This is a genomic window from Fructilactobacillus ixorae (assembly GCF_024029915.1).
GTDB classification, from domain to species: Bacteria; Bacillota; Bacilli; order Lactobacillales; family Lactobacillaceae; genus Fructilactobacillus; species Fructilactobacillus ixorae.
In genome coordinates this window covers 1267413-1325083 of the sequence record NZ_CP097478.1, presented here as the reverse complement: position 1 = coordinate 1325083, position 57671 = coordinate 1267413, and the positions used below count along the sequence as shown (strand labels likewise).

Genomic DNA, 57671 nt, shown 5'->3' with positions numbered 1-57671 from the left:
CATTTTATCTAAAACACTATTCCAAACATCAGCAGATGAGGCCTTTTCCACCATCACAACTCCATCACGTTTAACAAAATTAACTTTATCCCCAGCATTTAATCCTAATTCTTTTCTCAAATCAGCAGGGATAACCACTTGTCCTTTTTTTGAAATGGTACTTGATTTAATTGTCATCACGAACTCCTTTTGTAGGTAAAACGTTTTACTTAAAACAGTATAACAAAAAAATAAAAACAATTGGTGCAATTAATCACGTTCAATGCCAGTTTTGATGTAGTGAAAGTTTTCGAGAGTAGATTTTCACCTGTTTTAAAGCAAAAGAAAAATTTAATGTAGTTCGTAGGTCGCTTAGCTCCAGTAATATCAAGTCAGATTGAAACTAAGGTTGCAATTACTTGGACGATTGGCCAACTGACGCTTTTTAGTATTTTCCTAATTTAAGGATCCTTTCTTACTGATGGTTGGTTTCAAGTTTAACAAGAAAGGAACTTTTAAGCTATTTTTGGTATGGAGAAATTATTTTATTTTTTTATCTAAATTATTCAGGCGTAGTTTCGTTCCAATGTTCTTAAGCCCACTGACGCGTAAATTATTTTTAATTCTAAGATTCAGTTTATCGATAATTTGCAACAATTGCTCTTGTTCAGAAGCACTTAAATCGTCGAGATAGGGGGGGATGTAAAATCGGCTTTTTTCCGCTTCCTTTCGGCCTTTGTCGGTTAATTTAACTAGCTGAATCCGGCCGTCTTGAGGAGCTTTTTTCTTGGTAATATAGCCCTTTTTCAGCAGTTTAGCCACAAATTCGGCAACTGATTGTACGCTAATTCCGAGGCGATCAGCCAGGTCTTTTTGGGAAATATTTTCTTCTTCACTTAGTGCCACTAAAATTTTATTTTGGCCCTTAAAAGCCGGCAAATGGCGTTCGGATTGTTCGTTATCTAAATCCTGGAGCACCGTAAATTCAAATAATTTGGCTGCTAGTTGTTGTTTTTTGATTAGTTTATCCAAGTTAATCTATCCTCCTAGTTGTGCTTTGTTAATTATAGCAGTGATGCTATTCCAATAAAATCATAAGGGGCCTAGATTAATTAGTTGACTTTTTAATCATGACCCCTTATTATTTTTATTTGTCAGGGCCCCAGACGAAAAAATATAAAGAAGGATTATCTAATGGAAAATGAAAATGCAGTAGCAGTTGAGAAACTAACCAAGTCCTTTAAAGGTCACAAGGTTGTAGATCAAATCTCTTTTAATATTCATCGGGGAGAAATCTTTGCCTTATTAGGTCCCAATGGCGCTGGGAAAACGACCATCATAAAAATGTTAACGACTCTTTTAAAGCCAACGAATGGTTCGATAAAAATATTTGGACATGATGTAGAGACTAATGCTATGGAAGTTAGATCGTTGTTTGGATTAACTATCCAATCAACGTCTTTAGACGAAGATCTTTCGGCTTATGAAAACTTAATGATTTTTAGCCGGTTAAATGGCCTTTCTCGGAGTGCCGCTAAGGTTAGAACGAATGAGCTACTTAAAGAATTTGACCTAGTTGATTCTGCGAAGAAAACATTGAACAATTTTTCTGGAGGAATGAGACGAAGATTAGATTTGGCAATCAGTTTAATTGACCGTCCGCAGTTAATTTTTTTAGATGAACCCACTACGGGACTAGATCCTCGTACTAGAGCACAAATGTGGGCAACAATTCGAAACTTAGTTGATGCCGGCTCGACCATTCTCTTAACCACTCAATACCTAGAGGAAGCAGACCAATTGGCTGATTGGGTGGCACTCATCGATCATGGTAAATTGGTGGCGTTAGGAACACCGGACAAGCTAAAAGAGCAAGTCGGGGGACTTAATTTGGTGTTAACGTTTAAAGAGCAGACGCAAGCAGTGGTGGCCAAACAATTGCTTGCGCCCGCGGTTAGTCTGGTTAAATCACCAGCCAAGCAAACCATTACGATTGCGTTAGAAAAAGTAGGTGACGTTGCTCAAATTTTAAATCAATTAGCAGAAAAGCAACTGGAAGTTACCAAAATTGACGTTCAATATCCGTCATTAGATGATGTCTTTTTTGCGTTGACAGTTGGGAAAAACTAGGAGGGACTCCGATGAATTTAATGCAAAAGCAACCAACTAAATTTGTTTCGAACGTTATTACGATGACTTACAGAAATCTATTGAAAACTTTTCACAATCCCGATTCTTTGTTAGATGTTGTTGTTCAACCAGTATTATTTATGGTGCTGTTTGGTTATTTATTTGGGGGAGCAATTGCAGGGAATGTTAACAACTACCTGCCAATTATTGTTCCAGGAATTTTAATGCAAGCGTTACTTTCCGCAGCATCAGGATCAGGGACTCAAATTAGTTATGACATGCATACAGGGATTTATACGCGTTTCAAGTCACTCCCAATTTCCCCACTAGCACCATTGGCAGGGCAATTATTAGCAGATATTTTCCGATTGGTATTAGCGGCAGTTGCGGCGATAGTAACGGGATATTTAATGGGGTGGAGATCTCAGTCTGGGTTTGGGTGGTTAATTGTAGTGATCATACTGGATGTTTTCCTTGGGTGGGCGCTTAGTTGGATTTTTGCACTATATGGCTTAATTGCTAAAAGTGCAACCATGGTTGAAAGTATCTCATTGATGACAATGTTGCTCTTGATTTTTCTTTCCAATGCCTTTGTTCCGGTTCAAACACTACCACGCTTCATGCGATTTTTAGTCAAAATTAATCCCGTTTCATATGTGATTAGCGCTTCCCGGACCATTCTTAATCACGGTTTTTGGCCTAGTGATGCGTGGATTGTTTTAGGAGCAGGAGTATTAACCGTATTGGTCTGTTCCCCACTGACAGTAATTGTTTATAATTACAAAAATAATAAATAATAAAAGCTTAACTCATTTAGAGCTAGGCTGTTGTTAATTTTAGGATTCAATTAATTTTTCACGACCACTTTCCCCATCATCTGGTGGCTCTCCACTAACTTAGTGGCCGCCCGCAAGTTTTCGGCATTGATAGGACTGAACGTTTTAGTCAACGTGGACTGTAACTGGCCTTGCTCTAAAAGTTCGCTAACTTGGTCGAGGATTTCGTGTTGGGTAATCAGGTTCTTAGTCTGATACCACGACTTGGCGTACATCCATTCCCAGCCAAAGCGGACCATCTTGCGTTTCAACGGTTGGAAGTTGAGATTCTTCCCGCTTCCTGTCGTTGAAACAATGGTGCCAAGCGGAGCGATTAACTGGCTAATGGTGTCCCAGTAGTAATCTAGATTTTGAAGCTCGAGGACGTAGTTAACCGTTTCAAAGCCCAACTGGTGAAGTTGTTCTACAAGGTCTTGATGATAGTCAACCGTATAATCGGCGCCGTGCTTCAGCGTCCAATCCTTGGTTTGCGTAGTTCCAGCGGTCGTAATGACCTGTAATCCGGCTAAATGAGCTAACTGGGTGGCCACGGACCCGACGCCCCCGGCTCCGTTGATGATTAAAATCGATTGTTTGTCATTGGCTTCGTGATTGTGTAGATCAATGTTCATTTGTTCAAATAATGATTCCCAGGCAGTGAGACTGGTGAGGGGCATAGCCGCAGCTTCTGCAGGAGTGAGCTGTTGGGGTGCATGACCGACGATTCGTTCGTCGACAGCCTGGTACTCGCTATTGCTGCCAGGCCGGTTGTAAGCTCCGGCGTAAAAGACGCGGTCACCGACATTGAATAATTCCACGTTGGTTCCTGTTTTAACCACCGTTCCGACCGCATCGTAGCCGATGATTTTGGGTTCAGCAAGAGCAGTGGTTTGACCGTTGCGGGTAAAGATGTCAACGGGATTGACCGAGACCGCCTCAACTTGGACCAGTAAATCATGGTCATTAAGCGTTGGCATGGCCGTTTTAAAGTCAACGAGGCTGTTTGGATCATCGATCGGCAGGGAGTGGGTGTAGCCGATGGCATTCATGAGTTCTGACATAATTAGTCTCCTTTGTTGGTTGATTTTACCCCTAGTATAAACTCAGCTTCCTTCAAAGTTCTGGAATTTAGTTTATTAGTTCTGAGCTTTGGGGCGCTCAAAATGGTAAACTAATTTCAATTTCAGTCGAAAACTAACAGAAAGGGATTGCCAATGTTTCAAGTTCAGCAGCTTCAGGAACTGGATTCAGTTACCGTATACCAAATTTTGCGGGCCCGGTCACAGGTCTTTGTGGAGGAACAAAAAATTGATTACTGTGATCCGGACGACCAAGATTTAACGGCTTGGCATCTGTTTGAAAAAGCGGATGACGGTGAGGTGATCGCCTATGCACGAGTATTTCGGGATGGAGACCACGTGACCTTTGGACGGGTACTTACAAGTGCGGCGGTGCGGGGCACCGGGAAAGGTCGTGAACTACTGACCGCCATTTTGGAATTCTGTCATGCTCGCTTTGCTGGCTTACCGATTACGATTAACGCCCAACTGCAAGCAGTTGGTTACTACGAAACCCAGGGATTTGTGGTTGATGGTACGCCGTTTTTGGAAGTTGAGGTTCCGCATGTGCGGATGAGGTATCGGGGAGAGCGTTAGTTCATTAGAAAAGGACGTAAATTAACTAGATTAATAGTTAGTTTGCGTCCTTTTAATTATTCATTCTTTTTCAACCACTGTAGCAATTCGCCACGTTTCAGTTTGCCGTTGGCAGTGTGCGGGAGATGATCAACCAGATGCAGTTCTTTGGGAAACTTGTATTTGGCGAGTTTCCCGGTCAGAAAATCCTGGACCGCAGTTAGCTGCCAATTCCGTGTAGTTACCAAAAAGGCCACCGGGATGGCGCCCCAGATAGGATTGGTTTTCCCGACCACCGCACTTGCCTGTACGCCAGGCAGCTGATTTAACACTTGTTCGACTTCGTGGGGATAAATGTTTTCACCCCCGGAGATGATCAGTTCCGCTAGCCGACTTTTGACGTACAAAAACCCTTCATCATCGATGTAACCAAGGTCCCCCGTGCGAAACCAACCAGATTCCGTTGTTTTCTCAGCCATTCGTTGCGGTTGATTCAAGTAACCGGGCGTCAGGTTATCGCCCTTGAGGAGGATTTCGCCAACTTGGTAGGGTTGTGCGTCGTTTGCAATCTTAAGACTGACTGGAAAGAGGGGTTTTCCCACCGAGCCAATTTTTCGCTGAGCATCGGCAGGGTTCAGGGCTACGACTTGGGAAGCGGTTTCCGTCATCCCGTAGGATTGAATCACCGGGATGTGTTTTTGCTCACATTGATCCAGCGTAGCCTGATCAATTGCGCCACCGCCTAACAGCATGTAACTAAAGGCGCTACTATATGATTCTTGCTTTTCGGCCAGCAACTTTTTCAGCATGTAGGGCACGACCGATATGATGGTTCCTCGGCCGTGCACCAAATCCTGCGTGATGGCCTGGGGATTAAAGTGTTCGTACAAGCGCACTGGCATTCCGTACAACAGGCTCCGCATTACAATCGAAAGGCCACTGATATGGTATAAAGGGACAGCACAAATCCATTGATCGGTCGGTGTAACCGAAAGATTTAACTCGGCCCCCATCGCACTCGTCCAGTGGTTACGATAGCTCTGACAGACCCCCTTCGGTTGGCCGGTCGTTCCTGACGTGTACATCACGCTGGCTAACGCATCAAGGTCGGTTGGTTGGGCCGGCCAATCAGCTTGCGGTGTCCACTTCAGCCGGTCGAGCGCAATCAAATGGAGCGATTTGGCAGTGGTAACCGCCTCTAATTGAGGTAAAAACTCCTGGGTGGTTAAGACGGTTTGCACCTGGGCATCGGTAATTTGATACTGCAGTTCAGGAGTCGTGAGGTGTTTGTTTAAACAGACGATGGGGAGCCCAAGTTGGTGGAGTGCCAGCATGCCAAAGTAGAGCTCCGGCGTGTTATCCCCAAGAATGGCAACTCGTCCCGCGGGAGGCAACTGGGGCCGTAGGATGGTACAGAGACCGTTAACCTGGCGTTGGAGTTCGAAAAAGGTCCAGCGCTGCTCGTGAAAAGAGAGCGCCAGGCGGTGGGGTGTGAGTTGCGTCCGTTTTTGGAGCCAATTATCCATGGTAAGCCTGATTTCTAGGGGAATTTAGGGAATTGGTCAAAGTTAGGTTTCCGCTTTTCTAAAAAGGCATCGCGCCCTTCTTTGGCTTCATCACTGGTGTAGTAGAGCAAAGTGGAGTCCCCGGCTAGTTGCTGAATCCCAGCGAGGCCGTCGGTGGCGGCGTTCATCGAGGCTTTGATCAAGCGAAGGGCCATCGGCGAGCGTTGCAGGAGCACGTCACACCAGTCGAGAGTTTCTGTTTCCACGTCGGCTAACGGCACAACCTTGTTAATCCAGCCCATTTGAAAGGCTTCATCAGCGGAATAGGTTTTACACGTGAACCAAACCTCTTTGGCCCGCTTGATGCCAATCGTGTCGGCGAGGAGACCGGAACCGTAGCCCCCGTCAAAACTACCGACCTTGGGACCAGATTGCGCAAACTTGGCGTTGTCAGCGGCAATCGTTAGATCACAGACCAGCTGGAGCACGTTCCCACCACCGACGGACCAGCCCCGAACCATGGCGATCACGGGTTTCGGAATCACCCGGATCAGATGTTGTAAGTCGAGGACGTTTAAGCGGGGGATGTGATCACTGCCAACGTAACCACCGTTCCCGCGGACACTCTGGTCCCCACCGGAACAAAAGGCCAGGTCGCCCTGGCCGGTAAGAATGATGACCCCGATGGTTTCATCGTCACGGCATTGCGCAAAGGCGTCAATCAGTTCGTTGACGGTTTGGGGCGTAAAGGCGTTTCGTTTTTCGGGCCGGTTAATCGTGATTTTAGCCACCTTGTCGCGTCGTTCAAACAAGATGTCTTGGTAGTGATTTGAAATTGTTTCCCAGGTAGTTGTCATACGAACCTCCAATGGTAATAATGGAATAAAACGGTAGTAAATTAACGAAAGTGGTGAAGCACGTGAATTTAATTGACTTATTGCACATTCAAACGGAGCAAGTGACTTCCGACCGGATCGTGTTAACGCTGGACGTAACCGAACAGGACCAGCAACCCCATGGTTTGATGCACGGTGGGATAAGCTGTGTGTTGGCAGAAACGGCGGCCAGCATGGGCGCCAGTCAACAGCTGGGACCAGCTGAAGTGGCTGTGGGCGTTAACATTGAAACGCATCATCTACATGCGGTGCGCACCGGTAAAATCACGGCCGTTGCAACGCCACTACAAGTGGGGCACCGGCTCCAGGTGTGGCAGGTGGTCGTTCAACATGATGACCAGTTGGTTAGTACGAGTACCGTCACGCTCACTAAGCAGTCGGTAGCAAGCGATTAGTTCTATTTTAGCAAATTCCCTGTGGAGTTCGGCCGCTGTAACGAAAATTTAATTCCCGGGTTATGAATCCGCTTGGGCTAGTTGAGCGGAAAGGGCCGCACTGAATGCCAGTGCCAATGGATCAGGATTGGGTAAGTAACGGGTGCACAGCGCACGCTGGTTGCACGTGATTTCAAAGTAGTTAGAAATCCCAATCGTCCCGTTCACACTGGCAATCTGGAGCAACTGTGGTTGCCACAGTTCTGCCGTAGGAACGTTAGCTAGGACCTTTGGAAAAGTGGGAGCAGCCTTGACCATTGCAATCACGACCAGTGCTGGTTGCCAGATGGTGGGCTTACGAAGCAGGTCCGTTAACCAGGTTGCGGTAGTTTCTTGGTCTGGGAGCCGACTGTATTGTCCCTGATAAGCGCGGGCTAAGTTGTTAATGGCCATGGTGGTGATGTGATGTTGCTGAAAATAAGTCTGAATTAGCTTAGTAGCCGTTTCATTATCACTCATCGTGCTGCTCCTTTTCTAGGCCGGCGCGAGAAAAAGCACCAGTTGGACGAGCACCAGCGCTCCGATAAAAGCAAGCCAATCGCGGTGTGTAATCCGGATCGGATTAAAAAAGGTTCGGGGTTGATCCTCTACAAAGCCCTGTGATTCCATGGCGCAGGCGAGGTGAGTGGACCAGCCAAGGGCGACCACTAGCGCCTTGAAGTAAAGCGTGGGTCCCCACGGATGTAACACTTGGCCACGCATGTTACCGCTCGCCCGGATCACCTTTAGTTCCTGTTGAAAGCGGGGCACGAGGTTGATGGCTGCGAGCACGCCATAAACAAACTTGGAGGGCACGTGGGCGTTTTGCTCTAGGGCTTGACCCAGGCGCAACATGGGGGTTGTTAGTGAAAAACTTAATCCGAGGTACACGTAGGCATACAGCCGGGTAAAAAGGACGCCTCCCATGTAGAGCCCGTTTTCACCATAATAAACTTGGGAAAAGAAGATTCCGAGAGCGGGTAACAGAGCAATTAAACTAAACGTCCCCACCGATTTGAGCTGGCTGGTTTGTTTCCAAATTAGGTAGCCGAGGCAAACGATGATTAATGTCAGATTGATGGTTAAGTTCGGGGTTAGTGAAATTTCAAAGGCAATTAGAATGATTAAGAATAATTTGATAGCGGGATTCATTAGTCGGCCTCCTGGTAGGTAAACGTGTGGTTGGCAAGGTGCAGGTGATAGTCATAAAAACCCGGGGTGGCAAAGCGCTGGTGGCTGATGACTAGCAACAAGTGATCCGGGCCTTGGTATTGTTGTTTTAGCAAGGTTTGCACGGTCGCAATGGAGTCTTGATCCAGACTAGCAAAGGGTTCGTCTAACAGGAGAATTTGCGGATGCCGAATCAGCATCACCAGAATTTGGAGTTTTTTTTGTTGTCCCCCGCTGAGGGTATACACGCTCTGTTGCTCGTGACCAGTTAGCTGTAACTTTGCTAAGGCCTGCTGGACGGTTTCTTTGTTCCACGTGGAACATTGACTGGTTGCCAGCGATAATTCTAATTCTTCGGCCACGGTGATCCGTAAAAATTGATCGGGGGCCGCTTGAAAGACCAGCCCTAACTGGTTGTAGTAGCGTTTGTTTTTGATTTTTTGAATGTTGCACTGGTTGAGAGTGATTTGACCGGTGTACTGCTGCAACTTACTGAGGCTGCGAAGCAGGGTGGACTTGCCACTTCCGCTTGGTCCCGTTAGCAACGTGCAGCCGGCCGGAATTTGGAGGTCTGCGACCGATAGCAGCGCGGGATTGCCATAACTAATTTGGTAGTCCTGGAGCCAGAAAAGTCCGGTTTCTGTGGCTGGCATTGTGAACCGTTGGATTGGCTGGTGACGCCGAGCAAACAATTCGGTTTGAGCAGTCGCTGACAGCAGTTCAAGTTCGTGGGTTTTTGGTGCTACGGTCACAACGTGGTCTACTAGGTCTTGGTACCCGTTTAAATCGTGATCAGAAATAATGATGGTTTTCCCACGTTCAGTTTGTAGCTGCCGGAGTTGCTGCAAGATGTCACGTTTGGATTGGGGATCGATGCTAGCAAAGGGCTCATCCAATAGGAAAATGGCTGAATCCAACGCGACCATCGTGGCCAGAATGGCCTTTTGCTTTTCGCCCCCCGAAAGGGAGAGGACCTGGCGGTCGGCGAGATGTTCAATCTGACAAAAAGCCAGGGCAGCATGAATTCGTTCCGGAATCTGGGCGGGCTCAGTTTGTTGATTTTCTAAAGCAAACTGGAGCTCACCTGCGACCGTCTGCATCACAAACTGTTGGTTGGGGTCCTGTAACATCAAGTTGACCAACTTAGAGCGCTCCGTGGCCGGTAATTGGGCGAGGGAGTGCCGGTTTAAGGCGATTTCTCCTTGATATTTCTGGTTGCTTAACCCAGCCACTAATTTTAACAGGGTTGATTTACCGCACCCAGACGGACCCCTTAGCAGCCAAAATTGACCGGTGGGGATTGTTAACTGGACGTCGTGAAACAAGGGTTCAGTTTGGTTTGGGTATTTAAAACTAAAATGTTGCAGTGTGACTGCTGCTTGCATAGCTTCCTCCAATAAAAAACCGTCCTCCAAGAATGGGGACGGTTGAATTTTTTTTGACAACTGTGTGTCAGGTTACCTCCGCTAGCATTACCTAGATCAGGTTCAACGGGTATGATCTCAGCCGTAAATTGGCACCCCAGCTATTCAATTAATTTTAGTATACCAGATTTATAAGGGTTTAACAGAACTGGAAAAGTGACATTTTAGCAGAATTGTTTGCTGCTAAGTGGTTAAATAACGGGCTTGGCGCGAATCAAGTAGGCAAGTTGGGGCACGTTTGGCACAATGAGATAAACGACATGTAAAGGATGGTAAGTGATGAAACTTAAAGAAATAACGTACTGTGGTTTGATGGTGGCAATTATTGCGAGTCTTGGCTGCGTGCCACTAATCAATCTCCCGTTTTTCCCCGTTCCCATCTCCTTTCAGAGTGCTGGGATTATGCTAGCTGGTTCGTTATTGGGTCGCAAGTTAGGATTTTGGAGTGTAGTGGTGTTCCTCCTGCTGGTCGCAATTGGGTTACCATTACTAGCGGGCTTTCGCGGTGGGATCGGCGTTTTCGCTGGACCAACGGCGGGCTATCTGTTGAGCTGGCCGGTGTGTGCCTATGTGATTGGCTTACTGGTGACCTGGTTCCGGCGGATTCCCAACTTCAGTCGTTTTTTGCTTGCCAATCTACTGGGAGGGATGGTGCTGATGAACTGCGTGGGCGCGAGCTACCTCGTGTGGCAAAGCGGATTGAGTTGGAACCAGGTGGCGATAAGTAGCCTGGCTTTTATCCCGGGCGACGGGTTAAAGGCCGTTTTAGTGGCGCTGATTGTAACTCAATTACAACGTCATCACCGGCTGCCACAGCTCCGCTAAACTAAAAGAGTCATCTCATTTGAGATGGCTCTTTTAGTTTGGCATGGTGGTTAAACGTCTAAATCTGTTTCAGTTGGGGTTGGTTCGGTTTCACTCGGAGTGGCCTCTGCATCAGTCCCTTGGTCTGATTCTTTTTCAATCCCATAGGCAACTCGGACTTTATGCGTTAATTCAGCCACAAGTTCTGGTTTTTCCTTGAGGTTGGCCACGGTTTTGTTCAATCCTTGACCGAGGCGTTCTTCTCCATAGGAATACCAGGAGCCGGATTTGTTAATGATATCCTTGTCCACGGCCAGGTTCACCATGTCGGCAACCGGTTCGATTCCGTGTCCGAAACTCATCAATGTATCAACGGTTTTGAATGGTGGCGCAACCTTGTTCTTAGCCACTTTAATCTTGGTTTCTTTTCCCACGACCTCTTGGCCTTCCTTGGATTGCTTGCTACCGCTGACCCGCAAGCGCACACTGGAGTAGAACTTCAGAGCTCGACCACCTGGCGTGGTTTCCGGATTTCCAAACATAACGCCGACTTTTTCCCGGAGTTGGTTGATGAAAATCACGACGGTCTTGGTCTTGTTGATGTTAGCGGTTAATTTCCGCAGGGCTTGTGACATTAAGCGGGCTTGGAGCCCCACGTGGGAATCACCAATGTCTCCTTCAATTTCGGATTTCGGGACTAACGCAGCCACGGAGTCCACCACCACGAGGTCAATGGCGCCCGAACCAATCAGGGCATCTGCAATTTGCAGTCCTTCTTCACCGGTTCCTGGTTGGGATAGTAATAAGTCATCGATGTCAACCCCGAGGGCCTTAGCGTACTCTGGATCCATCGCATTTTCGGCATCAATGTAGGCAGCAGTTCCACCGTTTTTTTGCAATTCGGCCACGGTCTGCAGGGCAATGGTGGTCTTTCCAGAAGATTCAGCTCCAAAAATTTCCACGACCCGGCCACGGGGGAACCCACCAATTCCTAGGGCAATATCCAGGGAGAGAATTCCTGTGGAAATGGCCTCCACGTTAGAATTAGGCGTTTCACCCATCCGCATGATGGCTCCGGTGCCGAATTCTTTTTTGATCTGTTTTAAAGCTTTGTCAAGTTCAGCTTGACGAGCATCTTGTGCGCTCTTTTTTGAATTTGCAGCCATTCAAATCACCCTTTCTGTTTGGTGTGAACGTATGTTTGGTTCTTCAATAATGATTATTCTACGCTAATAATTACGAAATTCCAACCAAAAATGGTCATATTTCGTTGCATTAGTTAGAAATTGTCCCGAATCATCCCGTTAATTATAACTTATTTCCCCAAATGTGTATCTTTGGAAAAAATTTACCATTATAATAACGAATAATCATGCCAATTATTAAAAGGAGGCTAATGGAATGAATAAGATTTGGGAACGACTGACGCGAAAAGCATCCGCCCAAGGATTGTTGGATCAGGATGCGCGTCTAGAACCCCATATGACGACGAAGGATTTATTGGGACTCGGACTCGGAATGGTGGTTGGGACGGCGATCTTTACCCTGCCGGGAATTGTCGCTGCCGGGCACGCTGGACCGGCCGTTGCGCTCTCCTTCTTAGTAGGTGCAATCGGGGCCGGCTTAGCGGCCTTGGCATACGCGGAAACTGCCGCTGCCTTACCGGTGGCTGGGTCGGCGTTTTCGTGGATTAGCGTTTTGTTTGGCGAAGGGTTCGGCTGGATCGCCGGTTGGTTAATGTTAGCCGAGTACTTTTTAGCGATTACCTTTGTGGCGTCCGGTTGGTCGGCCTACGTGCAGGGGTTCTTAGGTGAATTTGGCTTTCGCCTACCTTCGTACCTAGCGTCTGGGTATAACCCGAAAACGGGGGGCTTTTTTGACATCTTTGCCGCGCTTTCGATTATCCTCGTGAGTTTGCTGTTAAGTCGCAAAATCGCGGGAGTGAATAAATTAGAGAACGTGTTAGTAATTCTAAAGGTGGCCGTGGTGGTCATGTTTATCGTGGTCGGCTTGACCGCTATCCATCCGGCTAACTACCATCCATTTATTCCAGCACACCGGCCCGGCACTGCCTTTGGTGGGTTTACTGGGATTTTAGCGGGCGCCGCCCAGGTCTTTGTGGCGTATGGGGGCTTTGATGTGATTGCCTCTAATACAGCTGAAACAAAGGATCCTGGCAAAAACATGCCGCGGGGGATTATCGGGACGCTAATCATTGGGAGTTTACTCTTTGTGGGCGTCTCACTGGTGCTAGTGGGGATGTTTAAGTACAGTACCTACGCGGGCAATGCGGAACCGTCCGCCTGGGCACTTCGGCACACGGGACACCTCTTGACTGCCAACCTCCTCTCGGTGGTTGCCATCGTGGGAATCTTTGCCTCCCTAATTGGAACGCAACTAGCTAGTTCCCGCTTGGTCTATGCCTTTGGGCGGGACGGCTTACTGCCCCGGAAGTTGGGGAAAGTGAACCGGAAGCACAATCCGGCAAACGCCCTCTTAGTGGTAACGATTGCAGCGGTCCTAGTGGGGGCCATGTTGCCGTTTACGTTCCTTGCTAACCTCGTTTCGGCGGGAACCTTAATTTCCTTTATGTTCGTTTCCCTCGGAATTTACGCGCTCCGACCACGAGAGGGACGCGACTTACCGGTGCCAAAGTTCCGGATGCCACTGTATCCCGTCTTACCGGCCCTTTCGGCGCTAGTTTCGTTTTTAATCTTTTGGGAACTAAGCAATGATGCCAAGTTACTGACGGTAGTATGGTTTATCATCGGCGTTGTAATTTACATTTTCTATGGTGCTCGCCATTCCAAAACAGCGGATGGCGAAGCTTCACAGGGAGGTTCGTAATTCGTGAAAAATGATCTTAGCGCCGCCGCGGGCTTTAAGGATACGGTGCCAACGTTATCTGGATACGTGGGCGTCGGGTTGGCGTTTGGCGTTGTGGCCAAAGCGGCCGGTCTAAACGTAATCATGATTGTGTTGATGTCGGCCATTACGTATTCGGGCGCCGCCCAGTTTGTAATTGTCAGCATGTTACTTGCAGGGAGTTCATTTTCCGCCATTATCCTGTCGGTGTTCCTCCTCTCAGCCCGGATGTTACTGATGGGGATGACCGTGGCGCCGGTTATGAAAAAGGAAACATTACTGCGCAACGTCATCATCGGTTCGTTACTGACGGATGAAACCTTTGCGTTAAGCATGAACAAGTTAAACTACACTAACCGCCAACTGTCGTTTCCATGGTTAAATACGGCGAACGTAGTGGCTTACTTGACCTGGATCATCGCTTCCGGGCTCGGGGGCGGACTGGGAAGTTTAATTCCCAATCCGAACCGGTTGGGGCTCGATTTTGCCTTTTTAGCAATGTTTATTGGCTTGCTGTATTTACAAGTAGCGGCGGATCGAACTTTGGATCGGCGACTGCAGATCCTCATGATTTTCATTACCCTCGGCTTAACGTACGTAGGAATGATCTTTATTCCCAGTAATTTACTCTTAATTATAGTAACCTTAGTTGGTTGTGGACTGGGGGTGTGGTGCAAACATGCCTTCTTTTGAGTTTGTGTTCTTGGTTATTTTAGGTTGTGGCCTAGTGACCTGGTTGAATCGGGTGATTCCGTTTGTCCTTTTAAAACGATTTGAATTGCCACTCGCCATGGTTGAATTTTTGAGTTTTGTCCCGGTAGTAATCATGGCAGCCCTGTGGTTTACGGGATTGTTTCACCAGCACTTAGGGCACTTACCGACCCTAAACGAATTGAATTGTCTAGCTTCGATCCCAACGGTGTTTTCAGCAATCATCAGTAAGAACCTCTTAGTGATTGTCGTGGTCGGTATTATTTCCCTGGCTGTGTTACGGTTGATAATCTGAAGTTACTTAGTAAAAAAGGGTGGCACCAATTTGGTGCCGCCCTTTTTGGTCCTTTAAGTGCAAACAAAAAAGCCCTTAAAATCACGCTTGATTTTAGAGCTTTGCTTAGAAAACGAGTATGAGCCAGCAGAGAAGTAGCAACAGCAAAATGACGCTGAGACTAGCCAGACGAACTAACTGCGTTCGCGGCTGGTGTAACCCGACCCAACCGAGGGCGCTGGCAGTAACAATCAGCGCGGTGCTGACCATGATAATCAATTTCCACATGACTGCTGAGGTTCCCATCGTGGTCTTCTCCTAATCTAGTTCGATTTGGTATGCAAACCGGTCGTCTTCTTCCATCTTAGTTTGGATGACGCCTCGTTTCGTAAAGCCACTGTTCAAGATGATGTGTTGCATCCCTTCGTTTTTAGGGTGGGTGTCAATGCGGACGTCTTTAAACCCTAGCAGGGCCGAAATGGTAAGCATGCCGCTAATGAGCTTGTAGGCGAGCCCTTGCCCTCGGTAGTTATGGGAAACGGAGACCCGGTGAATGGCGGAATAATGAGCTTCGGAACCGTTTTTCCATTCGCCTTCTTCCATTTTCAAATAGTCAGGGTCAATGCCAAGGTGTAACGTTGCTGAACCAGCCACGTCTCCATTTACATCAATCACGTAGGCAATGCCGTTGTCAATGTCCCGCTTGATGTCATCATTAGTTGGATAAGCGCCTTGCCACTGATTGATGCCCTGCTCCTTTAAAAAGCCTCTTCCAGCGTTAATGATGTCACTAATGGCGGGTAAGTCCTTTTCGGTTGCCTTTCGAACGTAAATACAAGTCATAATTAAACACTCCCTTACTATTTTTTGGTTAACGATTTTCCATTATAAAGAATTGCTCGGGGCTTGACAACTATGACCCGGATTCCGGAAGGTGGAGGCTGTAGGCCATTGCCATTCCGCCCCCGATGCACAGGGTTGCGAGTCCTTGGCGTTGCTTGGTGCGGTGCAGGTTGTGGATTAAGGTGGTTAAAATGCGGGCACCGGAGTCACCGAGGGGATGGCCGAGGGCAATTGCTCCTCCGGTGACGTTGAGCTTGGCGTCTGGAATGTTTAAGTCGCGGGCGACGGCGACACTCTGGGAGGCAAACGCCTCGTTGAGCTCGACCAGGTCAAAGTCGTTGATAGTTGTGCCGGTTTTTTGGAATAATTTCTGCACGGCGTAGTAGGGGGCATAGCCCATGATTGCTGGATCACAGCCGGCTTCTGTATAGTCATCCAGAATGGCCAGTGGAGTTAGGCCAAGGGCTTGTGCCTTATCAACAGACATTAACAAGAGGGCCGACGCGCCGTCGTTTAGACTAGCGGCATTTCCAGCAGTAACGGTTCCGGCACTAGCAAAAGCCGGCCGTAGTTTTTGCAACTGCGTGAGGCTCGTGTCGGGGCGAATCGTTTCATCAGTGGTAATGGTAACGGTCGCTTTCTTTTTTTGAATGGTGATGGGAACGACTTCTGCTTTAAATGACTCGTCTGCGGTGGCCTGAGCCGCTTGTTGATGGGAACGGAGGGCAAATTGATCTTGCTCGGCACGCGAGACATGGAATTGCTCGGCAACCGCTTCCGCGGTGGTTCCCATCGGTTGGTGGGAGTTGGCATCGTTTAAGCCGTCACTTTCAATGCTATCCTCTAATTGAAAGCCCCCAAATTGGTGCCCACTGCGAACCTGACGGTTTAAGTAGGGAGCGTTTGACATGCTTTCGGTCCCCCCGACAATGGCGACCTCACAATCTCCAACTTGGATGGCTGTTTGCCCCATGCGGACGGCTTTCATTCCCGAACCACATACCTGGTTGATGGTACAGGCAGTACTCGTTTGGGGTACGCCGCTGTTTAGTTCAATCTGTCTGGCAACGTTTTGCCCGGCGCCGGCTTGAATGACGTTGCCAAAGATGACCTGATCGACTTGCTCGGGGTCAAGCCCCGTATCTTGTAAAATGGCTTTGGTAACAATGGTTCCGAGCTCAACCGCAGTGAGTGATTGCAGTTGGCCGTTGATTTTTCCGATGGGAGTCCGCTTAGCGCTGACGATGGCAATTTTTTTCACAATGCCACTCCTTTACATTAATTAGGTTTATTCATATTATACCTAGAACAGTTTTGTTAGTATAATGATGAGACGGAAGGATGCGAGATAATGGATAAAGAACAACAAGTGCAGCAAGTTGGCGCCTTAATTGACCAATGGTTAGATCAAATTGATGCGGAGCCAGATGTTGCAAAGCTAACGCCGCAGGCCATTCAAAACGTGGATACAATTATCGATAGTTTTGTGGAGATTGCGATGGTTGGCTTAGATAAACAACCGGAACAGTGGGACGATCAGTTCGTTGGAGACGTAATGTTTTCCCGCTTCATGGTCATTTTAGAAGCAGATGAGCAGACCCAAGCGTTGTATGATTTAATTCCATTTGCTCTAAAGAAACTATTTGGGTACCTGCGTGATCAAGGAAAGCTTCCCAACGCAGCCCATTTGATTGACTGGGTAAACATTAATGCCAAGGGATTACAATCCTTGTTTAATCCGAAGTTCGATCAGTTTTATCGGGATTTAACGACGGCAATGCGCCGCGAGGGAATTAATGTACAGGATCACCAAGCGGTTGATGATTTCACTAAATTATATCTTAAACAACACCCGGACGTGGGCATTAAGCTTTATTCTGATTCAGACAAATAATTTTGACTTTTTTTGACTAAAGGGGTTGACGGATTGGTTGGGGCTTGGTATAGTAATGCTTGTCGCGAAGTTGGTGGATTGATTGGTAACCAATTTAATTGGAAACCACTCTTGACTGACCCGGCTAAAGCTGGTATATTAATAAAGTTGTCAAGTGATTGACGACGGAGTAGTTCTTTGAAAACTGAACAAGATTTTGATTACAAAAGTGTAAGGAATTTTTAAACGTGAGTTTAAAAATTAAACAATTGCGAAGTCAATTCGCTTAAAGCAACAAATCAAGGAGAGCTAGTAAAGTTCTCATTTAAAATGAGAGTTTGATCCTGGCTCAGGACGAACGTTGGCGGCGTGCCTAATACATGCAAGTCGAACGCGGTCTCCTAATTGACAAACCGTGCTTGCACGGGTTGGATTTTAGATCGGACCGAGTGGCGAACTGGTGAGTAACACGTGGGTAACCTGCCCAGAAGTAGGGGATAACACCTGGAAACAGATGCTAATACCGTATAACAACTAAAACCACATGGTTTTAGTTTGAAAGCTGGCCTTGGTGCTAGTGCTTTTGGATGGACCCGCGGCGTATTAGCTAGTTGGTGAGATAATAGCTCACCAAGGCGATGATACGTAGCAGACCTGAGAGGGTAATCTGCCACAATGGGACTGAGACACGGCCCATACTCCTACGGGAGGCAGCAGTAGGGAATCTTCCACAATGGACGCAAGTCTGATGGAGCAACGCCGCGTGAGTGAAGAAGGGTTTCGGCTCGTAAAACTCTGTTGTTAGAGAAGAACGACTGTGAGAGCAACTGCTCACGGCGTGACGGTATCTAACCAGAAAGTCACGGCTAACTACGTGCCAGCAGCCGCGGTAATACGTAGGTGGCAAACGTTGTCCGGATTTATTGGGCGTAAAGCGAGCGCAGGCGGTTTTTTAAGTCTGATGTGAAAGCCTTCGGCTTAACCGAAGAAGTGCATCGGAAACTGGGAAACTTGAGTGCAGAAGAGGACAGTGGAACTTCATGTGTAGCGGTGAAATGCGTAGATATATGAAGGAACACCAGTGGCGAAGGCGGCTGTCTAGTCTGCATCTGACGCTGAGGCTCGAAAGCATGGGTAGCAAACAGGATTAGATACCCTGGTAGTCCATGCCGTAAACGATGAATGCTAGGTGTTGGGAGGTTTCCGCCTCTCAGTGCCGGAGCTAACGCATTAAGCATTCCGCCTGGGGAGTACGACCGCAAGGTTGAAACTCAAAGGAATTGACGGGGACCCGCACAAGCGGTGGAGCATGTGGTTTAATTCGATGCTACGCGAAGAACCTTACCAGGTCTTGACATCTTCTGTTAGCCTAAGAGATTAGGTGTCCCCTTCGGGGGCAGAATGACAGGTGGTGCATGGTTGTCGTCAGCTCGTGTCGTGAGATGTTGGGTTAAGTCCCGCAACGAGCGCAACCCTTGTCTTTAGTTGCCAGCATTCAGTTGGGCACTCTAGAGAGACTGCCGGTGATAAACCGGAGGAAGGTGGGGATGACGTCAAATCATCATGCCCCTTATGACCTGGGCTACACACGTGCTACAATGGACGGTACAACGAGTTGCGAAACCGCGAGGTCAAGCTAATCTCTTAAAGCCGTTCTCAGTTCGGATTGCAGGCTGCAACTCGCCTGCATGAAGTTGGAATCGCTAGTAATCGTGGATCAGCATGCCACGGTGAATACGTTCCCGGGTCTTGTACACACCGCCCGTCACACCATGAGAGTTTGTAACACCCAAAGTCGGTTGGATAACCGTTAGGAGTCCGCCGCCTAAGGTGGGACAGATGATTAGGGTGAAGTCGTAACAAGGTAGCCGTAGGAGAACCTGCGGCTGGATCACCTCCTTTCTAAGGAATAATACGGAACCTTACACCGATCAAAGTCTTGTTTAGTTTTGAGAGGATTACTCTCAACTTTCGTTCTTTGAAAACTAGATAATATTATTTTCTGTAAGAATTATATTGTTAATATAATTTCAACCGAGAACAACCATTGTGTAATTTGAGTTTTTTAATGTGTTTGATCGCTAAACTCAATGATTTATAATCCGTAGGATTATAGGTTAAGTTAAGAAGGGCACATGGTGAATGCCTTGGTACTAGGAGCCGATGAAGGACGGAACTAACACCGATATGCTTCGGGGAGCTGTAAGTAAGCTGTGATCCGGAGATTTCCGAATGAGGAAACTCGATTAGTGTCATGACTAATCACTGCGTAGTGAATTCATAGCTGCGGAGAGGTAGACGTGGGGAACTGAAACATCTAAGTACCCACAGGAAGATAAAGAAATTTCGATTCCCATAGTAGCGGCGAGCGAACTGGGAATAGCCCAAACCGAACCTTCGTGGTTCGGGGTTGTAGGACTGAACATTTGAGTTACAAAAGAATTTGATAGCTGAAGCAGTTGGGAAGCTGCACCAAAGAGAGTGATAGTCTCGTAAGCGAAATTGAATTCCCTCAGTTCAGGATCCTGAGTACGGCGCCACACGTGAAACGGCGTCGGAATCCGGGAGGACCATCTCCCAAGGCTAAATACTCCCTAGTGACCGATAGTGAACCAGTACCGTGAGGGAAAGGTGAAAAGCACCCCGGAAGGGGAGTGAAATAGTTCCTGCAACCATGTGCCTACAAGCAGTTAGAGCCCGTTTATGGGTGATAGCGTGCCTCTTGTAGAATGAACCGGCGAGTTACAGTTGCATGCAAGGTTAAGCCGAAGAAGCGGAGCCGTAGCGAAAGCGAGTCTTAAGCGGGCGAATTAGTATGTTGCCGTAGACCCGAAACCAGGTGATCTATCCATGTCCAGGATGAAAGTGCGGTAATACGCACCGGAGGTCCGAACCCGTGTACGTTGAAAAGTGCTGGGATGAGGTGTGGATAGCGGTGAAATTCCAAACGAACTTGGAGATAGCTGGTTCTCTCCGAAATAGCTTTAGGGCTAGCCTCGGAATTAGAATCATGGAGGTAGAGCCACTGTTTGAGCGAGGGGTCCGTCTTGGATTACTGAGTTCAGATAAACTCCGAATACCATTGATTTATGTCCGGGAGTCAGACGATGAGTGATAAGATCCATCGTCGAAAGGGGGACAGCCCAGACCGCCAGTTAAGGTCCCTAAATAGATGCTAAGTGGAAAAGGAAGTGGAGTTGCTTAGACAACTAGGATGTTGGCTCAGAAGCAGCCACCATTTAAAGAGTGCGTAATAGCTCACTAGTCGAGTGATTCTGCGCCGAAAATTTACCGGGGCTAAGCATCTTACCGAGACTGCGGACGCAACTACGTTGCGTGATAGGAGAGCGTTCTAAGGGCGATGAAGGCAGACCGGAAGGACTGTTGGAGCGCTTAGAAGTGAGAATGCCGGTATGAGTAGCGAAAGATCAGTGAGAATCTGATCCACCGAATGACTAAGGTTTCCTGGGGAAGGCTCGTCCTCCCAGGGTTAGTCGGGACCTAAGCCGAGGCTGAGAAGCGTAGGCGATGGATAACAGGTTGAGATTCCTGTACTAGTTAATTATGTTGGAACGATGGAGGGACGCAGAAGGCTAGGTTTAGCATACGATTGGAAAGGTATGTTCAAATCGTAAGTCAGGTGAGGAGTGAAATGCTTCTGACCGGGTTGACAAGCGATGATGAGGATCGAAATTAAAGTAGAGAAGGAACCGATGTCACGCTGCCGAGAAAAGCTTCTAGTTAGTAATTAACTACCCGTACCGCAAACCGACACAGGTAGTCGAGGAGAGTATCCTCAGGTGAGCGAGAGAACTCTCGTTAAGGAACTCGGCAAAATGACCCCGTAACTTCGGAAGAAGGGGTGCTGACCGTCAGGTCAGCCGCAGTGAAGAGACTCAAACGACTGTTTATCAAAAACACAGGTTTATGCAAAATCGTAAGATGAAGTATATGGGCTGACGCCTGCCCGGTGCTGGAAGGTTAAGTGGAAAGGTTAGCTTCGGCGACGCCTCGAAATGAAGCCCCAGTAAACGGCGGCCGTAACTATAACGGTCCTAAGGTAGCGAAATTCCTTGTCGGGTAAGTTCCGACCCGCACGAAAGGCGTAACGATTTGAGTACTGTCTCAACGAGAGACTCGGTGAAATTAAGATACCTGTGAAGAAGCAGGTTACCCGCGACAGGACGGAAAGACCCCATGGAGCTTTACTGTAGCTTGATATTGGGTGTTTACATAGCTTGTACAGGATAGGTAGGAGCCATTGAAACCGGGACGCTAGTCTCGGTGGAGGCACCCGTGGGATACTACCCTGGCTATGTGAACACTCTAACCCTGAGCACTTAGCGTGCTCGGAGACAGTGTCTGGTTGGCAGTTTGACTGGGGCGGTCGCCTCCTAAATAGTAACGGAGGCGCTCAAAGGTTTGCTTAGAATGGTTGGAAATCATTCTGTAAGTGTAAAGGCAGAAGCAAGCTTGACTGCGAGACTGACTAGTCGAGCAGGGACGAAAGTCGGACTTAGTGATCCGGTGGTACCGTATGGAAGGGCCATCGCTCAACGGATAAAAGCTACCCTGGGGATAACAGGCTTATCTCCCCCAAGAGTTCACATCGACGGGGAGGTTTGGCACCTCGATGTCGGCTCATCGCATCCTGGGGCTGTAGTTGGTCCCAAGGGTTGGGCTGTTCGCCCATTAAAGCGGTACGCGAGCTGGGTTCAGAACGTCGTGAGACAGTTCGGTCCCTATCCGTCGCGGGCGCAGGAAATTTGCGAGGAGCTGTCCCTAGTACGAGAGGACCGGGATGGACATACCGCTGGTGTATCAGTTGCGCCGCCCGGCGCATTGCTGAGTAGCTATGTATGGATGAGATAAACGCTGAAAGCATCTAAGTGTGAAACTCGCCTCAAGATGAGATTTCCCATTCCTATATGGAAGTAAGACTCCTGAAAGATGATCAGGTCGATAGGTTAGAAGTGGAAGCGTAGTGATACGTGAAGCGGACTAATACTAATCAGTCGAGGACTTAACCAAAGAAGTGCAATGGTGACTCAGCAGGAAATAATATTAGCTAGTTTTGAGGGAACGAAGTTCACTCAGTCGTGTGGTGGCGATAGCCTAAAGGATACACCTGTTCCCATGCCGAACACAGTAGTTAAGCTTTAGCACGCCAAAAGTAGTTGGGGGATCGCCCCCTGCGAGGATAGGACGTTGCCACGCCAACTAAACGGCGCTTTCGAAGCAATTCGAAGGCGCCGTTTTTGTGTTTAGAGGATACTTGCAAACCCTAACCCAATTTATTGACTAATAGTAAGTGCTATGGTTAAATTAGCATAATTGTAAACAAGCGCGCTTATTTTGTAAAAAGGAGTAGCTGGTGATGAAAAAAACGTGGAAATGGATCATCGGGATCGCCGTTGTCCTAGGAATTGTTGGATTAGGTTGGAATCAGTTTGGCGGGCAAGCTGGCCGGTCATCAGTCAAAACGGTTACCTTAGGGTCATACGGACCTGATACGCAAGTATGGGAGTACATTGCCAAACTACCAGAAACAAAAAAAGCCGGGATTAACCTACAAGTGCGTGATTTTTCGGATGGGGTTAGCCTGAATAAGGCCACCATTCAGGGGCAAGTGGATGTTAATGCCTTCCAGATGGCAAGTTATCTGCAGTACTTTAACGAACACAGTAGCAAGGGACAACTGGCAATTTTAGGAACGACCTACTTAGAGCCAATGGGGATTTACTCACGTCAGTACAAAACGGTGAAGGATATCCCGAACGGAGCAACCGTTGCCATTTCTAACAATCCGGCAAACACGTCCAGAAGCCTCAAGTTACTGCAGAGTGCGGGCTTAATTAACCTGAAGGGGCAGCCGAAAGCGGGCCTATACAGTTTGCAAAATGTGGGTGAGAACCGTAAGGATTTGAAATTTCAAGCAGTTGACGATCACACTGGTCCGCGGTTATTGCAGGATAAGAACGTGGCAGCGGTACTAATTGGAAATACTATGGCTTTGCAAAGTCATTTGAACGTGAAACGCGACGCAATTTATCACGAACACCTCAGTCAAGCTACCAAGGGCAACATTAACGTGATTGCAAGTAACGCCACCAAGAAAAATGATCCGGCGTACAAAAAGTTAGTCAAGTTGTACCACAGTAAGGCGGCCCAGGAATACATTCAAAAGAAATTTGCGGGCACGAAGATCGATGTCGATAAACCAGCTAGCTACTTTAAGAATTAGGAGGCGTTGTTTGTGAAAATTGGAATCGCTGCCAACGTGAATCGGTTAGCTACCGAAAACTTTAATTTGGATTATGCTAACTACACCGCCCGGGTTTTTATTGATGTTTTGCAAAAGCACGGCGTCGTACCCATCATGATTCCCATGACGCAGCCAGAAATGATTCCCGAGTATGGAGCTTTAATTGATGGGTTAATCATTCCTGGGGGACAAGATGTGCATCCCAAGCTCTTTGCCGAAACGTCAACGCAAGCAGAAACAGCCCACTACCTTCCTCACGATTACTTTGAAATGAGCTTAGTTCAGGAAATGATGAAGCACGAAAAGCCGATTTTGGGCATTTGTCGGGGGCTGCAGGTCATTAACGTAACCCTCGGGGGCAGTCTCCATCAAGATCTGGCGACTGACTTTCCGGATTCGCCACTGGAACACGTTGCGTATGCACAACCACAAGCAGAAATTCATGCCATTGATGTCGAACCGACCAGCGTGGTGGCCCAGGCAATGGGCGCCCATCCACAGGTTAATTCCATTCACCATCAGGCGGTGAAACGGGTGGCGACGCCACTACACGTGACGGCGCGCGCACACGATGACGGAGTGGTAGAAGCAGTTGAAAATGCTGATGCTTCGATCGTTGGGGTGCAGTGGCATCCGGAATTAATGTGGGAAATTGATCAGCGGGATGAACAATTATTTTTAGATTTTTTTGCCCGGGTCCAGGCCCGAGCCACTAACTAACATAGGGTGTCCATGGTAAATTAACTACTATGGGCACCTTTTTGTATACTAGCAATCTTGTGTTTTAGAAAATAGTGCTTAATTTAATTTCCGTATGGTTGCCGTGATTGTTATAATGGTAACAAAAGTTGGCCATAGTGGTCACAAAAGAAAGGATTTGATCCCATGAGTAACAAAAAGTTAGTCCCTTATGAATTTAATCAAACTGATATCAGCACCCAAACCAACACCGAATTAATCGCAGAAGGACAGCGGTTAGGGTTAGATAAAAACTATGCTGACATTGCCGATTACAAACCCCACAAGCGGGACGTGAAAAAAATTATGAACGTCCGGAATTCCTTGCTGTATAAGAAATTACTGAAGGTCAAACGAAAACGAATGTCTGGTTCAGACTTTGCCTTTTTCCGGGGCACGGTTGATATCATGAATTATGATTTAGATCGCTATCCCAACAGTGGAATCAAAACGTTAATTGGTGGGGATGCGCACCTGGGTAACTTTGGTTACTACGGTTCTTCAGAAGGCCAGTTACTCTTTGACATGAATGATTTTGACGAATCACACGTTGCCTTTTGGGAATACGATGTAAAGCGTCTGTTAGTTAGTGCCTTGTTGGTTGCTAAACAACAAGGGTTTGACATTGCAAACGATGTGAATCCTTTCTTACATAAGGTCATGCAAACGTACTTACGGACGTTAGTGCACCTAAAAAACTTACCGGCTATGGAACGGTTTATTACGCCGAACACGTTACGCAACATCTCGTCGACCTTTGATGCGATCCATGACGACCGGGATCAATTTGATCAGTCATTTGCTAAAATTGTTAGTAAAACGGTGGAAAAGGCGGTCCAAAGCAATTCCGATTATGCCGTTCAAAAGTACACGGAGATCCAGGACGGCAAACGGCGGTTTATTGAAAATGCCCCCGTTACTAAACACGTTGGAGATAAGACTTATCAGCGTTTGACCAAGGGATATTATGAATACCGGCACCACGCTCGTAGTGATGTCCACCAATTTTTGTCGCAATTTCACATTGTTGATTTGGTGCGTCATAGTGTGGGAGTCGGTAGTGTTGGAACCTTGTGTTACCTGATGTTATTGGAAAACGGAAGTGGCGATTACCTGGTCTTACAAATTAAGCAGGCCCTTCCGATTTATCAAAATTCAGAAATTTACATTAACAAACGTCATTCAGCCGGAGAAGAAATCGTGAACTGTCAGCGGATCTTACAAAGTTCTTCGGATCGATTCTTAGGTTATTTCGATACGAAGAAGTACAGCTTTTACGTACGGCAGTTTAAGGATATGAAGGGCTCTGTGAAGCTTAATAAATTAGATTGGGCGGCTTATTGTGACTACGTCTCGGTTTGCATGAGTTTGTTAGCGCGGGCCCACAGTCAGTCCTCAACGTACCCAATGATCATTGGGTACTTACAGAGTCAAACCTGGATGGACCGGGCCTTTGTAGACTACGCCAACCACTACCTGAAACAAGTTGAATTAGACTACCACACTTTCACTAAGGGAGAGAAACATGGCAACTGAAATTAATTACGATGGCAAATGCTATAACCGTGATTTAAGTTGGCTGTTGTTCAACCGGCGGGTGATTGAACTCGCTAACGAGACGACAACTCCGTTTTTAGACCGATTCCGGTTCTTAGCGATTGCTGCGAACAACCTTGATGAATTCTACAGTGTGCGGGTTCCAAGCCTCCAAAGTCAGATGGAACTCACACACGATGGCGTTGAAAAAAAATCAGGGTTACACTACTCCAAAATTTTGAAAAAGCTCCACAAGCGCAACGAAAAAAACTTTCAACTTCAGTATGACTACTTTAACCGGCTTAGTGAGCAACTCTCGGCGGAGCAGTTGGGGCAGTTTGTGACCTATGAACAGCTAAATCCCCATGAACGCGAACGGGCCGATCAGGTGTTTGACCAACGGATTCTCCCGTTTTTAAGTTTTACGACGTATGACGGTAACTACAACCTTGATTATTTAAAGGATAAGCGCATGGCGCTCGCCGTTAAAATGAAAACCAAAGGTAAGCAGCGGATTCGGATTGTACCGGTACCCCTAGAAGTGCGGCGAACTATCCGACTCACGCTGGATGACCAGCTGTACTACCTTCGGGTGGAAGATTTGATTCGGCATAATTTAACCAATCTCTTTGACGACGGTAAAATTGACCGGATTTTGACTTTCCGAATTAATCGGGATTTGGACGCTTCTTTAGACGTGGATAAAGATGATAATAATCAGGATACGATTAAGAACCTGCGCCACTACTTAGCTGATCGAGAGAAGGGACGGATTACGCAGTTTGCGATTGAAGCCGTGCCTGACGTGGACAGTGCGTTCATTAGTGAATTCATCGAAAAGTTTAAGATTGATGAGCAGGCGGTTTACCAAATTCCGGGACCGTTAGACTTAACCTTCCTCCTGCCACTGTTAAAACCATGGAAGAAGGCGCAGCCATCGTTAGTTTATCCAAAGTTTACGGCCCAGCAATGGACGGCCAAGCACTCCATGTTGCAGTATTTACAAGCGCATGACTTATTACTGCAGTACCCGGATGATTCCTTCGATCAGTTTTTAACTTTCTTGCGGGAAGCCATTGCCGATCCACAGACAATTGCGATTAAACAAACAATTTATCGGGTGGCAGATAATTCCGCGGTCATTGAACTATTGAAAAAAGCCGCTCAACGGGGAATTCAAGTTACAGTAATGATTGAATTACGGGCTCGGTTTGACGAAGCAAATAACTTGAAGGTTACCAGTGAGCTAGAGGACGCGGGCTGTAACATCATTTTCGGAAAGAAATATATGAAGGTGCACAGTAAAACCTGTTTGGTCCTAACCAAGGACGGAGTGAACCCAGCCGGGTACGTCCAGATTGGAACGGGAAACTATAACGAAGCTACGGCCAAGGGCTTTGTTGATCTAAGCTTGTTCTCCAGTCGGGCGGACTACGTTAAGGACCTGGCTGCCTTCTTCAACTACTTGGAGCAGCCGGGCGCCCAACCACCGAAGTACAAGTCGTTGGCAGCATCTCCCCACCGAATTGAGGACATGGTAATCCAAAACATCCAAAAGGTGAAGGAATACTACCAAGCCACCGGGAAAGGGCACGTCTTTTTAAAGGTTAATTCTCTGACGGACATTGATGTGATTGCTGCAATTTATGATGCCGCCCGCGTGGGGGTTCCGTTCCGCCTGATTGTGCGGGGGGCCTGCTGTTTAGAGGTCGGTGTCTGTGGGCCAAGGGAAAACATCGTGGTTTCTAGTGTGGTCGGACAGTTCCTCGAACACAGTCGGATCTACGCCTTTTATGATGAGGTTACCAACCTGTGGATTTCCTCTGCAGACTTGATGACGCGGAACATGGATAACCGGGTTGAACTAGCCGCTCCGGTTTTTGATCCAGAGATGCAACAACGCTTAGAACACATCATTGCTGTCTATAGTCAAGATGACGTGGATGGCTTCTTCATGAATCAAAAGGGGAAGTACTTTAAGTATGAGAGTCCGAAGGGGCACTCAGCACAACAGACCTTTTTGCATGAGTTGACCGCCCGGCAACGGGCTATGGCGCCCAGTGGTGTGCAGCGGGTTTGGATGCACGTGACTGACTGGTGGCACCACCAGCGAAAAAAATAAAGGATCAAAAACGACGCAGAAGCGTTATAATAACGTTATTACTCGATAACGAAAAAATCGGAGTGGGCACAAGGGACCCCTCCGATTTTTTGAAAGGAGCGTAAAATGAAGAAAACCATTGCCGTCGTTGGGGCTGGGATTGGCGGGTTAACCGCGGCCCTGAAGCTTCAAGCACACGGATATGACGTAACCATCTGGGAAAAAAACACCACGTTGGGGGAAAGATGAACCAACTGGAAGTAGGTGGCTATCGCTTTGATATGGGGCCGACCATCGTGATGATGCCGGACGTTTACCGGCAACCATTTGTAGAAACTGGGGTTGATCCAGTGGATTATTTTACGATGTGGCGGGTAGATCCGTTTATGACGGTCCAAATTGATGGCGAACGGTATCCCATTTCCAATGATTTGGTGCAACTGACGAAGCTGTTTGAGACCAGCAGTGATGCGGATATGGCTGGTTTTTTAAACTATTTAGCGGAGATCTACCGGAAGTATTTGAACGCAAAGGATAATTTTATTGATCGTAGTTTTCGGTCACCCCGGGACTTTTTTAACCTCAAGACCCTGAAACAAGTCCTCCAACTGAAAACCTTTTCGTCCGCTTATCACGACATGCAAAAGTTTATTCCCAACCAACACCTGCAATATTTATTGTCGTTTCAAACGTTGTACATTGGGATTTCGCCTTTTAGTGGTCCCTCTATCTACAACATTATTCCGATGATTGAACTGCTCTATGGAGTGTGGTTTATCGACGGGGGCATGTACCAGTATGCAAAGGCGCTAGAACGTCGGTTTACTGAATTAGGTGGGACCATCGAACTTGGTCAATCAGTTGAAAAAATTGTCACTGAGCAGGATCAGGTTGTCGGTGTGCAGGTGCAGGGGACGTTGCGTTCCGCAGACGCAGTGGTGGTGAATGCCGATTATCCGTATGCGGTTGAAACCTTATTGAGTCAGGAGGCTCAACGCCGTGAGCACGTTAGTCCCCACCGGGTTAACCAAAAGCTACAGTATTCGATGTCATGTCTGTTGCTGTACCTCGGAGTGGATCGGAAGTATCAACAATTAGGTCTACACACGATTAAAATGGCCAGTGATTTCAAGCGCAACTTGAGTGAAATTGAAACCGGAGTTTTACCGAGTGATCCATCCTACTATTTGTATAATCCTAGCGCTCTTGATGATTCGTTTGCACCGGCCGGATGCTCGTCTCTGTACGTACTGGTTCCCGTGGCCAATTTACAGCATCAGCACCTAACCGAATCAGAAGTGCAAACGTATGCCCAGCAGGTGATTCAGCAGGCCGAGCAGGATTTTGCGTTAACTGACTTAGCAAACCACGTTCAGGTCCAGCGGGTCTTTACACCAACGGATTTTGCAGAACTGTATCACAGTAAGTATGGAACGGCCTTTGGCTTGAAGCCAACGTTACGGCAGAGTAACTACTTTCGCCCCCACAATAAAGCGCGGCGAATGCAAGGGCTTTATTTTGCGGGAGCGAGCACCCATCCAGGGGCAGGAGTGCCAATCGTGATTACCAGCGGCGAATTAGCCGCTCGAGAAGTGGAACGAGATGATTCAGATGAATAGAGCGAAAAGGTTAGCACCTTATCTACCGGAAATGGCTGCAAGTGAACAAGTGATTAAACAGCAATCGACCACGTTTTACTATGCTTTTTCGAAACTACCAGCTTATCAGGCGCAGAGTATTTTTGTGCTGTATGATTTTTTGCGACAACTGGATGATGCGGCAGATACCAATCAAACGGAAGTGTTTACGCGGCTGTGTCATTTGTGGCAGACCGTGAAACTGGGGACCCCTCGGACCCGGTTAGCCCGTAATTTACTGTTGGTGTTTCAGACGTTCGCAATTCCGATGCAGTTAATGGACGAGATGATTCAGGGACAAATCCATGACTTACACCGCAAGCCCATCCAAACCTGGTCAGATTTGCATCAATATTGCTACTTAGTGGCCGGAACGGTGGGGTTAATGATTATGTCGATTTTACGGGAAGACCCCTTAACGACTACCGAGCGGGCCGACGTGATTCGAGTGGGGATTGCGCTACAACTGACTAATATTTTACGCGATGTGCAAGCAGATTATCGTAAGCACTATGTTTATTTGCCCCAGGTAGCCCTTGCCCAAGCTGGGATTGATTTAAAGTGTTTGAATCGGCCCCAGCGCAAGTTACCAACGGAGTTAGTTCACATTTTAAAATTGTTGGGCAAGCAGGCCGAGCATGATTATCGGGTTGCCCCAGTGGTTATTAACCTAGTCCCGGATTCCGCAGGTCAGGTCGCGTTGGCGCTCGCAATTAATGGTTATGCTGCGATTTTAAAGCAACTCCGCCGGCGTAATTACAATGTTTCGCTGGGCCGGGTAGTAGTTAGTAACCGGGTTAAGGCGTGGCTACTAATCCAGGCCAAATTACGATATGCAATTTAAGAAAAGATCCAGAACTACCACCAATAGTCCTGGATCTTTCTTTTATTTAAAAATTTGTGGTTTGAAGCTTTGAATGGTTCGATTATTGAGTACCCAGTACAACAGCACTACTTGAATTGGGTAAGAAATTAAATTTTTGCCCAGTCGCAAACCAAAAAAGTAGGAAAAGGGCGTCTGGGCAATGATGGAGACCCACCAGGAATTTAATAAGAGATTTACGAAAATAGTAATGATGGCCACTGTGACTAGCACCCGAAGCCAACTGATGTGGCTGGTTCTAAAAAAGGCCACGCTGTAAATTAAACTTACTAAGACGGCCGAGAGGGCAAAGCCCGGAAAATAAGGTTGCCCACTGAAGAGGGTCGCAATGAAGTCTACGATGATGGCTACTCCGGTTGACCAAAACGGACCATACCATTTGGCGATTAAAGCAATTACGATAAAAGTAAAGGAGAAGCGGACGCTGCTACTCCCGATGGAAAAGCGGCCGATGATAAGTTCTAAGGCCATTAAAATTGCAAGGTAGGTCATACCCTTTAAACTTAGGGGGCGGAGGCCCCACTTTTGTAAATAATTCATTTTGACATCTCCTGACTGGAGCTGCCACCAAATGGTGAGGTCAGTGGCGAATGCGGAAATAACATCGCAAGCAGTCTGCTTTTCGTCCGGCGTTCACATTCCGTTCCGCTGGCACTTAACGCGTTAAATCCTACTCCAAAAAATTTGGTAATACCGAATTGGTACCCTTCCAATATACCACGATTTATGAAAACCGGTAAGCGATTCTGGAACTGAGGGTGGGAATGCTGCAATCAATTATTTTGACTTTTTTTGACTAAAAGGGTTGACGAATTGGTTGGGGCTTGGTATAGTAATGCTTGTCGCGAAGTTGGTGGATTGATTGGTAACCAATTTAATTGGAAACCACTCTTGACTGACCCGGCTAAAGCTGGTATATTAATAAAGTTGTCAAGTGATTGACGACGGAGTAGTTCTTTGAAAACTGAACAAGATTTTGATTACAAAAGTGTAAGGAATTTTTAAACGTGAGTTTAAAAATTAAACAATTGCGAAGTCAATTCGCTTAAAGCAACAAATCAAGGAGAGCTAGTAAAGTTCTCATTTAAAATGAGAGTTTGATCCTGGCTCAGGACGAACGTTGGCGGCGTGCCTAATACATGCAAGTCGAACGCGGTCTCCTAATTGACAAACCGTGCTTGCACGGGTTGGATTTTAGATCGGACCGAGTGGCGAACTGGTGAGTAACACGTGGGTAACCTGCCCAGAAGTAGGGGATAACACCTGGAAACAGATGCTAATACCGTATAACAACTAAAACCACATGGTTTTAGTTTGAAAGCTGGCCTTGGTGCTAGTGCTTTTGGATGGACCCGCGGCGTATTAGCTAGTTGGTGAGATAATAGCTCACCAAGGCGATGATACGTAGCAGACCTGAGAGGGTAATCTGCCACAATGGGACTGAGACACGGCCCATACTCCTACGGGAGGCAGCAGTAGGGAATCTTCCACAATGGACGCAAGTCTGATGGAGCAACGCCGCGTGAGTGAAGAAGGGTTTCGGCTCGTAAAACTCTGTTGTTAGAGAAGAACGACTGTGAGAGCAACTGCTCACGGCGTGACGGTATCTAACCAGAAAGTCACGGCTAACTACGTGCCAGCAGCCGCGGTAATACGTAGGTGGCAAACGTTGTCCGGATTTATTGGGCGTAAAGCGAGCGCAGGCGGTTTTTTAAGTCTGATGTGAAAGCCTTCGGCTTAACCGAAGAAGTGCATCGGAAACTGGGAAACTTGAGTGCAGAAGAGGACAGTGGAACTTCATGTGTAGCGGTGAAATGCGTAGATATATGAAGGAACACCAGTGGCGAAGGCGGCTGTCTAGTCTGCATCTGACGCTGAGGCTCGAAAGCATGGGTAGCAAACAGGATTAGATACCCTGGTAGTCCATGCCGTAAACGATGAATGCTAGGTGTTGGGAGGTTTCCGCCTCTCAGTGCCGGAGCTAACGCATTAAGCATTCCGCCTGGGGAGTACGACCGCAAGGTTGAAACTCAAAGGAATTGACGGGGACCCGCACAAGCGGTGGAGCATGTGGTTTAATTCGATGCTACGCGAAGAACCTTACCAGGTCTTGACATCTTCTGTTAGCCTAAGAGATTAGGTGTCCCCTTCGGGGGCAGAATGACAGGTGGTGCATGGTTGTCGTCAGCTCGTGTCGTGAGATGTTGGGTTAAGTCCCGCAACGAGCGCAACCCTTGTCTTTAGTTGCCAGCATTCAGTTGGGCACTCTAGAGAGACTGCCGGTGATAAACCGGAGGAAGGTGGGGATGACGTCAAATCATCATGCCCCTTATGACCTGGGCTACACACGTGCTACAATGGACGGTACAACGAGTTGCGAAACCGCGAGGTCAAGCTAATCTCTTAAAGCCGTTCTCAGTTCGGATTGCAGGCTGCAACTCGCCTGCATGAAGTTGGAATCGCTAGTAATCGTGGATCAGCATGCCACGGTGAATACGTTCCCGGGTCTTGTACACACCGCCCGTCACACCATGAGAGTTTGTAACACCCAAAGTCGGTTGGATAACCGTTAGGAGTCCGCCGCCTAAGGTGGGACAGATGATTAGGGTGAAGTCGTAACAAGGTAGCCGTAGGAGAACCTGCGGCTGGATCACCTCCTTTCTAAGGAATAATACGGAACCTTACACCGATCAAAGTCTTGTTTAGTTTTGAGAGGATTACTCTCAACTTTCGTTCTTTGAAAACTAGATAATATTATTTTCTGTAAGAATTATATTGTTAATATAATTTCAACCGAGAACAACCATTGTGTAATTTGAGTTTTTTAATGTGTTTGATCGCTAAACTCAATGATTTATAATCCGTAGGATTATAGGTTAAGTTAAGAAGGGCACATGGTGAATGCCTTGGTACTAGGAGCCGATGAAGGACGGAACTAACACCGATATGCTTCGGGGAGCTGTAAGTAAGCTGTGATCCGGAGATTTCCGAATGAGGAAACTCGATTAGTGTCATGACTAATCACTGCGTAGTGAATTCATAGCTGCGGAGAGGTAGACGTGGGGAACTGAAACATCTAAGTACCCACAGGAAGATAAAGAAATTTCGATTCCCATAGTAGCGGCGAGCGAACTGGGAATAGCCCAAACCGAACCTTCGTGGTTCGGGGTTGTAGGACTGAACATTTGAGTTACAAAAGAATTTGATAGCTGAAGCAGTTGGGAAGCTGCACCAAAGAGAGTGATAGTCTCGTAAGCGAAATTGAATTCCCTCAGTTCAGGATCCTGAGTACGGCGCCACACGTGAAACGGCGTCGGAATCCGGGAGGACCATCTCCCAAGGCTAAATACTCCCTAGTGACCGATAGTGAACCAGTACCGTGAGGGAAAGGTGAAAAGCACCCCGGAAGGGGAGTGAAATAGTTCCTGCAACCATGTGCCTACAAGCAGTTAGAGCCCGTTTATGGGTGATAGCGTGCCTCTTGTAGAATGAACCGGCGAGTTACAGTTGCATGCAAGGTTAAGCCGAAGAAGCGGAGCCGTAGCGAAAGCGAGTCTTAAGCGGGCGAATTAGTATGTTGCCGTAGACCCGAAACCAGGTGATCTATCCATGTCCAGGATGAAAGTGCGGTAATACGCACCGGAGGTCCGAACCCGTGTACGTTGAAAAGTGCTGGGATGAGGTGTGGATAGCGGTGAAATTCCAAACGAACTTGGAGATAGCTGGTTCTCTCCGAAATAGCTTTAGGGCTAGCCTCGGAATTAGAATCATGGAGGTAGAGCCACTGTTTGAGCGAGGGGTCCGTCTTGGATTACTGAGTTCAGATAAACTCCGAATACCATTGATTTATGTCCGGGAGTCAGACGATGAGTGATAAGATCCATCGTCGAAAGGGGAACAGCCCAGACCGCCAGTTAAGGTCCCTAAATAGATGCTAAGTGGAAAAGGAAGTGGAGTTGCTTAGACAACTAGGATGTTGGCTCAGAAGCAGCCACCATTTAAAGAGTGCGTAATAGCTCACTAGTCGAGTGATTCTGCGCCGAAAATTTACCGGGGCTAAGCATCTTACCGAGACTGCGGACGCAACTACGTTGCGTGATAGGAGAGCGTTCTAAGGGCGATGAAGGCAGACCGGAAGGACTGTTGGAGCGCTTAGAAGTGAGAATGCCGGTATGAGTAGCGAAAGATCAGTGAGAATCTGATCCACCGAATGACTAAGGTTTCCTGGGGAAGGCTCGTCCTCCCAGGGTTAGTCGGGACCTAAGCCGAGGCTGAGAAGCGTAGGCGATGGATAACAGGTTGAGATTCCTGTACTAGTTAATTATGTTGGAACGATGGAGGGACGCAGAAGGCTAGGTTTAGCATACGATTGGAAAGGTATGTTCAAATCGTAAGTCAGGTGAGGAGTGAAATGCTTCTGACCGGGTTGACAAGCGATGATGAGGATCGAAATTAAAGTAGAGAAGGAACCGATGTCACGCTGCCGAGAAAAGCTTCTAGTTAGTAATTAACTACCCGTACCGCAAACCGACACAGGTAGTCGAGGAGAGTATCCTCAGGTGAGCGAGAGAACTCTCGTTAAGGAACTCGGCAAAATGACCCCGTAACTTCGGAAGAAGGGGTGCTGACCGTCAGGTCAGCCGCAGTGAAGAGACTCAAACGACTGTTTATCAAAAACACAGGTTTATGCAAAATCGTAAGATGAAGTATATGGGCTGACGCCTGCCCGGTGCTGGAAGGTTAAGTGGAAAGGTTAGCTTCGGCGACGCCTCGAAATGAAGCCCCAGTAAACGGCGGCCGTAACTATAACGGTCCTAAGGTAGCGAAATTCCTTGTCGGGTAAGTTCCGACCCGCACGAAAGGCGTAACGATTTGAGTACTGTCTCAACGAGAGACTCGGTGAAATTAAGATACCTGTGAAGAAGCAGGTTACCCGCGACAGGACGGAAAGACCCCATGGAGCTTTACTGTAGCTTGATATTGGGTGTTTACATAGCTTGTACAGGATAGGTAGGAGCCATTGAAACCGGGACGCTAGTCTCGGTGGAGGCACCCGTGGGATACTACCCTGGCTATGTGAACACTCTAACCCTGAGCACTTAGCGTGCTCGGAGACAGTGTCTGGTTGGCAGTTTGACTGGGGCGGTCGCCTCCTAAATAGTAACGGAGGCGCTCAAAGGTTTGCTTAGAATGGTTGGAAATCATTCTGTAAGTGTAAAGGCAGAAGCAAGCTTGACTGCGAGACTGACTAGTCGAGCAGGGACGAAAGTCGGACTTAGTGATCCGGTGGTACCGTATGGAAGGGCCATCGCTCAACGGATAAAAGCTACCCTGGGGATAACAGGCTTATCTCCCCCAAGAGTTCACATCGACGGGGAGGTTTGGCACCTCGATGTCGGCTCATCGCATCCTGGGGCTGTAGTTGGTCCCAAGGGTTGGGCTGTTCGCCCATTAAAGCGGTACGCGAGCTGGGTTCAGAACGTCGTGAGACAGTTCGGTCCCTATCCGTCGCGGGCGCAGGAAATTTGCGAGGAGCTGTCCCTAGTACGAGAGGACCGGGATGGACATACCGCTGGTGTATCAGTTGCGCCGCCCGGCGCATTGCTGAGTAGCTATGTATGGATGAGATAAACGCTGAAAGCATCTAAGTGTGAAACTCGCCTCAAGATGAGATTTCCCATTCCTATATGGAAGTAAGACTCCTGAAAGATGATCAGGTCGATAGGTTAGAAGTGGAAGCGTAGTGATACGTGAAGCGGACTAATACTAATCAGTCGAGGACTTAACCAAAGAAGTGCAATGGTGACTCAGCAGGAAATAATATTAGCTAGTTTTGAGGGAACGAAGTTCACTCAGTCGTGTGGTGGCGATAGCCTAAAGGATACACCTGTTCCCATGCCGAACACAGTAGTTAAGCTTTAGCACGCCAAAAGTAGTTGGGGGATCGCCCCCTGCGAGGATAGGACGTTGCCACGCCAACTAAACGGCGCTTTCGAAGCAATTCGAAGGCGCCGTTTTTGTGTTGGTTTAATTTTGCTTTATATGTAACAGAGTTAGGCAAAGGTGCTCGTGGCGCCGGTTTGTAATGCTTGAATGGCTTCCCAATCAAGGGTTACCCCAATTCCTGCGCCCGTCGGGACGGAGAGATATCCATTTTTAACGGTGAGGGGTTCCTTAATGATTTCTTGTTCAAAGTAGTGATTACTATCAGCAATGTCAGCAGGGAAAATCGGCTGGGGGAGTTGCGCTGCTAAAGCTAGATCCACGGAACGTCCGAGCCCACTACCCAACATGCCTCCAATCCACGGTAGGTACGGGGTGTTTAAAAGATAACGCATGGCTTCCATTGTTTGGGTAATTCCCCCTAGTTTGCTAGGTTTTAGGGTATAAGCTGCAGCACTTTGCGCTTGCACGGCCGTTTGGATATCGGAAAGGGTGTTGATACTTTCATCAAGGCTAATTTTTAGATGTGGTAACTGAGCCTGGAGATTTGCATAGGTTGCCCAACTAGCATCATGGAGTGGTTCTTCAATCAGACTAAGGCCAGCGGCATCTAGTTGCTGCAAGAGTTCCGTGGTGGTTGGTGAGGCTGTAAACGCAGCGTTTGCATCAAATGAAATTAATTGGTGTGGAAATGCAATCCCTAATTTATGCATGAGCGTTAGGGTCGTCTTAGGTGCCTGGGTCTTTAATTTTAAGCGACGGTAACCAGCGGCAAGTTCTTGATCAGCCAACTTGATGGTTCGTTGGTAGTTTTTTTGAATCCCAAGGGCCACACTAACGGGAACTAGTTGTACGGGCTTTCCTAGAAGTTGGGCAAGCGGCTGGTGCAGGAGTTTGCCGTAAGCATCCCAAAGCGCCATTTCCACCCCGGCCCGGGCAAACGAGGTGAACTTAGCTAATTGGCGCTGTAAAGCTTGCGGGGTTTGAAAGCTCCGTTTCACCAAAGAGGGTAACCCTTGTTCTAGTTCAGCTTGTGCCGCTGCCTGGGTTTGGGGCGCATAGGTGGCATCCGGCAAAGCCTGGACTTCACCATAACCCGTCACTCCGTTCGTCATTCTCATTTCAATCAGGATCAGCGGCCGGTCCTTCATTTGGCCGTGATTGGTAATAAAAGGACGCTTGAGCTTTAACATTAAGGGGCGTAATTTGATTTGGTCAATTTTCATTCTGAGTCACCTTTCTCTAGCTGATTTAAGGCCTGTGTGTAGGCACAAGGACGTTCGAAGTGGACGTTATGACCTGTGGCTGGATAAACCAGCTGCGTCGCCCGTGGAATCGTGTTCGTAAGGTCACGCCCGAGCCGGGTAAATTTCTGATCTAATTCACCAGTAATGATAGTCGTTTCTGGTTGTAATTGCGAAAGATGTGGCCAGTAGTTGGGCATGGTTCCAGTCCCAAAGTACCGGAGGGAGTTCGCCATGTTAACCGGTTGGTGAACACAACGCATCTGATGCATGTGGCGTTGTTGGGATTTAGAAACGGCCTGCTGACTCTGAAACAGGGGTAATCGCTCCCAGTTAGTTACAAAGCTTGCTAACCCCTGGTGCTCAATCAGCGCGGCTTGGTGAGCATCGGCTTGTTGTCGCTGGCGGCGGGCAGTCGGAGCTTGAATGCCGGCCGTCCCGCTCTCCAAGATGAGGTGGTGAACTAGCTCGGGAGCTGTGAGCGCCAAACAGAGGGCTAAGCGCGCCCCCATTGAATAGCCAACGAGGTGAACGGGTTCCCGGCTTAACTGTGCAACAAGCGTTTGAAGGGCCTCAACCTGTTGGTCTACGGTAAATCCCGGTGCTGGAACGACCGGATCGGTTGGCCGAAAGCCGTACAAAGTGAGGAAGTAACTGGTGCCACGGGGGCGAATGGGGGCAAAATCCTGTCCAGTGCCTAAAAAGCCGTGCAAAAAGACCCAGGTCGGAGACCCCGCTCCCTGAACATCAATTTGATAGGAATAGCCAGCATAAGTAAAGAAGCGTTGCATCCTTAATCATCCTTTCTCGGTGGCAACTGGGTTCTGGTGGTGCGAATTTCCAATAGCCGGAGCCCCGTCCAGGACTCGCGGACGTGCGCCTGAAAATCTGACAACTGGGTCACTAGATGATAGTCGGCGCCCACGAGCTCGGCGGCGGCTGCGAGGTTTAAATGCTGGGGCGTGCCAAAGAGAGTTTCAAAATGAGGAGCCGTTGCTTGAGGTAAGAGTGAGAAAATGCCGCCTCCGTCGTTATTAACCACGATGATGGTCAGGTTAACATGGGTCGTGCGGGCCAACTGGAGGCCATTCAGGTCATGGAAAAACGCTAAATCGCCGGTAACCAACCAGGTTGGCACCTGATTTAAAGCCATGCCCGTCGCACTGGAAATGGTGCCATCAATCCCATTGGCGCCCCGATTTCCCTGGACGCGGACCGGGGTTTGGGGCCTAAACACTTGGTCAAAATAGCGGACGGTTAACGAGTTAGCCAAGAATAGTTGTTGGAGCGTCGCATCGGTAGCTAACAGCTGGGGAAGAGTTGCTTCATTCAATTCAGTGGGGGTGGAGCTAACCTTCGTTGCAAGGGCCTGGTGCCATTGAGTTCGGTAGGCGGGGTTGCCATGTAGCGTCGTCTTCAGGAGTTGGCGACAAAAATCAGCGGCCGTCAGGTTGTAGCTCGTGTGGGCCCACCGACTGTGATCCTTGCCTAGGTAGTTAGCTCCAATCTGGATGACGGGAATGCCGTGCTGTTTTAACCATGGTAATAGGGTGGCGTTAACCGGGGTTCCACCAAACCGTAAAACGACCTCTGGCCAGAGTTCCTTTGGGAATTCCTGAAGGTTCGGAGTCGGAGTGGCCGAAAGGTTCCCCCGGAGTGAGCTTAAAACGTCAGCGATGATTGGCGCATGAAGTTGTTGTGCCAGGCGATCCAGCAGGGTGGAAGCGTCATAATGATCATTTGGTCCTAGGAAGAAGAGTAGCTTGCGCCCGTGGAGCCGTTGGACTAACCGGGTTAGCGAGTTGGAATCCAACCTCCCGACAATGTGGCCAAATTCCTGGGGGTGCACCTGGGGCCAAGCAGTCCCCAGCGTTGGTAATAATGGTTTGCGAAACGGGAGGTTCAGGTGGACGGGGCCTGTGGGAGCAAGCTGACTCTGGTGAACGAGTTGTTGGACTTGGTAGTCAATAAATTCGGTTACATCTGGCTCCGGATCCTGGACGTTAATTTCAAGGGATTGCTTGACATTCGTGGTATACATTCCGCGTTGGGGAATAGTTTGGGGAGCGCCAATGGATTGTAATTCCTGGGGGCGATCCGTTGTTAATACGACTAAGTGAACGTGAAAACTTTGTGCTTCCGCAATGGCGGGCCAGTAGTTAGCGGTTGCAGTGCCAGAGGTGGCAACCAAGGCGACGGGGGTGTGACTGCGTTTGGCAATTCCGAGGGCGCAGAAAGCAGCCGAGCGCTCGTCAACGGCCACGGTTAGGCGGACCTGGCGCTCGGCTAGGAGTAACGCTAAAGGTGTATTTCTGGAACCCGGTGACAGAACAAAATCAGTGATCCCCTGCGCTTGGAACGCACTGATTAAGTGTTTTAAATTATTGGTCATGACGTCAATCATCAATTTGCTCCTTCAAAATCTGTTGCATTGGTTGGGTTTTCAATTGAATTTCTCGAGCTTCAGCTGCTAGCGTAGACGCGGCAAGGATGCCAGCTCCCGCAAATAAGTTTACTTGCTGGTCGTGGCCCCAGAGGGAACGAATCCCGATGACAAATTCTCCGTCCCCATTGGGAAGTGCGTAACCAACCGGAGCCGCAAAGAGGCCCCGTGGCCATCTTTCCGTGGCCTGAATCGTTGCTTGGGCCCAGGCGGTAGGCACTCCACCGAGCGCGGGCGTGGGATGGAGGGCAGTGACAAGTTGCCACAGGGATGTTTGTTGGGTAATGGAACCTGTAATTGGTGTGTACAAATGTTGAATTTGGGGAGTAGTGAGGATCTGAGGGGCTGCAACCGACTGCAGGTGGGCCCAAGGCCGGAGGCGGCGTTGGATTTCTGTAACAACTAGGTGGTGTTCGGCTTGGTTTTTAGAATCGGCCCGTAACGCGCTTTTCAAGCGCTGATCTTCGCTGGTCGTGGTTCCACGGCGAATGGAGCCGGCCACGGCAGCTGTTGCTAGCTTTCCCTGGTGGAGCCGAACGAGCCGTTCCGGCGTAGCTGAGAGAAAGAGTTCGTCGTGATGCTTAAGAAAAAAGTGATATGTATGGGGTTGATCACGGAGCAGGGCACGAATTAAGTCGCTCGCCCGTAATGGTGCACTTAGCTTCCATTGTTCCTGCATGCCCAGCACGACCTTTTGTTTCTGGGCATCAGTTTGGAGGGTGCGGAGGACGGGCGCGACCCGGTTCTGCCAGTCGGGTTCCGTCGTTCGTCGGAGCAAGTGAATGGGACGAACTGGGGCTGCTGGTTTATGACTTGGGCGATGGCCCCATTCGGTTCCCGTCACGGTATCAATGACATAGGCGGGGGCGAGCATCGTTCCGTTCATTAACTGGCTGGTCCCAGTTAGTTGCTGGTCAAACGGGACCCCCCCAAACACGGGGTGGGTCTGCTGCTGGTGCCAGACTACTAGCTCTTTTAGAGTAAAGTTTTGTAAGCGGCTGGCTTGCCCTAGCCCGATTAGTTCGATGTGATGCTCGGGGTCAGAAAAAAACGCGCCATCTTGATAGTAATCAAAGTTGTTGAGTAGTTGGTTAGTTTGCGGTTGCATGGTGTCATCCCTATCAATCAATCTAAGCCAAAATCCATAGTTTAAGCTTACCAAAAATCCTGGGTGGAAACACCAGGAAGTCCTCGTCGGAGGGATCTGGCTACTTTTTTAAGAAAAAGTTAATTTGATGGTTGACTTTTACGGGGAGGTCACTTAGTATAATAACCAATTAAATAAACGAAATTGAGGAACTGAGTATTTGCTGAAATTTCCAAGAGAGTCTCTGGGTGGTGCGAAGGGATGAAAGGCAGGCAAAGAAGATGGGTTCTGAATCAATCATTAGTGAGCAAGTAATTGTTAGCTAGTGGCGGGGTTGCGACCGATATCTCAGCAAAATTGTTCTAATCGAGACGCGTCAATTGGAGCAGTTTTTGAGGCAAGGCTAGTTCAAACAAAACTGGACTTGTAAATTAAGGTGGTACCACGAAAGCATTCGTCCTTTAGTTAGGAGGGATGCTTTTTTGTTTATTTAAAAGTAACTAATTCTAAATTATGAGGTGAAATGGCATGAAAAAGACAACGAAGTGGATTATCGGCATCATCGTATTATTAGTAATCGCAGTGATTGGCTGGTTCAGTTTTGCTCCCCAAGCCACTACGCAAAATGAGAAGGAAGTGAAGGTCGGCCTCATGAGTGGATCCAAAGCGGATGATGAGATTTGGCAGTCAGTGGCCAAAACGGCCCGCGAGAAATATAAGCTCAAATTGAAATTTGTCCACTTTACCGATTACACCCAACCTAATACAGCGTTAAGTCAACACGCCGTGGACATTAACTCCTTCCAACACTATGCCTTCTTGAAAAATTGGAACCAGCAACACCATTCCAACATTGTGTCGATTGGAGACACGGTGATTACGCCCATCAGATTGTATTCAACGCAATACCAGGACGTGAAAGAAATTCCAGCTGGAGCGACGATTGCAATTCCAAATGACGCGACGAACGAAAGTCGATCACTCCAGGTTCTGAAAGAAGCCGGGTTAATTAAACTGGGCGGGGATCCCCACAAACTGTTGACGGTGAAGGACATTAAGGCCAACCCGAAGAACCTAAACATTAAAGAAGTGGATGCTTCTCAAACGGCGCGGACGTTAAATGATGCGGCTGCAGCAGTTGTCAACACTAACTACGCGCAAACGGCGCACTTAAGTCCAGATAAGACGATTTTCAAAGAACCGTTGAACCAGCAATCCAAACCATGGATTAACTTGATTGCGGCTAATAAGGAACAAAAGCATGACAAGGACTTACAAAAGGTCGTAAAGGCCTTTCAAACGAAGGAAACGGAACGGGTTATTCAAAAGAATTATAAAGGTCTGCAAGTTCCAGCCTGGAATTTAAAGCTTAAATAAACCGGACGAGTTCAAATGAGCGGGGCTGAGGGACATGCATTTTATAGAATCAGTGGGGGTGCAACCCTGACCAGTCGACCCCGGTGACCGGAGCTTGTTATCGAATCCCGGTTATTTTGACTATTGTTCCGAAACGCACCTTGCTGATGTAGCGGTGGAACTGGTTCCCCCTCCGTGCTAGTAACCATTTTTAACCGGATTATGATAAGATAGGTACAAAAAGTAAGCAATTGGCCAAGTTGCTCTCCTTAAATCATCCCAATAATCCAACGGGAGCCGTGGCAACGGCGGACTTCTTTGCAGAAACCGTGTAGTTTGCCAAGCAAAATCAGATTGGCATTGTTCATGATTTTGCTTACGGGGCCCTCGGGAACCACCAACAGCCACGAAGTTTCTTACAAACTCTTGGTGCCAAAACCGTGGGGTTTGAGTTTTCGACGTTGTCAAAGACCGATAACATGGACGCCGGGTTACGGAAAGCCTGGCAACGGATTGGCAAATTGCAACTATTTAAACTGCACCACGAATAAGGAGGATTTTTCCGATGACGGAAACCAGCGTTAACTTTAAAAATGTTTCAGTTGATTTTAAGCAGGATAAACAAACGATTCACGCCGTTTCCGACGTGAGCTTCAGCATTCCGGCCGGCCAAATCTTTGGGATCGCCGGGTACTCGGGAGCCGGGAAGTCAACGTTAGTTCGCACGATTAACTTATTGCAACAACCAACGAGTGGGGAAGTTTCCGTCCTCGGGAAGCAGTTCTTTAAAAAGGACGAACACGGAACCACGGAAATTAGCGCCCGCGAACTCCGAACGGAACGGCGCAAAATTGGGATGATTTTCCAACACTATAACTTGTTGAACCAAAAAACGGTGTTGGAAAACGTGGCCTTTGCCCTAAAGCACAGTGGACTAAAGGAAAAAAAAATCGCAGCGAAGGCGCAACAATTATTGGCTGATGTTGGGTTGTCCGATTATGCTAAACACTATCCCGCCCAACTTTCCGGGGGGCAACAACAACGGGTCGCCATTGCTCGGGCCCTAGCTAACGATCCCGAAATTCTGATCTCTGACGAAGCAACTTCTGCGTTAGACCCGGAAAACACCAACCAAATTTTAGATTTATTGAAAGAATTAAACCAAAAGTATGGGTTGACGGTCATTCTGATTACCCATGAAATGGATGCCATCAAGCGGATTTGTGACCAAGTGGTTATCATGGACCAAGGAAAAGTGGTAGAACGGGGAAGTCTGATTGAAGTCTTTGTGGAATCGACGAATCCAGTTACCCGCAAGATTGTGGGGAATGACTTTGATGCGCTCGCCATTTTGCAGTCCATGAACATCGACACCCAGTCCCGGAACTTAGTGAAGTTGGTCTACTACTCTCAAGAAATTTCACAACCAATCATCGTGGATCTGTATGCGAAGTACCAAGTTTCGGCTAGCATCGTGTACGCTGACATCGAAGAATTTGGTAGTCAACCGGTCGGCATCATGATTGTAGAACTGAATGGGGACGACGACCAAGTCCGCACCGCCCTTGATTATCTGAAACAATTAGACGTCCAAGTAACTGAATTGAGAGGTGCAAAGTAATGAAAGAATGGTTTATTACAAACTTTCCGAATGTAGTGCAGCAGGGTTGGACCGGAGAAACCGGTTGGTGGACTTCGATCGTCCAAACGTTGTACATGACGTTTTGGTCAGCCATCTTTGGGGGAATTGCCGGCTTAATCTTCGGGATTGCCCTCGTGCTGTTTGATTCAGATGGGATTTTACCGAACAAAATCATCTTTAACGTCGTGGATAAAGTGGTTTCGTTATTCCGGGCGATTCCCTTCATTATCTTACTGGCGTTCATTGCCCCAGTAACCCAAAAGATTGTGGGAACCCAAATTGGGACGACGGCGGCCCTCGTCCCGTTGTCTGTCGGCGTCTTTCCGTTCTACGCTCGGCAAGTGCAGGTGGCCTTGCAGAGTGTGAACCAGGGCACCATCGAATCGGCCCAGTCACTGGGTTCCAGTAACTGGGACATCATTTCCGGTGTGTATCTGAGTGAAGCCTTTCCGGAATTGATTCGGGTATCGACGGTAACGCTGATTAGTTTAGTCGGGTTAACGGCAATGGCCGGAGCCATCGGAGCCGGGGGTCTCGGAAACATGGCTATCTCGTACGGGTACAACCGATTTGCGAATGATACCACCCTCGTGGCCACGATTCTGGTGGTGATTATGGTGTTAATCATTCAAGTCGTGGGGGACGTATGGGCCCGGTGGATTGACCATAGTTCTAAAGTATAAGTAAATAGTTAAAAAGAGTTTCACTGTGGAAAGCAGCTGGAGCTCTTTTTTGGTTATCAGGCCTTTTATATGTTATTATTTTCATATGAAAGGATGATAATATGAATTGGTGCTTAATGACGTTGACCTTTCTGGCCGTCAATCTCGATTTTTTTGTGCTCTTGCTGTTTTTTTTACAAAAATATTCCGTTGGAGAGGTCTTACTCGGCTACTTGCTTGGGTTGTCGCTCCTGCTCTTGCTCAGTTACGGTCTAGGCCAAACCCTTGCTCATTGGCTGCCAGAATGGGTGCTCGGGGGCTTGGGCTTTTTACCGCTTTACCTTGCTTTTCGTACGGAGGATGATGACGCTGAACTAGCGCGATTCCGCAAGCGTAGCCCAGTTTTGACCGTTTTTGGCACTTACTTGGTGGTTTGTGCAGGGTGCAATTTGTCCGTTTTCATTCCAGTGTTATTGGGCCAAACCTTACCAGTCTTTTGGCTCACGCTCGGCTACTTCGGCTTTTTGACGGTTATCGTGGTTCTTTTCCTCCGGCGCCTTGGTCGGCTTCCTGTGGTAACCCAGGTTCTGAACCATTATGGTGAGTGGTTGTTACGCGTGACGTACTTTGTGATTGGGACTTACGTTCTCTATGACAGTGGTTTTCTGGCTCACATCTGGGAACTAATCAAATAATGATAGGAGAAAAACATGGTGAAGCAAGTTGATTTAACGGAAACCAGTCAGATTTTCAAACTGCTTGGCAATACCGATCGGTTACGGATCTTACTGTTGTTGGAGAATAATCCGGTTGATGTTTCCACAGTCGTTACCAAACTCCAGTTATCACAGTCAAACGTCTCACATCAACTAGCGTTGCTAAAGCAACATCAGCTGGTCAGCGCGCAACGAACGGGGAAACGGATGCTGTATAGTTTGAATGATCCACATATTTTGACGATTGTGGAGCTGGCCTACCAGCATAGTGAGCACGTGGTTAAACACGAGCAGCATCATTATTTACGCGATTAGATGGAGATGAGCCTTGCGATTAAATGGAACTAGTTTAGTAGCTGACGGCAGCGGATTGACAACTGGATTATTCCTAGTATATTATGTTGACAAGTGTTCGCGCAGAATGTCATATGATATTTGATTTAAGATTAGTATTATTATAATTGGGGGTGAATAGCGATGGTAAAGAAAAACAAACACAAGCAGGATAAAATTGAACGATGCCTGAGTGATCAATATGGGGATCAGGAGATTAAGCAAACCAAGCAACATTGGAATGACTATAGTGATTCAGAAAAGGCCGCCATTTTAAAAGAGGGCGATGCAATTTTTGTTGACCTTGCTCAGCTTAAGGATCAGGCGCCGGATAGTGAAGAAGTACAGCAAATCATGGTAAGGTGGCATCAATTTCTGCTTAATTTTTATGAGCCGAGCATTGAGTTGCTGAGTGGCTTAAACGAAATGTACGCTAATGATCCTAAGTTTAAAAAGAAATTTGCTAAAATTGATCCAGCTTTACCAGATTTTCTCCACGCTGCAATTGATACGTATGTTGATCAATTAGAAAATCAATGGATTGAAGAACAGCAAGAGACGTTAGATAACGAGTTATAGATTGGAGAGGGAAAATGGCTAAAGTTGATCGATCGGGAGAACGAAAAGTCAGTCCGTTAAAAATCAAGCCACAAGCAAAAACACCTAAGTTAGTTTTTCCAGTGGAAACACCCCAGCGCGATTTGCAAAATTTAATTGTTGCCGACGAGGTTGCCACGCAAATCAAGAGTTTGCTTGCCAAGATTGAAAATTATGATTTACTCTATAATCAATTTGGTTTAAGTGAAATCGATTCCACAGGCGGGAGAACTGTCATTAACCTGTATGGATTACCTGGGACCGGAAAGAGTTTTTCGGCGGAAGCGATTGCCAAAGCACTGGGCAAGCGGATCATCAAGGTTAACTATGCGGAGATTGAATCCAAATACGTTGGGGAAACGCCGAAAAACATCAAGTTATTGTTTAAAGAAGCCAAGGATGAAGATGCTGTTTTAATCTTTGATGAAGCGGATTCAATCTTGGGTCGGCGGCTCGATAGTGTCACAAAAAGCACGGATCAAGCGGTGAACTTGACGAAGTCAGTCATGTTGTTAGAGTTGGATAATTTTGCAGGAATTGCAATCTTTACCACTAACTTTGGGAAAAACTATGATCCAGCCTTTTTACGGAGAATTATCGGGAACATTGAATTTCTGCTACCAGCAAAAACAGCCCGGGGCAAAATATTAGCAAAGTTAATTCCAACTAAATTGCCAGTCGACCTTACGCCAGCTGATTTAGATCAAATTTTAGAGCACACGGAAGGGTTTTCTGGTGGAGATTTATTAAACGTAGTGGTTTATGCGAGTTCGCATGCCGTAGAGCGTGATGGAGTAGAGTGTAAAGTGGGGCTTGCTGACTTTGATGATGCCATTGGATTAATTAAAAAAGCAAAGCACGAATTAGCACAGTAAAAAATAACTGTTAATGGATAGCAGTTAATCAGAGTTGGATTAATCCAGCTGATAAAAACAACCTAAAAGTGGCGCACAAAATCATAGTTTGTGCGCCACTTTTAGATTACTTTCACTATCCGTTCTTAGCGGTTAAACATCATCGGGTTCACGTTCCCTAAATTTAGTTTGATAATTCCAACTGTCAAAATGGCGAAGAGATTGCCACTAATGAAACCAAGCAGAAAGGTGAACCAACTTAACGGCGTAGCCTTAAAGACCAGCAAGAGAATGATGACAACAATGATGATTGCGATCACGAGGTTGATAATTTTGCGGGCCTTTTGGACTCTCGGAAAGGCAGTGGTTAATTGGCTCATTTGCGGATTGGCAGCATTAATTACGTTCGAGCCGGCGCCTTGTAATAATTTGAGCAGGGCACTGAGATCGCGAAAGGCGTAGTTAAAAATAGAGAGGAAGCCGACGATTAAGCCACTAAACAAGCCGAGGAGCAGAATAAAGAAGCTACCGAAAGCGTTAAAGTAAATCGCTAGGCCAATGCCTAAGAATAGCAAGATGAGCGCCGGGGCGAGTAAGAACCATTTGCGCCGTTGAATCTGGTGGCGAATCGTGGTCCATTTTTGGAGATACGTTTGGAGTTTAAACATTAATTCTGGATTCATCTGATAACCTCACTTTTTTGTCATACCGGTAATTTACCACAAAAGTAAGGAAGAAACAAAACAGAAGGGCTTCATGATTAGTTGAGGGAGCTTGAAGCTTACTATATTTAGTCTATATTTTAATAACACAAGATATTAGTTTATGGATTTGGTTAGTCATATTAATAAGTGGAGAAGCTGTTTTATTAGAAATTCAATACACTGAATATAATAAGCATAAAAAATAGCTTCAATAAATTTTTAATAAAAAAGCTTGCCAATTGCTAAAATTGGCAAGCTCCTTAAAACTCTTTACCACCAATCACGTTGATGACTCAAGTCATAAATAGCCGAAGCTGTTAATCTAGGTTAAATCCATTTAAGAAACTTCAAAAAAGTAGACATATAGAGCATCCTTTTTTGGGGTGGGAACATATCGGTTCGGCCGATATGTTCTTTTTTAGCTCCACTAATTATACAAAAAAGGTACCGATCGCATTCACTTAATGAATGTCATCAGTACCAAAAATTGTAAAGTCTATTTCTATAACGCTCAGTTAGTTACCGTAAGGTTGAATCAATTGCTGCATACTCTTCGTTGGTCAGGTTAATCTGAAGCGCTTTGGCATTGTTCACCACTTGGTCGGGGTGCTTAGCGCCAGGAATCACAACGGAGATGTTGGGATTCTTAACGTACCAAGCTAAAACCAATTGAGCAATCGTTGCGTCATGTTCCTTAGCCATTGGTTTCAAACGATCAACGGCTTTGATAATTTGTGAGAACCGCGGTTCTTGGAAGTTCGGATCATCATGACGGATGTCGGTTTCTTCGAATTTCGTTTTTTCACTGTACTTACCGGTTAACAAACCAGAAGCGAGGGGGAAGAACGGCACGAAGGAGATGTGGTTTGCTTGTAAGTAAGCAAACCGTTCCTGTTCGGCATCGCGAGCAAAAGGATTGTATTGCTCTTCGTCAACGTCCACGTAGCCGTCCCGATTGGCTTCACGCAGTTGCTCCATCGAGAGGTTGGAAACGCCGATGGCCTTGATTTTGCCAGCTTCCTTCAGTTCTTGCAGAGCAGCAACCGCTTCATAAAGAGGCGTCTTACCATCTGGAAAGTGAATGTAGAAGATGTCTAAGTAATCAGTTTGCAGTCGTTGTAAACTTTCTGCAACAGCTTGTTGGAGGTGCGCTGGAGAGTCGTCGATTACCATGTCACCTTGAGCAGTTACTTTTTGCCCGCCCTTGGTGGCAATTTGAATTTTGCCCCGGTCGTAAGCTTTAATGGCTTGGCCGATTAATTCTTCAGAACGGCCGAGGCCATAAGCGTAAGCAGTATCTAACAAGGAAATACCATTGTCGAGGGCGGCTTTAACGATTTTAATTCCGGTTTCATCGTGGAGATGTGGGAAGAGGTTGTGACCACCGACCGCGTTGGTACCTAATCCCAATGGAGTAGTAATAACGTCTGATTTTCCAATTTTAACTGTTTGCATAAATTTACTCCTTTGACTGTAAAACTGATTGAAGAGCAGGTTGGTGCTGGAGATACTCCAGTAGCACGACGGCTTGGTTATGCTGTTGGTCCTTAGCGCCGTATAGCAGCAGGACGTTCCGAGTTTGTAACTGCGTGGCGACCTTCGTTACAAAGGCCGGGGTTTTCGGGTTTTGGTCTAATTCCTGACGGTAGCGTTGTTGAAACGCGGGAAACCGTTCCGGAAGGTGGTTAAACCAACGCCGTAATTCTGTTGTGGGAGCAATTTCCTTCGCCCACTCGTCGAGGGCCGCGTTGACCTTAGAAAGGCCCCGGGGCCACCGGCGGTCCACCAAGATTCGATAACCATTATGATTAACTGGTTTGGTGTAAATCCGCTCAATCGTTAGCTGCATGAAACTTCCTCCTCACCTCGAGGTCGCTTTTACAGGTGGTGCTTCGTTTCTGATTCGATGGTTGGGAATAATGTGATGAAATTATTCATCTTTTCTGGATCAATGTGGTATTCGATAAATGGCAAGGCACTACCGATGGCGTTATCAGCTTCAGAACTAACTTCAGCCATTCCCACTAGGTAACCTTGTTTGTCAAAGATAGTCAGGGTTTTACCTTGGTTAGCCCGCATTGCTAACCGGAACCAGTCCTGGCTTAAATCAGCTTCCTTGATGTCGTATTGATCTGGGTGAGCTTGGGCTTGATCAGGAGTAACTCCAACCTGAGCAATCCGTGGAGAAGTGAAGACGGCACTGGGAACGGCTGGATAGTTGATTGGATCCGTAGTTGCGCCCGTAAAGAGCTTTGTGAGGTACATTCCTTCATAGATAGCCGTAGGAGTTAAACGACCCACTTCTTTGTCAAGCACGTCTCCAGTAGCGTAAATGCTAGGAACCGATGTTTGTAAGTGACCGTTAACGGCGATTCCTTTGTGATCATCGTATTCAACGCCCACTTCGTCAAGTCCGATTCCTTTAACGTTTGGAAGCCGACCAGTGGCATCAAGAATCCAATCGCTGGCTACGTTGCCTTGGTTAGTTTCGACTTGGTAACCATCAGCTTGCTTGGTTACGGCACTTGGTGTCACGTTCTTCATGATGTGAACGCCCTTTGCTTCTAAGTCAGTAAGCAGTTCTTCAACAAATGGTTGGTAGAATTGTTTTAAGGCGTGTTCGTGGTGCAACATTAAGGTTACGTCAGTTCCAGCCGTTGCTGCGATGGTAGCAAACTCAAGGGCAATGTAGCCACCCCCGATGATAGTCATCCGGTTCGGTTGGTCAGCGAGATCTAAGAAGTCAGTTCCGTTGTGGAGGTATTCTTGACCAGGAATGTCTAACTGGTGATAGTGTGCTCCGGTGGCGATTACTAATTTATCAGCGGTGTAGTTTTGACCGTTAACGGCAATGGTGTGTTCGTCAACGAGCGTTCCCTTGCCGTGGATTAGGTCGATTCCGAGGCTTTCTAGCCCAGCTCCGATGGCTTTAGGTAAAACGCCAACTATTTTCTTTTCATGTTCGTAATTAGCCTTCCAGTCCAACTTAGTGGTTCCAGTTAAACCAGCTCCTTGCATTTGGTCAACGGCTTCCTTGACTTTGACTGGCATGTCAAGGGAGATTTTGGCGTTACATCCTCGGTTGGGACAAGTCCCCCCGATTTTATCGACTTCAATCATTCCGAGTTTAAAGCCAGCTTGAGCTAACGGCATCGCCCCGTTAAAGGCACCGTGTCCACTTCCGAGGTATAAAACATCATATTGATACTTTCGTTCTTCCATTGTTACACTCCTTTGTTCTGATCAATTGTAATTTGAATCCTAACTTTAAAATAGCAAAAAAAAAGCACGACCGCAATTAAATTGACTTTTTGTTAGTCAGAGCGGTCGCACAAAAAGCCATTACGATGCTACGTTGAAGGGCACCAAGCAAGTTGAACAAGCCCCGCCAAGTTTTACCGGCGATCCAGCTTTGATTAGTTTGACGTTAGAGTTGGGGTAACACTTCTTGGCTACGAATCATCATGTCGGTGTAAATCCGTTGGACATCTTGGTCGGTGCCTCGGAGTTCGTAGTCAGCGAGAAACGGAACGTGAAACATGCGGGAGTAACGTTTAGCGGTTAAACAGTACTGGGCATTAAAGTTTTTATTCCCGCTGCCGATGATTCCCAGGCAGAGAGCGGCATTATTACCATAACCAATGTATTCACCAAGGGTGGTGGTTAACAGTTCGGTTACGCCACTCCCAATCCCATCCCCACCGTCGAGATAGGTTGGGACCGTTACAAAGTAGGGCTCCGTTTCCGTGGCAAAGTCAGTTTGATCACTAATCTCTGTGCCCACCACGAGCGGGTTAGCTGGATCCTGGTCGTGGCGTTTTTGGGCATAAGCGGTGAGGTTTTCGACAAAGTTGCGAGTGTTGCCTTCAATTGAAATGAATAAAATGCGCATCGGTTTCATGGTGAGCCTCCATTACGAATGTTTACGGTGTTTAAGTAACCAACTTAAAAAACCAATTCCTAGTACCAATATACCACTGATCAGCGTGAGAAGCAGACCGAGTCCGAGGCCGGGAGTCCGGTATTGCAGCCGAATTTGATGCGTGCCGGCGGGGATGATTCCCCCGACAAAGCCTGTGTTCACACGTTGGGTTGCCACGGGATGGTTATCGACGAATAACTGCCAGCCTTTAGAGTAGGGAATTGAGGTAGTGAGGACCGTTGGCCGCGGTTGCTTGCTGGTCCCCGTGATTTGATTGGGGGTCAATTTAATGTGACGGAGTCGTTGGGTTTGTAACTGGTGCAACCGTTGTTGGTAGGCTTTCCCCATTGGCACGGCAATGACCCGTACCCGATTGAAGCGCAAGCGACTGGCTCCTTGGTAATGTAATGTAATGGTCGACCGAGCTTTGGGAGCGTAACCAAGATTGAGGACGGCGTTTCGCTTGGGGACGTAGTTAGAAAGTTCGTCCGTTCCAAGTTGCGTCACGGCATTACTCATCCCGGTCGTGTGGGCCGTCAGTTTAAAGCTACCATTGTTACTGGTTTGGAGCCCTTGACGCCACTCATTTAAATGATCCATTGGACTCGGGCTTTGGTTTCGTAACCACGCTTGGTTCTGGGCTTGGTGTTGCTGTTCTGCTGGGGAAGAGGCACTAGCATGGATACCATCTAATTCTAAGTAGAGTTCCGTGTTCCGGGTCGCTGCTGGGTGCTTCAGTTTTAGGGTTACCGGCTGAGGTTTTCCAAGCACATCCGTATTTAGTTCGTGTAGCCCAGTGCGATTCTGGTGCTGAACCGCTCGCTTGCGCTGGTCATTGGCAGATAACACATCCTTAGCCCGGGCTTTACTAGTGTAGTGTTGGTCCGGCGTAGTTGTGCGGTTCGCATCCTGCCCCCATTTAGAGGTTGCCAACTGGTCAAAGGTGGTAATCCAGTCCTGGTCGTCCAGGTTAGTCGTGTACGCAAGGGACTTACTCGTTTGGCGGGGGGTAATTGTGCGCACTCGGTTGCCAGGCGAAGCAACGACGGCTCCCTGTAATTGGGATTGTTCCTTTTCAACGGGCCCCAGTCGGTTCCAAGTAGCCGGATGAATGGCCGTGCGTTGACTGTAGAGAAGGGGGAGGGCGTTCTGGTTTTGAGCTAGGATCGTTCCGGTGGCCTGATCAGCCGGGCGGAGTTGATTTTGATTCTTGAACAGGCGCGGTTCGTGGCGCTGGTTCTTGATGATTTTAAAGCCCGCGGGTAAGCGATAGTGGCGTTGTGCTGAGTTAAGAAAGAGATATTTAACTCCCATCAGAGACAACATGGTTGAACGGTAATCGTTTTGGGCGACCGGATCATTGGGCGTAAACTGATTATTCCGGATGGCTTGTTCTAACTGGCCCACGAACCCATTTTCCAGTGTTAAGTAGGATGCAATGTCATGGGTTTGGAGGTTCAACGGTAGGTTAGAACTCGCGTTAAAGTAGTCGATGTTAAACGTGTGCGCCCGCTCCAGCGGAAAGTAGTGGTAGCGCGGGCCAATGCTCGTCCGGGCGTTGCCCAGTCGCTTTGTAACGTAGTGATCAGCCCCATCGTAGTAATTTTGGGTGTAGTGGGCAGCACTTTGCTGGCGTAGCATCCCACGGCTGAACCCACTGTTGTTCGGACTATAGTAGCCCAGCCCGAGCGCAATGAGGTTTAGAGTAACGATGGTCAACACACTGAGATAGAGGGTGCGCGGGTTCCAGTGATCATCGCGGGCCAACCAGCAACAAGCCAGTAAGCCAAAGAGGAGGACGTATTCAATCACATCATGGCGTTGCAACCGGAAGAGGAAGCCCTGACTTGCCCAGATGAGCACGAGGAGGCCGAGCGTACTGATTCCAAGGGTTAAGACGTCGCGGCGGGTTAAGCGGGTGAGGTGATTGACAAAGATGGCCGTAGCGAGCCCAACCGGCAGGAGTGCTAACGCTAACCACCGGTTCGAGGGGGACGCAAAGGCATTAAAGATGGCACTGACGGCAGGCAAACAGAGACCAGCGCCGACTAATAGCAGGGCAACGTTAAGGTAGCGATAGCGTTTGAAGTGGAGCAAAACGTAGACCAAGGCGTACAAACTGATTCCGCTGAGCCCAATGATTAACCAAAATGAGAAAGGTCCGCCCAGCCCAAGCAGTTTGCTGGGTAAATTGAGATAGTAACTCAGGGGGTATAGCCGATAACCGTTGGCAAAGTCACCGGTAATCCGAGTGGACTGAAAGGCATAAAGCATGGTGGGGATAAAGAGCACCGCGGCTGCTAGCATTCCGAGTCCAACCGTAACGGTCAAGCGGAGGAAAAACCGGCCCCAGTGAAACCACCGGGCTTTTCTAACCATCAGGCTTCGTAATGTAACATAAATTAAGCAACCGAGTCCCAGCATGTAAGCAAAGTAAAAGTTGCTTAAAAAGGTGATGAAAACAGCCCCGCAGAGTAGCCAGCTGGATTGGTGCCGGAGGACACGTTCAATTCCTGCGGCCAGGAGGGGAAAGAAGATGAGGGGGAGTAAAAAGAAGGCATGGTGCATGCCGGCGTACAACGCAAAACTGGAAAAAGTGTAGGTGAGGGTACTAATTAACCGGCTAATTTTTCGCAAGTGAAAGTTGTGCAGATACACTAAAAAAGCTAACCCCGCGCAGTACAACCGGAGGAGGACCAAAACACCGTAGCCAAATTCAATTTGTCCCTTTGGAAAGAAGACGATGAGATAGTTAAACAGATCCCCAATTACGTAGTAGGAAAAACTAGTGAGTTGATCTGCTCCAAGACCGAGATCAACCGACCAGTGGGTCAAGCCGTGGCTGGGATGAGCGAGAAAATTAACTAGCAGTTCCCGGAAGTTTACGAGAATGGGGTAGTGCTGGGCAATTCCATCCATGCTCCAAATGAGCGAACGATCGGTAAGGTAAAACGTCCACCCAAAGACTGCGACGATGATTGCAAATAGGATGGTATAGAGCACCCAGGTTGGCAGTTTTTTCAGCATCTTCATCTAATTGCTCTCCTTGTTAATAAAAAAAACGAGGCACGCCTCGTTTGAGTGGAATTAATGATCAGTATCGCTGGGGTTCGTTAGCGTCGCAGGAACCTCGGTAACTTCAAACCAGTTAATAAACGAGTTTTCGTAATCAAGGACTTTAAACTTGAAGTTGCCAATCTGCACGATGTCGCCGACCTTAATGTGTGGATAGTGTTCAATGACAAACCCAGCGATGGTAACGACATCGGATTCATTGAATTCTTTGATTTGCGTATCAAAGTATTTTTCAAAGTCATAGGTATTTAACTTTCCACTGATTTTATAGGAACCGTTGGGTTGCTTGAAGATGTACGTATGACTAGAAGGATCAATTTCGTCTCTCACGGTTCCAAAGAGCTCTTCGTAAATATCCTTATCAGTAATGATCCCAGAGGTTCCCCCGTACTCGTCGATCACCACCACAATTGGTTGGTGGTTATGAATCATCTGTTGGAGCACGATGGAGATGGTGGTCGTTTCTGAGGTGGTATCAATTTTACGAATTAAATTCGTAATCGGTTTATCCGGGTTGATTTGCGCTTGTTTAATCAAGTCATAAATGTAGACGTACCCGAGAATGTCGTCCTTGTCGTTATCTTTTACGACCGGGAGCCGACTGTACTTGGTGCTTAGATAAGTTTCAATGGCATCATTAACCGTATCGTTAACGTCAACGGTTTTTAACTGCGTTCGGTCAATCATAATGTCACGCGCGGTTTTATCGTTCAGTTCAAACGCCCGGCGCATGTAGAGGTAGTCATTTTGTTCCAAATCCCCGTTTTGCACGGCCGCCTTGGAAACACTGAGAATTTCTGATTGTGACAGGGCTTCGTCGTTTTCGTTGGCCACCGGTAATCCGAGCATTTTGACGACCCCCGCTGCCGACACGTTTAGGAGCCAGACGAAGGGGTAAAAGATGACGTGACAGTAGTGAAGCGGAGTGCTGACCACGTCTAAGACTTTGAGGGGCATATCAATACTGAGGTTTTTCGGGAGAATTTCTGTGAAGACCACCTCTAAGTAGGTCAACACGATAATTCCGAGGATGGCCCCAATCCCGTGGGCAGTAGCGCTAGGGGCACCCATGCCACCGTGACCGAGGATGTCGACAAATAATTCGATGGCAAAGGTTTCCCCAATCCAGCCTAGAATGATTCCAGCTAACGAAACCCCTACTTGCGTGGTTGAGAGGTATTCGTTCAAATTCTTCACCATGTGTAGTTCGCGGGTTAGTTTGCGCTTGCGTTTGGTAGATGTGTGATCATCATCCAATTCTTCCTGGAGGGCGGTTGTCCGAGTTTGCACGAGGGCAAATTCACAGGCAACGAAAAAACCGGCCAAAAAGAATGTAACTAAAATAATAACTAAGTCGATAAAAATCGATCCAGTAACCAAGTAGCATTCCTCTTTTCGTTGATTTAAGCGATTAGCTTCATTAATAAGTAAGTTATATCTAACATTTTAAACATTTATCATTTATTTTACCATATTATTGAAAGGAGTAATTTTAAAATCCCCGCTGCGAACGCTTAATTAATTGAATTCTAGCGGAACTGGCTCTACAATCAAGGTGTCAGGAAACTGATGCATTACTTCTGAAAGGGGTTTTTAACATGGCACGGAATGAAATTCAAAACAACGGTTACAATCCGCTTGATGATTTTTTTGGTAACTTTGGGAAGAGTTTATTGAGCTCAGTGGCTGGTGATAACCGGATGAAGACCGATATCATTGAGCACGATCAGGATTTTGAAGTTGTGGTTGAATTGCCGGGCTTTCAAAAGCAGGACATTCACTTGACCTATGATGACGGAACCCTCAGCATTCACGCGACGCATGACATTAATGCTGAAGTACAAAATGATGCCGGACGGGTTTTGAACCAAGAGCGGCGCTCGATGGATGTGACCCGGTCGTTTTACCTGCCCGATGTTGATGATCAGGCCATTTCCGCCAGTTACGAGGGCGGGCTGTTGAAGGTCACCTTACCAAAAGCTCCGCATGACGCGGGCGACAACCACCAAATCGAAATTAACTAACCAGAACAGTAACAACAGTCAGTTCGATGAGAGCGGGCTGTTTTATTTTGGTTAAAATTTCTTTAAAAGCAGGGTTAAACCATGCGTTCTGTCAAGAGTTCGGTATACTAAGAATATTGAAATGACGAAAGTGGGGATGGCGGATGCAACAATTTTCAGGGTTAACGAGCGCGGAAGTACAAGCGCGGGTACAGCAAGGGTTAAAAAATACGGAACCACGGCCCCTCACTAAGTCCACGGGGCAAATCATTGCGGAGAACGTGTTTACTCTGTTTAATTTGATTAACGTAATCCTGGCGATCATGGTTTTTACGACCGGTAGTTACAAAAACATGCTCTTTATCCTGATTGCCACCGTCAACACGTTGATCGGAATCTTTCAAGAACTACGATCTAAACACCAAGTAGACAAGATGGCGTTACTATCGCATTCTCCGGTCACGGTGATTAGAAACGGGGCTCCCCAGGCAATTGCCCCGGCAGCCGTGGTTCAAGGCGATACCTTACAGGTTACCTTGGGTGACCAGTTTCCGGTCGACGGGACGGTACTTGCAACCGAGGAACTGGAAGTGG

49 protein-coding genes, 6 rRNA genes and 2 riboswitches (2 of these 57 cut by a window edge) are annotated in these 57671 nt (G+C 47.6%); of the genes, 31 read left to right on the top strand and 24 right to left on the bottom strand.

The window, feature by feature from the left end:
- Together M8332_RS06595 and M8332_RS06590 are read right to left on the bottom strand one after the other, a co-directional pair.
- A protein-coding gene (locus M8332_RS06595; protein WP_252780063.1) for an AbrB/MazE/SpoVT family DNA-binding domain-containing protein crosses the window boundary here: on the bottom strand, window positions 1-177 show its 5' portion. 99 nt of this gene lie to the left of the window's left edge; only the first 177 of its 276 coding nucleotides appear in the window; its start codon is at window positions 175-177; the stop codon falls past the left edge of the window.
- A gap of 342 nt (window positions 178-519) precedes the next feature.
- Window positions 520-1011 carry a MarR family winged helix-turn-helix transcriptional regulator gene (locus M8332_RS06590; RefSeq protein ID WP_252780062.1) on the bottom strand — a complete coding sequence of 164 codons (492 nt, stop codon included), beginning with the start codon at window positions 1009-1011 and terminating at the stop codon, window positions 520-522.
- 162 nt (window positions 1012-1173) lie between these two features.
- Between M8332_RS06590 and M8332_RS06585 the strand changes: the two genes are divergently transcribed.
- Window positions 1174-2109, top strand: coding sequence for an ATP-binding cassette domain-containing protein (locus M8332_RS06585; protein WP_252780061.1), 936 nt, complete (start codon window positions 1174-1176; stop codon window positions 2107-2109).
- 11 nt (window positions 2110-2120) lie between these two features.
- Complete coding sequence (locus M8332_RS06580) at window positions 2121-2906, top strand: ABC transporter permease (protein WP_252780060.1); 786 nt, start codon at window positions 2121-2123, stop codon at window positions 2904-2906.
- 50 nt (window positions 2907-2956) lie between these two features.
- On the opposite strand, the gene M8332_RS06575 is transcribed toward M8332_RS06580, so the two are convergent.
- Window positions 2957-3985, bottom strand: coding sequence for a zinc-binding alcohol dehydrogenase family protein (locus M8332_RS06575; protein WP_252780059.1), 1029 nt, complete (start codon window positions 3983-3985; stop codon window positions 2957-2959).
- Between the two features lie 153 nt (window positions 3986-4138).
- Between M8332_RS06575 and M8332_RS06570 the strand changes: the two genes are divergently transcribed.
- Window positions 4139-4579, top strand: a complete 441-nt coding sequence (locus tag M8332_RS06570; RefSeq protein ID WP_252780057.1) for a GNAT family N-acetyltransferase — start codon at window positions 4139-4141, stop codon at window positions 4577-4579.
- Between the two features lie 56 nt (window positions 4580-4635).
- On the opposite strand, the gene M8332_RS06565 is transcribed toward M8332_RS06570, so the two are convergent.
- Both M8332_RS06565 and menB read right to left on the bottom strand, forming a co-directional pair.
- Entirely contained in the window at window positions 4636-6084 is a 1449-nt protein-coding gene (locus M8332_RS06565) for an o-succinylbenzoate--CoA ligase (protein ID WP_252780056.1), read from the bottom strand.
- A 14-nt stretch (window positions 6085-6098) separates the two neighbouring features.
- Complete coding sequence (gene menB / locus M8332_RS06560) at window positions 6099-6920, bottom strand: 1,4-dihydroxy-2-naphthoyl-CoA synthase (protein ID WP_252780054.1); 822 nt, start codon at window positions 6918-6920, stop codon at window positions 6099-6101.
- Window positions 6921-6973: 53 nt separating this feature from the next.
- On the opposite strand from menB, the gene M8332_RS06555 reads away from it, so the two are divergent.
- Window positions 6974-7354, top strand: a complete 381-nt coding sequence (locus M8332_RS06555) for a PaaI family thioesterase (protein WP_435370792.1) — start codon at window positions 6974-6976, stop codon at window positions 7352-7354.
- 60 nt (window positions 7355-7414) lie between these two features.
- Here M8332_RS06555 and M8332_RS06550 read toward each other — a convergent pair whose 3' ends face one another.
- Genes M8332_RS06550 through M8332_RS06540 form a run of 3 tightly spaced genes read right to left on the bottom strand, consistent with a single transcriptional unit; the run spans window position 7415 to window position 9927 of the window.
- Window positions 7415-7852, bottom strand: coding sequence for a hypothetical protein (locus M8332_RS06550; RefSeq protein ID WP_252780052.1), 438 nt, complete (start codon window positions 7850-7852; stop codon window positions 7415-7417).
- Between the two features lie 15 nt (window positions 7853-7867).
- Window positions 7868-8524 (bottom strand): energy-coupling factor transporter transmembrane component T family protein, encoded by a 657-nt coding sequence (locus tag M8332_RS06545; protein ID WP_252780051.1) that lies wholly within the window; start codon window positions 8522-8524, stop codon window positions 7868-7870.
- Window positions 8524-9927 carry an ABC transporter ATP-binding protein gene (locus M8332_RS06540; RefSeq protein WP_252780050.1) on the bottom strand — a complete coding sequence of 468 codons (1404 nt, stop codon included), beginning with the start codon at window positions 9925-9927 and terminating at the stop codon, window positions 8524-8526. Before M8332_RS06540 ends, M8332_RS06545 begins: the two co-directional genes overlap by 1 nt.
- 55 nt (window positions 9928-9982) lie before the next feature.
- Window positions 9983-10076: riboswitch (TPP riboswitch) on the bottom strand.
- 169 nt (window positions 10077-10245) lie between these two features.
- On the opposite strand from M8332_RS06540, the gene M8332_RS06535 reads away from it, so the two are divergent.
- Entirely contained in the window at window positions 10246-10791 is a 546-nt protein-coding gene (locus tag M8332_RS06535; RefSeq protein ID WP_252780049.1) for a biotin transporter BioY, read from the top strand.
- A gap of 50 nt (window positions 10792-10841) precedes the next feature.
- Here the strand turns inward: M8332_RS06535 and recA are convergent, their stop codons facing one another.
- Window positions 10842-11936 carry a recombinase RecA gene (gene recA / locus M8332_RS06530; protein WP_252780048.1) on the bottom strand — a complete coding sequence of 365 codons (1095 nt, stop codon included), beginning with the start codon at window positions 11934-11936 and terminating at the stop codon, window positions 10842-10844.
- 235 nt (window positions 11937-12171) lie between these two features.
- Between recA and M8332_RS06525 the strand changes: the two genes are divergently transcribed.
- The 3 genes from M8332_RS06525 to M8332_RS06515 are packed head-to-tail and all read left to right on the top strand — an operon-like array spanning window position 12172 to window position 14641.
- Complete coding sequence (locus tag M8332_RS06525; protein ID WP_252780047.1) at window positions 12172-13617, top strand: APC family permease; 1446 nt, start codon at window positions 12172-12174, stop codon at window positions 13615-13617.
- Window positions 13618-13620: 3 nt separating this feature from the next.
- A complete protein-coding gene (locus M8332_RS06520; protein ID WP_252780046.1) occupies window positions 13621-14328 on the top strand; it encodes an AzlC family ABC transporter permease in 708 nt (235 codons plus the stop codon).
- The gene (locus M8332_RS06515; protein ID WP_252780045.1) at window positions 14315-14641 is read left to right on the top strand and encodes an AzlD domain-containing protein; all 327 of its coding nucleotides are present in this window, start codon (window positions 14315-14317) and stop codon (window positions 14639-14641) included. The genes M8332_RS06520 and M8332_RS06515 overlap by 14 nt, the downstream gene beginning before the upstream one ends.
- 105 nt (window positions 14642-14746) lie before the next feature.
- Here the strand turns inward: M8332_RS06515 and M8332_RS06510 are convergent, their stop codons facing one another.
- From M8332_RS06510 to M8332_RS06500, 3 genes are all read right to left on the bottom strand, one after another.
- Window positions 14747-14926, bottom strand: coding sequence for a hypothetical protein (locus M8332_RS06510; protein ID WP_252780044.1), 180 nt, complete (start codon window positions 14924-14926; stop codon window positions 14747-14749).
- 12 nt (window positions 14927-14938) lie between these two features.
- A complete protein-coding gene (locus M8332_RS06505) occupies window positions 14939-15463 on the bottom strand; it encodes a GNAT family N-acetyltransferase (RefSeq protein WP_252749483.1) in 525 nt (174 codons plus the stop codon).
- A gap of 70 nt (window positions 15464-15533) precedes the next feature.
- Entirely contained in the window at window positions 15534-16724 is a 1191-nt protein-coding gene (locus tag M8332_RS06500; RefSeq protein WP_252780043.1) for a thiolase family protein, read from the bottom strand.
- 90 nt (window positions 16725-16814) lie between these two features.
- Here M8332_RS06500 and M8332_RS06495 point away from each other — a divergent pair, with 90 nt between their 5' ends.
- The 11 genes from M8332_RS06495 to M8332_RS06445 all read left to right on the top strand — a co-directional run bounded on the left by M8332_RS06495 (window position 16815) and on the right by M8332_RS06445 (window position 30457).
- On the top strand, window positions 16815-17357 hold the full coding sequence (locus tag M8332_RS06495; protein WP_252780042.1) for a hypothetical protein: 543 nt from the start codon (window positions 16815-16817) through the stop codon (window positions 17355-17357).
- A 305-nt stretch (window positions 17358-17662) separates the two neighbouring features.
- Window positions 17663-19238: ribosomal RNA gene (locus M8332_RS06490) — 16S ribosomal RNA — on the top strand.
- A 213-nt stretch (window positions 19239-19451) separates the two neighbouring features.
- Window positions 19452-22367, top strand: a 23S ribosomal RNA gene (locus tag M8332_RS06485).
- 69 nt (window positions 22368-22436) lie between these two features.
- Window positions 22437-22553, top strand: a 5S ribosomal RNA gene (rrf, locus tag M8332_RS06480).
- Together the 16S, 23S and 5S rRNA genes form the textbook arrangement of a ribosomal RNA operon.
- Window positions 22554-22713: 160 nt before the next feature.
- Entirely contained in the window at window positions 22714-23580 is an 867-nt protein-coding gene (locus M8332_RS06475) for a MetQ/NlpA family ABC transporter substrate-binding protein (RefSeq protein ID WP_252780041.1), read from the top strand.
- A gap of 12 nt (window positions 23581-23592) precedes the next feature.
- Complete coding sequence (locus tag M8332_RS06470) at window positions 23593-24321, top strand: gamma-glutamyl-gamma-aminobutyrate hydrolase family protein (protein WP_252780040.1); 729 nt, start codon at window positions 23593-23595, stop codon at window positions 24319-24321.
- A gap of 165 nt (window positions 24322-24486) precedes the next feature.
- Window positions 24487-25875 carry a DUF2252 domain-containing protein gene (locus M8332_RS06465; RefSeq protein ID WP_252780039.1) on the top strand — a complete coding sequence of 463 codons (1389 nt, stop codon included), beginning with the start codon at window positions 24487-24489 and terminating at the stop codon, window positions 25873-25875.
- Complete coding sequence (gene ppk1, locus M8332_RS06460) at window positions 25865-27997, top strand: polyphosphate kinase 1 (RefSeq protein WP_252780038.1); 2133 nt, start codon at window positions 25865-25867, stop codon at window positions 27995-27997. The genes M8332_RS06465 and ppk1 overlap by 11 nt, the downstream gene beginning before the upstream one ends.
- Before the next feature lie 105 nt (window positions 27998-28102).
- Window positions 28103-28225 (top strand): FAD-dependent oxidoreductase, encoded by a 123-nt coding sequence (locus M8332_RS06455; protein ID WP_252780037.1) that lies wholly within the window; start codon window positions 28103-28105, stop codon window positions 28223-28225.
- Complete coding sequence (locus M8332_RS06450; protein WP_252780036.1) at window positions 28222-29595, top strand: phytoene desaturase family protein; 1374 nt, start codon at window positions 28222-28224, stop codon at window positions 29593-29595. Before M8332_RS06455 ends, M8332_RS06450 begins: the two co-directional genes overlap by 4 nt.
- Complete coding sequence (locus tag M8332_RS06445) at window positions 29588-30457, top strand: phytoene/squalene synthase family protein (protein WP_252780035.1); 870 nt, start codon at window positions 29588-29590, stop codon at window positions 30455-30457. The genes M8332_RS06450 and M8332_RS06445 overlap by 8 nt, the downstream gene beginning before the upstream one ends.
- 42 nt (window positions 30458-30499) lie before the next feature.
- Here M8332_RS06445 and M8332_RS06440 read toward each other — a convergent pair whose 3' ends face one another.
- Window positions 30500-31036 (bottom strand): folate family ECF transporter S component, encoded by a 537-nt coding sequence (locus M8332_RS06440; protein ID WP_252780034.1) that lies wholly within the window; start codon window positions 31034-31036, stop codon window positions 30500-30502.
- A gap of 42 nt (window positions 31037-31078) precedes the next feature.
- A riboswitch (THF riboswitch) is annotated at window positions 31079-31176 on the bottom strand.
- Between the two features lie 405 nt (window positions 31177-31581).
- Here M8332_RS06440 and M8332_RS06435 point away from each other — a divergent pair.
- From M8332_RS06435 to rrf (M8332_RS06425), 3 genes are all read left to right on the top strand, one after another.
- Window positions 31582-33157, top strand: a 16S ribosomal RNA gene (locus tag M8332_RS06435).
- Between the two features lie 213 nt (window positions 33158-33370).
- Window positions 33371-36286: ribosomal RNA gene (locus M8332_RS06430) — 23S ribosomal RNA — on the top strand.
- A 69-nt stretch (window positions 36287-36355) separates the two neighbouring features.
- Window positions 36356-36472: ribosomal RNA gene (rrf, locus tag M8332_RS06425) — 5S ribosomal RNA — on the top strand.
- 77 nt (window positions 36473-36549) lie between these two features.
- On the opposite strand, the gene M8332_RS06420 is transcribed toward rrf (M8332_RS06425), so the two are convergent.
- From M8332_RS06420 to M8332_RS06405, 4 genes are read right to left on the bottom strand one after another with little or no spacing between them, the layout of a single operon-like run.
- Window positions 36550-37665, bottom strand: a complete 1116-nt coding sequence (locus M8332_RS06420; protein ID WP_252780033.1) for an enolase C-terminal domain-like protein — start codon at window positions 37663-37665, stop codon at window positions 36550-36552.
- Complete coding sequence (locus M8332_RS06415; protein ID WP_252780032.1) at window positions 37662-38474, bottom strand: alpha/beta fold hydrolase; 813 nt, start codon at window positions 38472-38474, stop codon at window positions 37662-37664. Before M8332_RS06415 ends, M8332_RS06420 begins: the two co-directional genes overlap by 4 nt.
- A gap of 2 nt (window positions 38475-38476) precedes the next feature.
- On the bottom strand, window positions 38477-40087 hold the full coding sequence (gene menD, locus M8332_RS06410) for a 2-succinyl-5-enolpyruvyl-6-hydroxy-3-cyclohexene-1-carboxylic-acid synthase (RefSeq protein ID WP_252780030.1): 1611 nt from the start codon (window positions 40085-40087) through the stop codon (window positions 38477-38479).
- Window positions 40080-41255 carry an isochorismate synthase gene (locus tag M8332_RS06405; protein ID WP_252780029.1) on the bottom strand — a complete coding sequence of 392 codons (1176 nt, stop codon included), beginning with the start codon at window positions 41253-41255 and terminating at the stop codon, window positions 40080-40082. Before M8332_RS06405 ends, menD begins: the two co-directional genes overlap by 8 nt.
- Window positions 41256-41741: 486 nt before the next feature.
- On the opposite strand from M8332_RS06405, the gene M8332_RS06400 reads away from it, so the two are divergent.
- From M8332_RS06400 to M8332_RS06370, 7 genes are all read left to right on the top strand, one after another.
- Window positions 41742-42590 (top strand): MetQ/NlpA family ABC transporter substrate-binding protein, encoded by an 849-nt coding sequence (locus M8332_RS06400; RefSeq protein WP_252780028.1) that lies wholly within the window; start codon window positions 41742-41744, stop codon window positions 42588-42590.
- 544 nt (window positions 42591-43134) lie between these two features.
- Window positions 43135-44190 (top strand): methionine ABC transporter ATP-binding protein, encoded by a 1056-nt coding sequence (locus tag M8332_RS06395; RefSeq protein ID WP_252780027.1) that lies wholly within the window; start codon window positions 43135-43137, stop codon window positions 44188-44190.
- Window positions 44190-44894, top strand: a complete 705-nt coding sequence (locus M8332_RS06390; protein WP_252780026.1) for a methionine ABC transporter permease — start codon at window positions 44190-44192, stop codon at window positions 44892-44894. Before M8332_RS06395 ends, M8332_RS06390 begins: the two co-directional genes overlap by 1 nt.
- 116 nt (window positions 44895-45010) lie before the next feature.
- Window positions 45011-45568, top strand: a complete 558-nt coding sequence (locus tag M8332_RS06385) for a cadmium resistance transporter (protein WP_252780025.1) — start codon at window positions 45011-45013, stop codon at window positions 45566-45568.
- 15 nt (window positions 45569-45583) lie between these two features.
- A complete protein-coding gene (locus M8332_RS06380) occupies window positions 45584-45904 on the top strand; it encodes an ArsR/SmtB family transcription factor (RefSeq protein ID WP_252780024.1) in 321 nt (106 codons plus the stop codon).
- A gap of 162 nt (window positions 45905-46066) precedes the next feature.
- Complete coding sequence (locus M8332_RS06375) at window positions 46067-46501, top strand: TipAS antibiotic-recognition domain-containing protein (protein ID WP_252780023.1); 435 nt, start codon at window positions 46067-46069, stop codon at window positions 46499-46501.
- Window positions 46502-46515: 14 nt separating this feature from the next.
- Complete coding sequence (locus M8332_RS06370; protein WP_252780022.1) at window positions 46516-47394, top strand: ATP-binding protein; 879 nt, start codon at window positions 46516-46518, stop codon at window positions 47392-47394.
- 125 nt (window positions 47395-47519) lie between these two features.
- Here the strand turns inward: M8332_RS06370 and M8332_RS06365 are convergent, their stop codons facing one another.
- The 7 genes from M8332_RS06365 to M8332_RS06335 form a co-directional block, all read right to left on the bottom strand.
- Window positions 47520-48056, bottom strand: coding sequence for a hypothetical protein (locus M8332_RS06365; RefSeq protein WP_252780021.1), 537 nt, complete (start codon window positions 48054-48056; stop codon window positions 47520-47522).
- A 540-nt stretch (window positions 48057-48596) separates the two neighbouring features.
- Window positions 48597-49532: an aldo/keto reductase gene (locus M8332_RS06360; RefSeq protein WP_252780020.1), complete on the bottom strand. Its 936-nt coding sequence runs from the start codon at window positions 49530-49532 to the stop codon at window positions 48597-48599.
- Between the two features lie 4 nt (window positions 49533-49536).
- Window positions 49537-49926, bottom strand: coding sequence for a DUF488 domain-containing protein (locus tag M8332_RS06355; protein WP_252780019.1), 390 nt, complete (start codon window positions 49924-49926; stop codon window positions 49537-49539).
- Window positions 49927-49955: 29 nt separating this feature from the next.
- Window positions 49956-51299 (bottom strand): dihydrolipoyl dehydrogenase family protein, encoded by a 1344-nt coding sequence (locus tag M8332_RS06350; RefSeq protein WP_252780018.1) that lies wholly within the window; start codon window positions 51297-51299, stop codon window positions 49956-49958.
- Between the two features lie 205 nt (window positions 51300-51504).
- Entirely contained in the window at window positions 51505-51978 is a 474-nt protein-coding gene (nrdI, locus tag M8332_RS06345) for a class Ib ribonucleoside-diphosphate reductase assembly flavoprotein NrdI (RefSeq protein ID WP_252780017.1), read from the bottom strand.
- Between the two features lie 12 nt (window positions 51979-51990).
- Complete coding sequence (locus M8332_RS06340) at window positions 51991-55032, bottom strand: YfhO family protein (protein WP_252780016.1); 3042 nt, start codon at window positions 55030-55032, stop codon at window positions 51991-51993.
- A 54-nt stretch (window positions 55033-55086) separates the two neighbouring features.
- Window positions 55087-56454, bottom strand: coding sequence for a hemolysin family protein (locus M8332_RS06335; RefSeq protein WP_252780015.1), 1368 nt, complete (start codon window positions 56452-56454; stop codon window positions 55087-55089).
- Between the two features lie 218 nt (window positions 56455-56672).
- Between M8332_RS06335 and M8332_RS06330 the strand changes: the two genes are divergently transcribed.
- Both M8332_RS06330 and M8332_RS06325 read left to right on the top strand, forming a co-directional pair.
- Complete coding sequence (locus M8332_RS06330) at window positions 56673-57098, top strand: Hsp20/alpha crystallin family protein (RefSeq protein ID WP_252780014.1); 426 nt, start codon at window positions 56673-56675, stop codon at window positions 57096-57098.
- A 143-nt stretch (window positions 57099-57241) separates the two neighbouring features.
- Window positions 57242-57671, top strand: partial view of an HAD-IC family P-type ATPase gene (locus tag M8332_RS06325; protein ID WP_252780013.1) — the start only. Its footprint extends 1916 nt past the window's final position; only the first 430 of its 2346 coding nucleotides appear in the window; the start codon lies at window positions 57242-57244; its stop codon lies off the right edge, out of view.

Bases quoted from the DNA above. Each gene is read 5' to 3' on its own strand.
- M8332_RS06585 (WP_252780061.1), top strand. From the start codon at position 1,174: ATGGAAAATGAAAATGCAGTAGCAGTTGAGAAACTAACCAAGTCCTTT.
- M8332_RS06580 (WP_252780060.1), top strand. From the start codon at position 2,121: ATGAATTTAATGCAAAAGCAACCAACTAAATTTGTTTCGAACGTTATT.
- M8332_RS06575 (WP_252780059.1), bottom strand. From the start codon at position 3,985: ATGTCAGAACTCATGAATGCCATCGGCTACACCCACTCCCTGCCGATC.
- M8332_RS06570 (WP_252780057.1), top strand. From the start codon at position 4,139: ATGTTTCAAGTTCAGCAGCTTCAGGAACTGGATTCAGTTACCGTATAC.
- M8332_RS06565 (WP_252780056.1), bottom strand. From the start codon at position 6,084: ATGGATAATTGGCTCCAAAAACGGACGCAACTCACACCCCACCGCCTG.
- menB (WP_252780054.1), bottom strand. From the start codon at position 6,920: ATGACAACTACCTGGGAAACAATTTCAAATCACTACCAAGACATCTTG.
- M8332_RS06550 (WP_252780052.1), bottom strand. From the start codon at position 7,852: ATGAGTGATAATGAAACGGCTACTAAGCTAATTCAGACTTATTTTCAG.
- M8332_RS06545 (WP_252780051.1), bottom strand. From the start codon at position 8,524: ATGAATCCCGCTATCAAATTATTCTTAATCATTCTAATTGCCTTTGAA.
- M8332_RS06540 (WP_252780050.1), bottom strand. From the start codon at position 9,927: ATGCAAGCAGCAGTCACACTGCAACATTTTAGTTTTAAATACCCAAAC.
- M8332_RS06535 (WP_252780049.1), top strand. From the start codon at position 10,246: ATGAAACTTAAAGAAATAACGTACTGTGGTTTGATGGTGGCAATTATT.
- recA (WP_252780048.1), bottom strand. From the start codon at position 11,936: ATGGCTGCAAATTCAAAAAAGAGCGCACAAGATGCTCGTCAAGCTGAA.
- M8332_RS06525 (WP_252780047.1), top strand. From the start codon at position 12,172: ATGAATAAGATTTGGGAACGACTGACGCGAAAAGCATCCGCCCAAGGA.
- M8332_RS06515 (WP_252780045.1), top strand. From the start codon at position 14,315: ATGCCTTCTTTTGAGTTTGTGTTCTTGGTTATTTTAGGTTGTGGCCTA.
- M8332_RS06510 (WP_252780044.1), bottom strand. From the start codon at position 14,926: ATGGGAACCTCAGCAGTCATGTGGAAATTGATTATCATGGTCAGCACC.
- M8332_RS06505 (WP_252749483.1), bottom strand. From the start codon at position 15,463: ATGACTTGTATTTACGTTCGAAAGGCAACCGAAAAGGACTTACCCGCC.
- M8332_RS06495 (WP_252780042.1), top strand. From the start codon at position 16,815: ATGGATAAAGAACAACAAGTGCAGCAAGTTGGCGCCTTAATTGACCAA.
- M8332_RS06475 (WP_252780041.1), top strand. From the start codon at position 22,714: ATGAAAAAAACGTGGAAATGGATCATCGGGATCGCCGTTGTCCTAGGA.
- M8332_RS06465 (WP_252780039.1), top strand. From the start codon at position 24,487: ATGAGTAACAAAAAGTTAGTCCCTTATGAATTTAATCAAACTGATATC.
- ppk1 (WP_252780038.1), top strand. From the start codon at position 25,865: ATGGCAACTGAAATTAATTACGATGGCAAATGCTATAACCGTGATTTA.
- M8332_RS06455 (WP_252780037.1), top strand. From the start codon at position 28,103: ATGAAGAAAACCATTGCCGTCGTTGGGGCTGGGATTGGCGGGTTAACC.
- M8332_RS06450 (WP_252780036.1), top strand. From the start codon at position 28,222: ATGAACCAACTGGAAGTAGGTGGCTATCGCTTTGATATGGGGCCGACC.
- M8332_RS06445 (WP_252780035.1), top strand. From the start codon at position 29,588: ATGAATAGAGCGAAAAGGTTAGCACCTTATCTACCGGAAATGGCTGCA.
- M8332_RS06440 (WP_252780034.1), bottom strand. From the start codon at position 31,036: ATGAATTATTTACAAAAGTGGGGCCTCCGCCCCCTAAGTTTAAAGGGT.
- M8332_RS06420 (WP_252780033.1), bottom strand. From the start codon at position 37,665: ATGAAAATTGACCAAATCAAATTACGCCCCTTAATGTTAAAGCTCAAG.
- M8332_RS06415 (WP_252780032.1), bottom strand. From the start codon at position 38,474: ATGCAACGCTTCTTTACTTATGCTGGCTATTCCTATCAAATTGATGTT.
- menD (WP_252780030.1), bottom strand. From the start codon at position 40,087: ATGATTGACGTCATGACCAATAATTTAAAACACTTAATCAGTGCGTTC.
- M8332_RS06400 (WP_252780028.1), top strand. From the start codon at position 41,742: ATGAAAAAGACAACGAAGTGGATTATCGGCATCATCGTATTATTAGTA.
- M8332_RS06395 (WP_252780027.1), top strand. From the start codon at position 43,135: ATGACGGAAACCAGCGTTAACTTTAAAAATGTTTCAGTTGATTTTAAG.
- M8332_RS06390 (WP_252780026.1), top strand. From the start codon at position 44,190: ATGAAAGAATGGTTTATTACAAACTTTCCGAATGTAGTGCAGCAGGGT.
- M8332_RS06385 (WP_252780025.1), top strand. From the start codon at position 45,011: ATGACGTTGACCTTTCTGGCCGTCAATCTCGATTTTTTTGTGCTCTTG.
- M8332_RS06380 (WP_252780024.1), top strand. From the start codon at position 45,584: ATGGTGAAGCAAGTTGATTTAACGGAAACCAGTCAGATTTTCAAACTG.
- M8332_RS06375 (WP_252780023.1), top strand. From the start codon at position 46,067: ATGGTAAAGAAAAACAAACACAAGCAGGATAAAATTGAACGATGCCTG.
- M8332_RS06370 (WP_252780022.1), top strand. From the start codon at position 46,516: ATGGCTAAAGTTGATCGATCGGGAGAACGAAAAGTCAGTCCGTTAAAA.
- M8332_RS06365 (WP_252780021.1), bottom strand. From the start codon at position 48,056: ATGAATCCAGAATTAATGTTTAAACTCCAAACGTATCTCCAAAAATGG.
- M8332_RS06360 (WP_252780020.1), bottom strand. From the start codon at position 49,532: ATGCAAACAGTTAAAATTGGAAAATCAGACGTTATTACTACTCCATTG.
- M8332_RS06355 (WP_252780019.1), bottom strand. From the start codon at position 49,926: ATGCAGCTAACGATTGAGCGGATTTACACCAAACCAGTTAATCATAAT.
- M8332_RS06350 (WP_252780018.1), bottom strand. From the start codon at position 51,299: ATGGAAGAACGAAAGTATCAATATGATGTTTTATACCTCGGAAGTGGA.
- nrdI (WP_252780017.1), bottom strand. From the start codon at position 51,978: ATGAAACCGATGCGCATTTTATTCATTTCAATTGAAGGCAACACTCGC.
- M8332_RS06340 (WP_252780016.1), bottom strand. From the start codon at position 55,032: ATGAAGATGCTGAAAAAACTGCCAACCTGGGTGCTCTATACCATCCTA.
- M8332_RS06330 (WP_252780014.1), top strand. From the start codon at position 56,673: ATGGCACGGAATGAAATTCAAAACAACGGTTACAATCCGCTTGATGAT.